Source organism: Halomonas sp. TG39a (assembly GCF_000744395.1).
In the GTDB taxonomy this organism is placed as follows: domain Bacteria; phylum Pseudomonadota; class Gammaproteobacteria; order Pseudomonadales; family Halomonadaceae; genus Vreelandella; species Vreelandella ventosae_B.
Genome location: NZ_JQLV01000002.1, coordinates 399076 through 455922, shown reverse-complemented (window position 1 = coordinate 455922; position 56847 = coordinate 399076). Strand labels below are relative to the sequence as shown.

The window sequence follows — 56847 nt, the reverse complement described above, 5'->3', positions numbered from 1 at the left end:
GGCGCGACGGCATGGCCTACTGCTTGGTTAGCATTGGCGGCCATATCAGTGGTGCTCGCACTCGGCGTCGTATGGGGTGTTCGCGTCATGCCACAAAGCCGAGTTCAGGCACATGCATTGGCACCATTAGCTTCTATGCAGTGGATGCTGGTTGGCTATGGCTTTTTCGGGGCAGGCTATATTACTTACATGACGTTCATGATCGCTTGGATACAGTCCCACGGTGAGAGTGCCGCGTTTCAATCGCTATTCTGGGTCGTGCTGGGCTTGGCTGTGACTGTCTTCCCTTGGCTTTGGGCTGGTGTGCTGCAAAATCAGCGCCACGGCCGTGCATTTGCGATGCTTAATGGATTGACCCTGATTGGCGCTGCATTGCCGCTTATATCAAGTGCTTGGCCTGTTCTGCTAGTGTCGGCTGCGGTTTTCGGTTGTGCCTTTTTTGGTGTTGTGGCTTCTACGACAGCTTTTGTGCGGAGAAATTGTGATGCTTTGTCTTTGGCGTCGGGTATTGGTGCGATGACGGTCGCGTTTAGTATTGGCCAGACATTGGGGCCAACGTTAAGCGGTTGGTTGAATGATCTAACCGGGGGGCTATCGTTCGGGTTATTAACGTCAGCCGCCTTTTTAATCGCCGCAGCGTTAATCGGTTTGTTGCAAAAAGATTTCGGGGCAGGGCTGTCAGCACAATGAATATCAGGTATGGCTGGCTATCTGCTTACACCATGCCAACGGCGCCCATACTGTCATGTTCGTTTAAGTCGCTCTCGGGTTAATTAGTTAAGTTGTTTGGCTTTGCCAATGTTGAGCAGGGTAATTCCTGCTCCAATTAATAGGGTGCCAAGCAGTAAGCCTTCGGGAGCGGTTTCTCCCTGCAACACTATGGCAACTGGAACACCCACCACGGCGCCAACGGAGCCCAATAGGCTTAGAAACACCGGGCCGCCACTTTTCTGTAGCAGGAAGAGCAGTAAGAACTGGCCTGCGAAGACCACAGCTTGAATGGCAATCAGCATGATCGGCAGGGAGCGGTCTGTTGGAATGTTCAGTGAGAAGCCCGGCAGAAAACCCACGCTGAGCAGAAGGGCGGCAGCGGCGATGAGCATCCCAGGTGCCAGTGCATCGCTGGATACGCCTTCTGGCCAGCGCAAGGTTCTGTAAAGATTGCCGATGGCTAGCAGTACGGGCCCGATTAAAGCGAGAAGAATCCAGAGATAATCGGCATCCGGCGCAGAAAGCTTATGGAAGGCCAGGGTGACGGCACCTGCCAAGGCTGATATTACCCCCGCCGCACGCAACACCTGGAAGCGCTCCATTTTTAATGCTAGCGCGCCGACGTAGGTGAGTAGCGGTGGCAGGGTGATGATTAATGCCACGAACCCAGCACCCACATGGGGGACGGCTGAGAAAAACAGTAGGTTGGCACCCGCTACGCCCAGCAGCCCTGAAATAACGTAATACTCAATGGTACGACCGTTCACTGGCGGTAGATTGCGGCGAAAGGCGGAGAGAACCAACAAAATAAGCGCTGCCCCTGAAATCGACCAGAACAGAAAAGCGAGCGCTGACAGCTGAATATCACCGGCAAGTTTCGCCAAATTAGTCGATAGACCCAACAAGGCGCCACCGGCTAGCAGGTATATCAGTGGGGCAAGCCAAGTTCTTTTAGGTGAGTGTGTTGTGCGGGCAGTGCTTGATAACGTCATTGGCGAAGTTCTCATTGGTACCGTTTTTGAAACTATCTTGATATCAAGTTATGTGCGATTAATCTTGACGTCAAGCTAATTAGGCGCAAAATAGGCTCATGGATCATGTAGACAACATTCTTAAGCAGTGGCGGCTGGAGAGGCCTGAACTAGACGTTGCGCCGATGGGTACCATCGGGCGGGTTAAACGGCTGAACCACACTTTAATGCGCGCAATGGAGAAGACCTGGGCGGAATACGGCCTGACGGACGCCAGCTTTGACGTTCTGGCCACCCTACGGCGAGAGGGGGAGCCCTACGCGCTATCGCCGGGGGATTTGATGGCATCCACCATGGTGACATCGGGCACCATGACCCACCGTATCAATCAACTAGAAAAGGCGGGGTTGATTGAGCGGGTTAAAAATCCTGACGATGGCCGCGGTTTTCTAATCTCTCTGTCCCAGCGTGGGTTTGAGTTAATCGACGAAGCGGTGGCCGCCCATGTGGAAACCCAGGCGCAGCTGGTGAGTGGCCTGAGTAAAGAGCAACGAGAGCAACTTGATGATCTGCTTAAGCAGTTTTTGGCGGGGTTTGAGCAGAAGTGAGGTGCGCCGTAGCGGCAAGCTAGTCACTATTTAATCCGCACATTTAACATTAAGTGGTGAGATTCCTGCCTCGAACCCCCACCGTCATTGCCTCCATGAACGCGCGGACTCTGGCCACATGGCGCAGATCCGGGTGAGTGAGCAGCCAGAGTGGGGTAGTGAGTGCTTCAATGGGTTCGCTTAGCCTGAGTAGCGCTGCATCGGCATCGCCAAGGTAGCAGGGCAGTACCGCAATACCCGCCCCGTGGCGTACCGCTGATTGCATGCCCAGCATGCTGTCCACCCGGTAGGCGGCGCTTTTATCCATCATCCACTTTTCAAGCGTTGCGTCGCCCAGATGAACATCCGGGCCGATCCAGCTTTCTGTTGGCAGTGACGCTGTGCCTAGCGGCAGTGGGGCGTTTTGCCAAAGCGCCTTTTGGCCATAAATTGCCTGGTTAATATCGCCTATCTTGCGGCCTACCAGAGTTTCGGGTGGCTTTTTAGTTGGGCGGATCGCGATATCGGCCTCCCGCCGCGACAAGCTTTGCAGCTGATTGGAGATAACCACTTCCAGCGTGATTTCCGGATAGCGCTGGCGAAAGTTTGCCAGTAGCGGCGAGACCAGCCCCGCGAAAAGTGTATCAGTGGTGGTGATTCGTAAGCTGCCGGTGAGGGTTAAATCCTTCCCTATGATGCGGCGCTCAGCACCGTTGATTTCGCTCTGTACGCGCTTGGCCGAAGCCGCCAGATCATCCCCTGCCAGGGTCGGTGTATACCCCGTGCGACTGCGCTCAAAAAGGGTAACCCCCAGCCCTTGCTCCATCTCGCTTAAACGTCTAAATACCGTGGCATGGCTGATACGCAGCGCTCGGCTGGCGCCGGATAGCGAGCCCTCCTCGGCAATCGCTAGCACAATTTGAAGATCATCCCACCGTATCTGCTGTTCATTCATGCAAGCTTGGTTCTCATTTTTAGCCAATGTTTAAGCGCATATGAACAGGTTAGCCTGTCGTCAAACCAATCGATAGGGGAGGCGTCGTATGAATGTGTTGATTGTCTTGGCTCATCCTGAACGCAAGTCGTTTAATGGCGGCCTAGTGGATGTGGCGGTAAAACAGCTGGTGGACGCGGGCCATACAGTTGAGGTGGATGATCTCTATGCTGAGCAGTTTGATCCGGTGGAGCGCGCCGAGCACTATCCGCATCAAGCTGTTGATGTGGAATACTTTTATCCCCTCAATGAGCAGCGGGCTCACTACCAACAAAACGCATTACCGCAGGATGTTGAGCGGGAGTTGACACGGCTGGAGAGGGCTGACTTGGTGATCTTCCAGTTTCCATTATGGTGGCACGCCCAGCCCGCCATTTTGAAAGGCTGGTTTGATCGGGTGTTGGTGTATGGAGGGCGCTATACAAGCCGCATGCGTTACGATCATGGTTACTATCGCGGAAAGCAGGCGATGCTGTCAGTCACCACCGGCTCGCCGGAGATAGCGTTTCAGCCCTTTGGCCGCGCTGGCAATATGGTTCACTGGCTATGGCCTATGCATGCATCGTTGTACTACGTTGGCTTTGACGTGTTGGCGCCTCATTTGAGCTACGGCATTCAGGGCGGCGGTATTCGCTATCAAGAGGAGACTGCTCTCATTGACCATCTGGAGACCTGCAAAGCAGCCTGGGCATCTAGACTAGTGAGCTTGAGTAGTGAACGACCCATTCCATTTACAGGTTGGGACGACTGGGACGATGAGGGTGTTTTACACCAGACAAACCCGCTGCGATGGCGGCTAGGCTGAGCTCGTGTAGACTCTCACTTGTCTCTACCACCGATCAGTAAAAGGCCCGAGCAGCGCCATGAACAACGCGAAACACCTATTTTCCGATGCTGAGCGGCGTGGGCTCTACCGCGCCATACATGAACGGCGCGATGTGCGCTCGCAGTTTCTGCCTGACCGGATTCCCCCTGAAGTGCTGAGCCGCCTTTTGGAGGCCGCGCACCATGCGCCGTCGGTGGGGTTTATGCAGCCTTGGGATTTCATCGTGATTGAGAGTCGCGACGTCAGGGAGACGGTGCTGGCGATGTTTGAGCAAGAGAACCAGAAGGCCGCCGAGCGCTTTGAAGGTGAGCGTAAAGAGCATTATCGCAGCCTTAAGCTGCAAGGGATTATGGAAAGCCCGCTTAATCTCTGTATTACCTGCGACCGCAGCCGAGGCGGCCCCCATGTGCTAGGGCGCAATAGCATTGTGGAAACCGACCTGTTTAGCACTTGTTTAGCCGTGCAAAACCTCTGGCTGGCAGCGCGGGCGGAAGGGATTGGCGTTGGTTGGGTGAGTATTCTTGACCAGGAGCAGCTGAGCACTGCGTTAAATCTGCCTGAGCACGTTTACCCGCTGGCGTATCTCTGCCTTGGCTACGTGAGTGAGTTTTTAGATCAGCCAGAGCTTGAAGCGCAAGGCTGGCGTTCCCGCCTGCCTTTAAGTGACTTGGTGCATGGCGATAAGTGGGGGCAGCCGTTTAGCAGTGGGTTGTGAGCACGCTTCTATAGGAAGGGCCTGCTTGCTGTGCCCAGTCCATCTGCCCATTGCTTACGGCGTTGGCTTTTATTTGCGTACATGCGCTCGTCTGCCAACGCAAACACCTGTTGGGCGGGAACTTCACTGGAGCTGGCGCAGCCTATGCTCACATGAAGCATGAGTTCTTCATGTTCACCGCTGGCGGTGTCGATAGTGCAGCGCTGTTCAGGCAAGTTTTCTTGGATCAAGTTGGCCATACGCCTAGCTGCCGTTAGGTCGGCAGAGGGGAACAGAATGACGAATTCATCGCCACCGTAGCGAGCCAGTATGTCGCTGTCTCTGCAGTGAAATTGCAGGTACTGGGCAACGCAGGCAATTAGTTGGTCGCCTGCCACGTGCCCATAATGGTCGTTTACGTCCTTGAGCCTATCGACATCCAACATCAGCACCGCAAAATCCAGGTTTGGCGTCTGCACCTTGCCCTGAATACTCATCTGCAGCGCTGATTCCAAAAAACCTCGGTTATAAAGCCCGGTGAGTCCGTCACGCTCAGCCGTTTTCTTCAGTTCCAAATGCAGCAATTTATTCTCGGTAGCCGCCGCCAGCTGGTCGGCAAACAGAGACAGTATTTGCTCCAAACCGTCGTCTCGACTGGGAGCTTTCACAATCAGCCAGCCTTCATACATGCTTAGTCGGCCCGCCATCGACGCGACATAGAGATTCTCGCCTTCCTCTGTTTGTGGCAGTGTGGCCAGATCTCCTTCTTGTCCATAAACGTTTGCCAATAAATATCTTAGGCGTTTTTCATCCTCTGAGCTTAGCCCTGCCACCGCCGCGAAGCGTGTCACTTCTGAACGCTGCCGTTCTTGTAGAAAAACCGCAAATCCGTAGTCGGGGAAGTGGGTCTGTAGGTGGTTTAAGGAGTCAACCAGCAGCGTGTGGATATTGGTCGCGCGATTTGCGACGGCTCCTAGATCAAGCAAGGCGTGAAAGACTCGGTTCTGAAATCTAGTTTCGCCTATGCTGCGGCCAATCTGGCGATTCTGACTGTAGGTGACGCGGCCAATGGTTAGAAAATAGACCACTGCACCGGCCCATTGATAGATGTCTAAACGGTTGCTTACATAGGGACGAAAAGTGAACCCCGTTAGGGCGCTTCCAATTAAAGCTGCAAGAATGAAAAGTCCGGCTGCAATAAGCATTTTCCGCACTCCACCGACCACTAAATTATTCATCAAACAGGCAAGCCCAATGGTGATGGTCGCTAAAACGTAAAAATCCAGTACGCTGCACCAAAAACCAAATAGCAGGCTGTCAAAGAGGAGGTTTCTGAACTCGGCACGCTTGGAGTTCTGGGCATGTGCTGCAAGCGCATAGGCGACGCCGGGCCATAGCAGCAGCAACATCCCAGGTAGAATAAGCGTCCAGCCGCTGCCTTCTGCGACGGCGATCCATACGGTTAGCCCGAAGGTATGGCAAAAGGCAAAAATGCGTGGGGCAATTATTGCCAATGCAAGACGGTGTGGGCGTCTCAAAGAAGGTTGCATTCGTGAGTCTTTATTTAACGTTATTTGACCAACAGACTAGCACCTAAGCGGCTAAGAAGCCCTATCCCGGCGTCAGACGAATAGTTCGTTTCATTCTCATAAGTTGCAGACAGTGTCAGGGCGTATCGATTGGATATGATGAAGCTGTCTCGCAGCTGGCCAGTAAATGGTTGGCGTGCTCGCGAAGTGCCGCTTTGAGGCCATCTGGCTTGAGAACGGTAAATCGAAACGGGAGCTGTGCCAGCCAATAGGCAAACCACTCGAAGCTGTCGGTTCGGGTGGTGAGCAGTAATCCACCGTCAACCTCCTCGAACGGTTCTGTACAGAAAAATTGGTTCTCAACGTCAGCGGACACGGCATGATCGATGTGTAGCACCAGTGATACTTCATGAGTTGGGCCCCAGGACATAAGGCTTTCGCTCAAAAAATCGGCTGCATTGAAGCGAGCGGGGCGTATGAAGGTATCATCGAGTAGGTGCACACCGCTGATACGATCCAGCCTAAATGAGCGCATGGCGCCCCTCAGGTGGCAAAAACCAACGGCATACCACCGGCCCTGTTGGAAAACCAGTCCGTAGGGGTCGATCCGACGATCAATCTGATCGTGCTGCGGAGAGTGGTAAATCAGCCCGACGGTTCGCATGGCTTCAGTAGCTTTCGTAAGAGTCTCAAGTGTACGGTCATCACGGCTGGGTTCACGCCGGGGTAAGATCACCTGAGTGGTCTCACTGATACCGCGCACCCGTCTTTGTAAATTCGCAGGCATCACTCGCTCGAGCTTTGCTTGCACGCTGGCAATGGCAGGCGCTGCGTTCGTCAGACCCAGCTGGCTGGCGGCCACTAAGCCTAGAGAAACGGCGAACGTCTCTTCGTCGGTAAACATCATCGGTGGCAGCTTGAAGCCAGCCACCAGTCGATAGCCACCGTAGCGCCCCTGTTCGGTCACTATCGGCACACCTATATCTTCCAGTGCCGTAATGTAACGCCGTATAGTGCGTCGATCCACGTCCAGGCGTTCGGCCAACTCTGCGCCGCCCATCTGGCCATTAGCCTGAAGCAACTCAAGCACCGCAAGTACGCGTGTTGTGGGGCCTGCCATTAGCGCCTCCCTCCTGAAGCCATCGTTAAAGTCCTGCAGAAAAATGCATTGTGGCTTTTATTTAGGACGGATTATCACCTATTAACACACTAATCTGACTTGGCAGTACCTAATGTCATCGAAAAATAGACTGAAAAAGGAGCCTAATATGTCAGAGCTAACGTTTTACACTCACCCTATGTCTCGCGGGCGCGTGGTGCGCTGGATGCTGGAAGAGGTAGGCATAGCCTACTCGGTAAAAGCGATGGAGTATGGCTCAGAGATGAAAGCCGAGGACTACTTGGCCATCAACCCCATGGGGAAGGTGCCTGCCATCAAACATGGCAACACTGTGGTGACGGAAGTAGCGGCTATCTGCGCGTACCTGGCAGATCAGTTTCCAGATAAAAAGCTGTCACCGCCCCCACAATCTCCCGAACGTGGCGTTTACTATCGCTGGCTGTTTTTTATGGCGGGCCCGTTCGAAATGGCCACCAGCGCCATGACTTATGATTGGAAAATCGACAGCAGTAACGCACAGGCTGTCGGCTGTGGCCAAGTGGAAGACAGTATCAATACCCTTGAAAAAGCACTCAGTGAAAATGCTTATATCTGCGGCGATCAGTTTACTGCCGTAGATATCTTGGTTAGCAGTTATCTCTGGTGGGAAACGATGCAGAAGAACATCCCGCCCAACGAGGTGTTCAAGCAGTACATTGAGCGCATGGAAAGCAGGCCAGCAGCCAAGCGGGCCAATGAGTTGGATGATGAACTGGCTAAGCACTTAAAGCCTGTGACCGCCTGATGAATTGACCGTGCTGCTGCCCAGCCCTTAAGCGAACAGGGCTTGCAAGGTGAGATTAGCCCTATCTGGTTGCAGTTTTTTTGACAGCGCATGGCGGTGAGATCTCTGGCTAGCGGCGTGTGCAGGAGGTATCGGCGCTAGCCAGCCTACCCATATATCGCTACTGTATTTGCTTGTGCTAAATAAGACAGGCGCCACTTATGCAATGCGATATCATTCTCCAGCGGCTAAGAGCCGACGATCCTAACGCTGAAATAGTCGCGGGCTGGACATTTGAATCCTGGGGGCATTTGCACCCGGGGCTAACGCTGGAAAAGGCTATTGAATGGTTAAAGGCCGAATGTGGCCAGGGCGGTGTGCCTTCAATCTTTGTGGCGATGCAAGGCGAAACCCCTGTGGGAACCGCCAGCCTCATTGCTGATGATATGAGTATCCGCCGCGAATTTACCCCCTGGCTGGCCTCCGTATTCGTCGTGCCTGAATGGCGGGGGCAGGGTATTGCCTCTGCGTTGGTACGCCGGGTAGAAGCCGAAGCAGCTGCGCATGGCTTTGAGCGTTTCTATCTCTATACCCCTGATCAACAGGCGCTTTATCGACGGCTGGGTTGGCAGGATAAGGAGGATGTTGAGTATCGGAAAGAGCACGTTACGGTGATGGCGCGGCAGCTAGATAAGCCACAAAACTGAGAGGCGTTTATGATCAGTGGCCGTGCATTGCGCTACTTCGATACCGTGGCTCGCTGCCGTTCTTTACGTCAGGCTGCGGCGCAGCTGCATATCGCCCCCACGGCGATTAGCCGACAGATCGATTTATTGGAACATCAGCTTGGCGCACCGCTAATCGAACGCGGCCCCAATGGCATTAGCCTCACCGCCGCGGGGGAACTGTTAGCCGCCCAAGCTCAGCGTACCCTCCGTGATCTTGAGCGGGTGCAGGAGCATATTGCCGACCTTAAAGGTTTACGCACTGGCCGGGTCAGTTTGCAGGTGGCGGAAGGTGTTGTGGCTGGCCTGTTAGCCCCAGCGTTAGCCAAGATGGGGCAGCGCTATCCTCATTTGAGTTTTGATATCGGCATCGCCAGCGCTAGCCAAATGGTGGAGGCACTGCGCCGAGGCGATGCAGATATTGGTCTGTCATTCTTTATGCCCCGCCATGATGACATTGTGCCCTTTGCGAGTGCCGAGTTGCATCACCATGCAGTGATGGCCCCAGGCCATCCTTTGGCCGCGGCTTCTGAGGTGAGTCTTCACACCTTGGCAGAGCACCGGCTGATCCTACCTGATGAATCCTATGGCGCTCGCCAAGCGCTGGAGCGCGCCGCTCATCAGGCCGGGATAGTGCTGGCTCCCACCTTCAAAACTGCTTCACTGGAAACCCAAAAAGCACTCGCCCTTAACGGCGCAGGCGTGCTGGTATTGCCGCCGATGGCGGTAGCTCGGGAGTGTCAGTTAGGCGAACTCGTCAGCATTCCCTTATCTCCTTTAGAGCTCGAAGCAGCGCGGATTGATCTCTGTGTTTATCGCCATCGCCAGCGCAGCTTTGCCACCGAGGCATGCCTTTCGCTGCTGGCGAGTGCACTGCAAACCCGGCAAGACCCGCCATCCTGAAAGGGCTTGAGCCTGAGAGATATTGAACCTGAAAGATCTCGAAAGAGTAGAGTGCACACAAAAAGTGGACACGCTGCGGTCAATATTGAAATAGCAGAGGGCGCTGTGTGGGTTCATGCTGAGCTTATTGATAACGACTGCCTGATAACAGCCGTCTGACAACAACAGCAAAAGGTGATGTGATGCCTGAACTATACCAACTAACCGCCACGCAGTTGCTAGCGGGCTACCGAACCCATACGTTCTCGCCAAGTGAGGTAGCAGGCGCCCTGGTTGAGCATATCAACAGCTGGGAGCCGCACATTAACGCGCTGTATGCCTATCAGCCCGATGCCTTCATTAAAGCTGCAGAAGCGTCTACCCAACGCTGGGCAAAAGGCGAGCCAAGCGGTGGTTTGGATGGTGTTCCGGTCACCCTTAAAGAGTTGATTGCCACTAAAGGGATGCCGGTGCCGGTGGGCACGGGGCTGGGTGAGCAGGCTGCTGCCACTGAGGATGCACCCCCGGCTGCGCGCCTAGCGGAAGACAATGCCCTGCTGTTGGCAAAAACCACCTGCCCTGATTTTGGCATGCTCTCATCCGGGCTTTCTTCTTTTCATGGCCTAACCCGCAATCCGTGGGATTTGACCTGCAATACCGGTGGTTCAAGCGCGGGAGCGGGCGCGGCGGCCGTCGCTGGGCTTGGGCCGCTGCATGTGGGTACCGATATTGGTGGCTCGGTACGCCTGCCAGCGGCGTGGTGTGGGGTCGTCGGTTTTAAGCCTACGCTGGGCCGGGTACCCATAGATCCGTATTATGTGGGCCGCTGTGCCGGGCCCATGACCCGCAGCGTCGGGGATGCCGCGCTTATGATGACGGCGCTTGCCCGCACGGATCGGCGCGACGCGATGCGCCTGCCGCCCGAAGAGATCGACTGGATGAACCTAGCGCTAGACATAAAAGGCCTGCGGATTGGCGTGATGATGGAGGCGGGCTGTGGGCTGGCGTTGGATGATGAGATTCGCCAACATGTCGAGCAGGCTGCCAAGCAGTTAGAAGCCGCCGGGGCAACGCTAGTGCCCTTGGCACCCGTGCTGACCCGTGAAATGCTGGATGGGCTGGATCACTTCTGGCAGGCCCGCCAGTGGAGCGAGTTGTTAAAGCTCTCGCCAGAAGAGCGTGAGCAGGTATTGCCCGCCATTTTAGCCTGGGCCGACGGCGGCGCACGCTTAAGTGGCGTAGACGCGGTGCAAGGTTTCCAGCAAACCATGATGATGCGACGCGCTACCGAAAGCGTATTTGATGAGGTCGATGCGGTGATTTCACCCACCACACCCAATATCGCCTTTCCGGCCGAGTGGCCATCGCCGACTAATGATCCGCGTCAGCCTTTTGAGCACATTGCCTATACCGTGCCGTGGAATATGGGCGAGCAGCCCGCTATTTCCCTTAACGCTGGGTTCAGTAGCGGCAATATGCCTATGGGGGTGCAGTTGGTTGGCCCGCGTTTTGCGGATCATTTTGTACTCCAGCTGGCGCGACAGCTTGAAGAGCGCTTGGCGCTACCCATGCGCTGGCCAACGCTGCCAACGGATAAAGTGGGGGCACAATAATGCCGTTTTTAAAAACCGTTTAGAACAACCATCGTAAAAAACGGTTATTAAAAAACTGTTGTTAAAAACCGTCTTTAGAACCGTCTTTAAAACTTAGGGGAATACTCATGGGACGATTATTGGTGCTGCCTACCTCTCGGGCGGGCTGGGGGCTGTTAATCGCGTTCGTGGCGCTGGTGCTGGCGGGTACGTGGCCGGTGATTGGGTTAGTGAACCGGGCCACCTTGGTGATGGGCCTGCCGTTGATAGTGGTGTGGAGCTACCTGGTGATTTTTGCCTGCGTGGTGGTGATGCTGATCGGCAACCGCATTGTGGAGCGAGACGACCATGAGTAGCCCCTGGCCACTGTTGATTACCTTGACCTATGTTGCCATTGCGATGGTGATTGGCCTACGCGCCAGGGCAGGGCGCTCCATGAATAGCCTAGAAGAGTGGGGCGTGGCAGGACGCAGCATGGGGCCGGTGACGCTCTACCTGTTGATTGCCGCGGGCAGTGTGAGTGCTTACACCTTTATGGGTGCGCCCGGCTGGGCTTACTCCAAAGGCGTCGCAGTATTTTATGTAGCGATCTACCTTGCTTACCTGGCGTTGGTAGCGTGGTACTTTGGCCCCAAGGTGTGGCAGTTTGGTGAACAGTTTGGTCACGTGACTCAGGCAAGCGCCATTTCCGACCGCTACCAGAGCCCCGCGCTGGGCGCACTGGCGGCACTCGTAATGGCGATCGGCTCTATTGCCTACGCGGTGCTGCAAACCATTGGCTCGGCTTATATTCTGTTTGTGATGAGCGGCGGTTTGATTCCGATTTGGCTAGGTGTCGTGCTGGTACTGGCCTGCATTGCCGTTTACCTCTATGCCAGTGGTCAACGCGCGATTGGTCGCACCAATGCCTTTCAAGGCGTGTTGATGCTGATTGTGGCTTGGGCCGTTGGCCTCTGGGCCGTTCATAGCGCCACCGGCGGGTTGAGCTTTGCGGGCGTGTTTGAGCGTATCCAAGCCGAGCATAGCGAGTTTCTCACTCTGCCCGGCGCGGGCGGCGATATGAGCTTTAGCTTCTGGACGACCTCGATCATCGTTTCGATGTTTTCGTTTATGCCACCGGTATGGACCCAGTGGATGAGCGCCTCTTCGGCGCGCACTATTCGTCGCAGCGCTACTTGGTTGCCCACTTATTATATCGTCATTCTGCCGATGGTTGTTGTTGGTTTTATCGGCATTTTCTCCCTTCCGGAGCTGGCCCGGGCCGATACCGTGGTACTCGAATACGCCATGCAACACTTACCGGTGGCGCTGGTTGGACTGCTCGGCGCAGGCACTCTGGCAGCCTCAATGTCTTCTAGCGAGCCGTTTATTCACTCGGTATCGCTGTCGCTGAGCAAAGATGTGCTTCAGCCGGTGTTAAAACTCTCTGATGGTGTGACCGGCAAACTAGCCCGGCTGCTGATTCTGCCTATTATGTTCTTAGTGGTAGCGCCGTTGGCGATTGCCGAGCCCGGCAGTTTGGTAATGATTCTGTTGGTGGGGCTGGGGTTTGCTTCCCAGGTACTGCCTGCCTTTATCGGTATGTTCTTTTGGCCCCGCGCTTCTCGCTTAGGCGTGATGGCCGGTATCGTGGCGGGCTTTCTGATTACCGTGGCGTTTACTACCCTTTGGCCGCACCCGCTGGGGATACATGCGGGGTTCTGGGGGCTGATGCTCAACCTACCGGTGTTTGTGGCGGTCTCATTGATGACACCGGCTACCCACGAGGAGGTGATCGAGCGATTTTTTCGTATTGCCGCCCCTCGTGGATTTACTCGCTTGAGTCAATAAGTGTAGGGCAGCCACTGACTTAATCTATTCATGGTTATCGACTACCTTTATAACAAAGTGTTTTTTTGCATCAATTTTTTTGCATTAACTTTTGTGCATTAACTAAGGTAATTCGATGAGTCATGCATTGACTGGACATAACCGCCCTCAGCGGGTAATTGAGGCAACCCATCAGGCGAATAAGACCTTGCCAGCGGCCACCCGCCAAGCCAAGTACGCCAAAATGGCTGCGTCGCCCTACCGCTTTTACCGCGGTAGCAACCATCTGTACTGGAATGATGTATGGCACGATTGGCGCTTTGCCCTGTTTGGCGGCTGGCCGGAAACTCAAACTTGGCTGCAAGGCGATGCTCATGTCTACAACTTCGGCGCCTATGGTCATCATGATGATCAAGTCCGCTATGGCATGGATGATTTCGACGATGCGTTGATTGGCGACTACCAATACGATCTGTGGCGACTGGCCATAAGTGCCGTGCTTGATGGTCGTGAAAACGCGGAGTTAGATCCAAAAGCGATCGATAAAGCGCTTAAAAAGTTAATAGAGGGCTATTGCCAAACGCTGGCTGACCACGTCGACGGCAAGCCGGTGGAAGCGGTTACGCTTGATAGCGCCAAAGGTCCACTAAAGCCCTTTATGAGTAAAGTGGCCGATAAACAGAGTCGTGCTCGCATGCTCGAAAAGTGGACGACACTTGATGAGCAGCAAGGCCGCCATTTCGCTGAGCGGCCTGGCAAGCTCGCTAACCTGCCGGCGGATGTGGCCAGCCAACTCCGCCGCTTAATTGAGCAGGAGTATCAGCAAACGCTGCAACACGCTATTAAAGAGAGCGATCCCCACCATTTCCGCGTCAAAGATACGGCACGACGCTTGGATGCAGGTACCGGTTCGTTAGGTGTGGAGCGCTATTACGTCTTGATTGAAGGTGGTGTTGAACACGAGCACGATGACATCATCCTGGATGTCAAAGAGCAGGTTCCCCCTGAAGCGTTTCGACTAATGGATAAAAACCAGCAGCAGGCGTGGCGTAAGTTGTTTCCCAACGAAGCCATCCGTCATGCAGCTGCCTTCCACGCCATTGCCGAGCACCCAGACGCCTATCTTGGTTGGCTAACCATGAACGGAAAGGTGTTTTCGGTGCGTGAGCGCTCGCCGTTCAAGAAAGACTTTCCGACCCATAAGCTCTCGGGAGCTAAGTCATATAGAAAACTGGCAAAGCAGTGGGGAGAAATTCTCGCCCGTGAACACCTGCGCGGTGCTAAGGCGCTTAACCAAGGTGACTCAACACGCTTTGCAAAGGCCGTTTGCCAACGATTAAAAGGTCGTGAAGACCTGTTTGTTGAGGTAGTGTCAACACTGGCGGTGGCCTACGCTGACTGCACAGAGCAGGATTACGCTGTGTTTATCGATCACTTTCTGGCGACGGGTTCTGCATAATCAAACCAATACCATGAGTGATTATTGAGGCTGCTGTTTACCGAGCATAAACCCCTGCTCTTCAAGTGTCTCTTCCCATACCACACAGCGGTTACGGCCGCTGTGCTTGGCTTGATAAAGCGCTTCATCAGCAAGGCGCAGTAATTTCTTAGGGTCTTGAGAGTGATCAGGATACGTTGCAACACCGCAAGAGAGCGTGATTTTACGTAGTGGGGTGCCTTGATGGACAAATGCCTGATGAGCAATGGATGTTAACAGCGCTTTGGCGCGTGATTCAGCAGCAACTCGAGAGGTCGCGGGCAGCAGGGCAATAAATTCTTCACCCCCAAAGCGACAGATCACGTCCATATCCCGTAGGTGGTGGCGCAGTAACAGAGCGATTTCGACCAGTACAGCGTCTCCTGCATCGTGACCAAAATCGTCGTTAATCTGTTTGAAATGATCCACATCCAGCATTAGCACGGAAAGTTGACTGGCATGCTGCTTAACTCGCTGACACTGGTGTTCAAATGCCATGTCGAAATGGCGTCGGTTATGCAGGCCTGTTAACGGGTCTTTGCGTGAGAGTCCTTCCAGTTCTTGAACTAGCCGGTCAAGGTCGGCGGTTCGCGCAGCCACTTGCTGCTCAAGGGTCTCATTGGCCATCGCAAGCTGTTGCTGTGTATGCCGGTAGTGCCACAGAAAAATAGCCGCGTTAGCCAAAGAAAAAGCCAGTGTGCCATAGCTCAAAGGCACACTACGCCAGCCTACAAAACCGTGGGCGACCGCCATGTCGGCCAACAGCAGCGGGGCAAAAAAGGTAAAACTCACTACTAAAAGCCGTTGTTCAAGGCTGAGCCTTTTAAAACGCATGAGCGCAAGCGCCAACATCACGGGAAGCGTAAAGGCTAGCATGACATCAAAGACCGGGAAGGTTAGTGAAAGGCTCAAGACCCCCAATTGAACCAAACCAATTGCAAGAATCAAGTACGCTAAGTGAATAACCCACAAGTGAGTTATCCAACGCCTAGCGGTGCCTTCCAGCCAGTGGCTGAGTAGCAAGCCTAATGCCACTGGCAAGGTGTAATAGCTGCCTGCGCGCAGCGTGTCCCAGGCGAGTGGCCCATCGGCAATGAATTGACGAGCAGGCGTCTCAGCCAGCAGCATTAACCCCGAAGCGTAGGCAAACAAGGCAATTGACCCAAAGCCGCGTCGTTCGGGGCCTATTAGCGCGAAAATAGTGGCCAGGATAGCGAGTACCAATACCAACGCACTGACACCGAGATCCTGGGTGGAGTCGTGGATAACTTGTTTTAGAACCTCAATGCGCTCCATTATCTGAACTTGGCCCCATAAGCCAATACTGGTGTAGTAAGAGTAGAAGCGGAAGGTGAGCGTCTGACCGGCGGCATTCTCGGGTAGATCGATCATGTGCCAGGGCCAACCCGCAAAATCGCCTTTGCCTTGATCGTCAAATTCACCATATTGATAAATGAGCTCGTCGCCTAGATAAACTTGCCCAATCAAATTAATACTGGTGATAAAAAGGACAGGATCGCTCCAATCACCGGCGGGCACTGTAGTGCGTAGCCAGAGGTGTTCGTGCCCGTTGCGACCGGGTGGATTAGAAGGGGTATCGATCGCTTGCCACTCGGTTGAGTCGCTTTGCAGCCATTGGGGGTGGTTATCAGCATCGAAAGGAGAGTCACCCCAGCGATACTCCCAGCTTTGCAGTGGTTGAGAAGAGGTGTCGGCTTGAAGGCCAACAGAAAACACCAACAGCATGACAAAGGCCATCGTTAGCAGAATGCCATGGCGTAAGACTAACCCACAGGGCAGCATGGTGAGAGTCCTCATCTACGGGTAGCGTTCAATCTACTCATCAATGCAGTCACTTGGCTGATTACCTCGCGTGGATGCTGTGGAAGATCTATAGGCTTGAACCACTAACAGTTTACCTAAAAACTTAGCTTAGGCGATGACATCTACTTCAACGTTGAGCCGCCCGGTTATTTGCCATTAGGGAAAAATAAAACCGAGCCACTCAGTGGCCCGGCCTATCACTTTTTCAGCGTACGCATTGCTAACGCGATTAGTGACCGCTGGCAGCACCGCCTACGATCCCGCTGCGAAAGTCGCTGTCGCTGCGGTTTTTAAGGTGGTTAGCCACGGTATCCTCAGGTGAGCCCGCCATTTCACGGAACATACCCATCGATCCCAGCAGAGCAGAGGACTCGTAAGGTACGAAAACGCGCTCGCCATTTTTTGCCATATTGGGTAACACCTTGATATAACTCTGGCCAAGCAGGTAGCCCACAACTGTGCGTTTATTCTCTTCGCTGTCGCCAATGGCACTAAGCACCAGCTTAATCGACTCTTGCTCGCCCTGAGCGCGCAGAATCGCCGACTCTTTATCACCTTGGGCATTTAGAATTGAAGATTCACGCTGCCCCTGGGCCATGGCAATCGCTGCTGATTTTTCACCTTCTGCTTCTGTAACGGTCGCACGGCGCTTACGCTCGGCAGCCATTTGTAGGCGCATAGCGGTTTCCACCTCTTCCGGCATAGCAATATCCTGCACCTCGACCCGCGAGATTTTGACCCCCCATTTGGAGGCTGGCTCTTCCATCGCCGCCTGGATCTCGTTATTCACTTCAGCCCGGGACTCAAACAGCTTATCCAGCTCCATCTTACCGACCACCGAACGCAGTGTGGTTTTGGCCAGTACTTCTACGGCTTGGCTCATATTTTCTACTTCATAAACGGCCCGCTTAGGGTCGATGATTTGGTAGTAGAGCGCACCGTTGATACGCACGGTGACGTTATCCGTGGTAACGACCGGCTGGCCTGGGAAATCCATTACCGTTTCGCGGCGGTCAATACGGGTTTCGTCTGTGGTGATGGCGGTATAGTCTTCCCCCATTTTGCGATAACGCAGCATGGTGATCGCGCGGGGCTGCTCGATAAACGGAATAATGATGTTAATACCGCTTTCTAGCACGCGGTGGAACGAGCCAAGACGCTCAACCACCATTACTTCAGATTGGCGGATAATGATCAGGCCTTTAGAGATGATCACTACCGCGATCACAACAATAATAAGGCTTATTATTAAGCCTGGGCTAATCGGTAAATCCATTTTTAGGGCTCCTTGCGTTGGGAATTGTCGTCTTGAGAGTCGACATCTGCGGGCTGATGTAGCGTGACCAGTGCAGTGGTGCCCTCAAAACGTCTGAATACGACCGAGGTGCCGCTGGGTAAAGCGGTTTCACCGTTATCAAGTACACGTAAACGGTAGAAATCGCCGTTCACTTTAATGCCCGTGGCATCATCAAAATCGCGGCGAAGGGTAATGTAGTGATTGCCTTTCTCCACGCCTGTGCCCGTTGTGCCATAAGCCACTCCACGCGGAGAGAAGCGCGGACGAATCACCATGATGGATATCGGCAACAATATTCCGGTAAAAATCGCCATGCTGAGCAGTTGCCAGGGAAGCGTTAAACCAAGTGCAGTAACGGCCGCCGTTAGCGCCGCGGCAATACCCAGTGCGAGCAGCACCATCGCACCAGAACTTAGCTCTGCCAAACTCAGCAATAAAGCGAGTACTAGCCAGCTATAAGCCGGGTTCCAGTCCATATGCTCTCCAATGCATGTATGGGTGATGCTTTACAGGGTAACCCACTTGGCACGTCTTGACCTGTGCGCTGCCTGTAGGTTTTAAACTTTAGTTACCACTATTGCTGATAAGGGTACTGTTATGCCGATTTATGCCAACAGCCCGTTGTCCACTTTCTGACCACTCGCTGCATTGAAAATGGCTGCAAGCCCATGTTTAGTAGCTGGAGTGCTGATCGCGCCGTCTGTCTATGCCCAAGAGCACGGTCACCATGGCAGCCACGGCGAGTACAGTACCACTACTGACACCCACGTCGACAACCCTGCCGTAGCCGCCTACCAAGCCGCCAGTGATCGAATGCATGAAGACATGGCAATGGCGTTCACAGGCAACCCCGATGTCGATTTCGCGCAAGGCATGATCCCCCACCACGAGGGCGCCATCGCCATGGCTGAAATTGTGCTGGAGCACGGCGAAGACGACGAGATTCGCCAGCTAGCAGAAGAGATCATTGCTGCTCAAGAGAGTGAAATTGCGTTCTTAAAAGAGTGGCTTGAGGAAAACGGGCAGCAGTAACAGGCACTTTAAACATCGCGGCAGATCGTTAATTCAGCCATGTTACTATCAGATGTCTTTGGCGGCCTGGGCTGCTTCATCCAGCGCCCAGGCCGAAGGCAATAACAGCGTAGCGAGTGTCAGTCCTACCAGTGTGGTCAGTAGATTTGGTCGTTTTTAATACCGTTAGGGCCCAAAGAACTTCATTGGAAAATAGGAGAGAGGTGGTTCGCGATTGAGCCACTCTTCCATCATGCGTTCACCTTCTTCGCGCTGTTCCGGGGTTATCTCATCACTGTCGCCGAAATAGCTTAGTGCGTTCTCGATATGTATGTTCGGCGCTTCTTCATTAACGGCAAGAAGAATGGCCCAGCCTTTAGCGGGATTTCTCTCCGTCTGGCACATGCCGTTTTTCTCTTCATCAGGCTCTATATAGCAATAAGCAAGCCATTGTCTAGCATTGATATGCCCAGCCTCAGAAGCCCTCACCATCCACTGCCAAGCCTCGTCATCATGCCCCTGGTCATGTAGAAAACGCGCCAAGCTACTCATGGCACGTGGATAACCCGCTTCCGCTGCTCTACGATATAACTGCTCTGCTGCGTTCAGGCGCTCAGTATCGTCTGGATAGCCTGCACGGCCATCGCGGACTCGCCCTGCCAGCTTGAATTGTGCTTCCACGTTTCCTGCTTCAGCCGCTTTTTCCAGCCAATACTGAGGCTCAGCATCGTACCCTCGGGTGGCATAAAGCGGGTAGAGCGCAAACATTGCATTTGTGTTGCCTGCTTCTGCTAGAGGCAGGGCATCTGCGATTGCTGCTTCGACCCAGTCATCACCATCGTCTGGGCATAATTGTTGCTTTTCACATGCATCATGTAAGAGCAGCATGGAGTAGAGTTCGCCCTGCTGCGCGGCACGGTAGTACCACTCCTGCGAGTGGCTCGCTTTACCAAGATAAAACATTGCGTCTATGTCGCCCGCTTCTGCCGCTATTTCTAAATAAGGAATGCTCTCTTCGCGCTGAAGGGCATTGTAGAGCCTCATACCTTCATCTTTAGCAGCTTGCGCTTCTTCGTCCAATGCCCAGGCGGAAGATAACGTTAGCGTAGTTAACGTTAATCCTACCAGCTTAGCTAGCGTAGTTAGTCGCATAGTTAACACCATCATGCCTTCGCCCTTCTTCACGTTGTTCAGACTCGATTAATAGAGCGCTTGCTATTTAATTTAATCTTGTGGGTGAATCCAGTATGAAATAATCCGGTCTTCTTCATAATCATAACTTAATTTCATTTCATAGATTCTGTGGAATCTGTCTAATGACCAAAACCATACCTTGTTTGAATACTCACATGTCAACTTTTGTCTAGATTGGTAAGATTCTTTACACTCCTTTATATGCATTTTTTTCCAGTTAATGCGAAGGTTTTTGGCCATCCAGTTAAGCTGTATTATTTCATCTTCGATCCACTCTCTTGGGTCAGTGGTAGTTCGGCTAGTTTTCGAATAAGATGGCCATGCACCATCAAAATCCATTTGGTAAGAGTGATCGTTTTCATCGAATTTGTTTTGTTCCAAATAAGCCTGACGATATATCTCCCTATTGTGAGATGAAAGCAAGTACAATGTCGCTTGCTCATGATCCTGATCCTTAATGGCTTCTATGAAACTGACCATGGTGGGGGGCGGGGGAGGGCCTTTGGGTTGCATGTATAAAAATATTGATACCAAAAACACCGCTAATATGGGAAAAAAATGGTCTTGACTTTCATGTTTTTAAAAAGCTCGCTGGTTGAGCGTCAACCGGAAGTTGTTAGCGCAAGATGCTTTACGGTGTTATGATGAATAAAGTTCTATTCTAAATCGACGTAATTCAGTCTCTACAAGCCTTTTTCTTGCTTCCTCATTATCACAGCTTACTGTACTGCATATATTCTCATTTAAATTATACTGAGAAATTTTGTCATGAGCTTCTAATGAGATGCTTTTGGCGGCTTCGATATCGTCTTCTTGATAATATGCTTTAGCAATTTCAAGCTGGACGATTGCTTTGCTGAGAGAGTTAAGGAGGTCAGGAAGGATTGCCTTTGCTTCTTCAATATTCCCTTGTCTAGCCAGAGAAACCCCATGACTTTCCAAACGATGATTTCGAATTTCTGGTGTAGAAATAGCACTAATTATAATAAGTTTTATTTGGTTTTCAGAGAGCTCTTCAGATGCTCTATCCTCTAGGGAAAGCGCCTCTGAAAGTATATCTTCGGCAGATTGGCCAGACGAAAAAGTAGGATTTTCGAGAATCTCTTTCCCTTTCTTCGTAGCCGCATACCGCGTACGAATTCTTTCAAGCTTGTACCTCGCTTGGCTATAAACAGCAAGTTTATCGCTGATAGAAGCGTCATTTTCCAGCGCGTCTATTTCCGATATATCCTCCATTAAAGACCTATAAAGACGGTTTGCTTCACGCTCCTCCTTTGAGCATCCTGACAAAAGTAAAACAAGAAATAACATGGTGATAAACTTTATCGAAGATTTCATTTATTTCACATCCTTGATGCTGTCTATGGTTATAGGGTTTTAAGTAACAATGGACATCTCAACATGTCCTTGCTCAGGTTCAGTTTGTGTATACTTGCATGCTTTCAAGACTTCTATTGCTGCTGTGGATTCTGAGGGGAGTTATAAACCCGCCTCTGCAATTCATCGAAGCGACACTTCAGAAGAACACAAATACCCACTTCATCACCGTTTTCTGCTGCGATCTCAAGCGGAGGTTGCATTTTTTCCCACTGGTGGATACCCCACAGTTGCATGCCTTCCTCTTTGGCGACTTGTGCCTCTTAATCCAGCGCCCAAGCCGCAGGCAATAACAGCGTCGCGAGTGTTAGTCTTGACAATGTGGTCAGTAGGTTTGATCTTTTTGGTAACATTACGGGCCAAACTTCTCGGGGAACTGTGATAGCGAAGGCTCTTTTGTTAACCACTCATCTTTAATAGCTTCGGCTTCGGCTAATTGATTGTCGCCAAGTTGCGATTTAAAGTTATCTAGAAGTCCTTTCACCATTTCAATATTAGCTTTTTGCCTTAAAGCAGACAAAATCCCTACACCTTTGACAATGTCTTTATTATTCTGACATAGCGCATCCCTTTCAGGCTCTAGATAGCACCAGCCAACTCCTAAACGTGCATCAACATGTCCTTTATTGGATGCTAGCTGCATCCATCTCCATGCCTGCTCAGGTTATCCTAACTCCATAAAATTAAGAGAAAGGTTGTGAATGGCGGGCACGTAACCAAGCTCAGCTCCTTGGTTAAACCAATACTCCGCAGCTTCCAGGCGCTCAGTATCGCTGGTGTAACCCTCTTCGTCGTTGCGGGCTATCTCTCCGAGCAAGTTCATGGATTCCACATGGCCCGCCTCGGCGGCGCGCCGTAGCCATTTCATCGCTTCGTCTTCATCGGGGTCTTCAACGTAGTAATAAATATCGTACAGCGCGGCCATGGCGTCGGGGTCGCCTGCTTCGGCTTTGGGCAGAGTAAGCTCCAACGCCGCCTGGGGCCAGTCGTCACCGTTTTCCGGGCACACATCCCCCAGTTCGCAAGCACTACCGTCAAACAGGCGCAGCATGGCGTAAGGGTCTCCGTGTTGGGCGGCTTGGTGATACCAATCCAGGGCGGCTTGGTTCATGCCTCCCATCACCAAGCGGCGGTTCGCCTCGCCCAGGTAATACATCGCCTCGACATCACCCGCTTCAGCCGCTTGTTCTAAATAAGGAATCGCTGAATCGGCTTTCCGAATACCGTAGAGTCGCATGCCTTCCTCTTTGGCGGCTTGTGCCTCATCGTCCAGCGCCCAGACTGAAGGTAGCATGAGCGCTGTAAGCGTTAGACTTACTAGCATAGCCAGAATGGTTGATCGTTTTAGTAACAAAATCAGTAACCAAACTTTTTGGGAAAATAGGATAGCGGCGGCTCACGGTTTAGCCACTCTTCCATCATACGCTCGCCTTCTTCGCGTTGTTCCGGAGTGATGCTGTCCCGATAGACTCGTAACGCTCGCTCTGAAGACGTGCCGGGCACTTCTTCGTTCCTAGCCAGCATAATGGCCCAACCTTTAGCAGGATCCTTTTGTGTTTGACACATTTCACGCCCTTTGGCTTCAGGCTCGATATAACAGGATGCTTGCCATTGCCTGCCATTAATATGTCCTGCTTCTGAAGCCTTGCTCATCCACTCCCAAGCTTCTTCGTGATGACCTAGATGACTCAAAACTACCGCAAGATCATTCATAGAGGGGGCATAACCTCCCTCTGCTGCTTTTCGAAACCACACCTCAGCGGCTTCCAAACGCTCGGTATCGTTGGCGTAACCTTCATCGTCGTTGCGGGCTCTCTCACCCAGCAAATGCATGGACTCCACATGGCCCGCCTCAGCGGCACGCCGTAGCCACTTCATTGCCTCATCTTCATCGGGCTCTTTAACGTAGTAATAAATATCGTAAAGCGCGGCCATGGCTTCGGGGTCGCCTGCTTCGGCCTTGGGCAGGGTGAGTTCCAACGCTGCCTGGGGCCAGTCGTCACCGTTTTCCGGGCAGACGTCCCCCAGCTCGCAGGCGCCACCATCAAACAAGCGCAGCATTGCGTGGGGGTCACCGTGTTGTGCGGCTTGGTAATACCAGTCCAACGCGGCTTGTGAAAGCCCGCGGCTGAGGAGTCTATTCGCTTCGCCCAAATAATACATTGCTTCCATATCACCAGCCTCAGCCGCAATTTCAAGCGGAGGCTGCATCTTTTCCCATTGGTGAATACCCCACAGCCGCATACCTTCATCTTTTGCGGCTTGTGCCTCTTCGTCCAGCGCCAAGGCAAAAGGCGACAACAGCGCCGCGAGTGTCAGTCCTGCCAGTGTGACCAGTAATTTTGATCGCATAATCTCATTCCTTATTTAGCGGCTTTCTGCAGTAGCACGCACGTCTGCAGCAAGCCCTGCGACATAGCTGCGGTAGTTTGTCCTCGCAATTGTTGCATTGGGATTATCTGTGCCTGAAATGAGAGTGTTGTTTGATACAATGACAGTACTGCGCCTACCGGCTAACGCAAACGAATATTCTTTTGATACTTTTCTTCCTGGATTTTCTCTACTTCGGCTTCGCTCATATCCCGCCAATAGCGAGGATTGCGGCCTTTGCGCTTGTCGGCGGCTGCGGTGGTGGGGTCTTTAAAGCGATGTATTTCCAAGGCAGGTACATCCGGTAGCGGCTGGGAAACATCCATATAACGCTGGATAAACTGCCATGCTGCCACCAGCTCGCCCGGCATATTGGTAGGCGGAAACTGGGCATCCAGCTTCTGGCGAAGCCCTGTTTCAGGGTGGTAAAGCATCAGCGAATAGGTAGGGCTACCTTGGGTATCCGGCGAGCTTTCAAGGTAGGCGTCGAATTCATAGATGGGTGCTACTAAGCGCTCTTTCCAAGCTCGTTTTGGGTTATAGATCGTGAAAAATCCATTCTGACGGTTTAGTTGCCAGAGTGGGCCTTTCCTTGCCCCCAAGACAGTAGGATGTTTTTTTGTTAATAGCTCGCCCCCTTTCCATAGTAACAAGAGAATCAGCGCTATTGGTAAAGTGAGCTCAGCCATACCTATTATGGCTAGGAAAGAATCTTTTATTCTTCCATTAAAAATAGCCATAATGGAAATTAAAACAAAAGAAACGGCTAGGACAAAAATACTTAAAAACATCCCACCTTTACCAATTGCCATCATTGTAAAAATAATATTAGCAATGGTTTTGAAATTCGGGGGCATAATAGACTGTTGGTCGTAACGAACTTTCATATTATTAAAAACATCATCATTTATCCCTCCCGTTTCCGCTCTTCGTGCCTCCCATGTCAAAGAAATAGAAATATTATTATAACCATATTCTTCTTTAGTGCCGTTGTCTTGAGTACGTCTTTGCCATCCTAAGCAAGATCCATTTTTACGCTGACGACCAGGATTAGCCTCCTCCCACGCTACTCGTTTAGCCGGTTTGTAGGCCGTATCAGCGTAGTAATCTTTCGGGTTAGGTTGTTCAGACATTCAATGTTTCCTTTACCCAGTAATCACTATTAGACGATGTGCTTTCAAAGACTACTGCCATATTACTGGGCGTTTCCTTTAACGGCTCCGGCGCGGGATAGAACCGATCGTTGGATAGAAAAGGGACTTGCGGTATTTCTCGAAACTGCACTTGTACATCCCAACGGTAACCGATGCCTGTCTTAGGCCCCCATGCACGTTTACCCACTGGCGTATAAACAAAGTAGCGAATGGAATTTGCAGAAAGCTGAGTCAATAGTGGTGTAATCTGTGTTTCAGATTCTTTGACCCAACCGCTATAGGCCGGTGTATTGTGAGTTTTTCCTTCTAAGCGCTTAATGATTGCGACATCTTGTAGCTCAACCCCCATGCCGGGTAGGCCGCTTTTAATTTCAATCACCGTATTGATAGGTGTCTGCTGAAGATGCTCTTGCCGCATTTGGCCCATTAAAAATGACGCAGGCGTGGGGTGATTATGGGTATCGCCCAGTTGGTTCATTAATGCATCGCGCTCATGTGGCTTTCGGCAATTCATACAATCACTCACTGGAACTAATTTAACAGATTAAGCCACGCTACCGTCGAGGCAGGAGCGTAATAGCGGCTGCTTTGAGAGTGTTGTTTGATAGAATGACTGGACTGCGCCTACCAGCTAACGCAAACGAATATTCTTTTGGTACTTCTCTTCCTGTATTTTCTCTACCTCAGCTTCGCTCATATCTCTCCAGTAGCGCGGGTTACGGCCTTTGCGCTGGTCAGCGGCTACCGTGGTAGGGTCTTTGTGGCGGTGTATTTCCAGAGCAGGCACATCCGGTAGCGGCTGGGAAACATCCATATAACGCTGGATAAACTGCCATGCTGCCACCAGCTCGCCGGGCATATTGGTAGGCGGGAACTGCGCATCCAGTTTCTGGCGAAGCCCTGTTTCAGGGTGGTAAAGCATCAGCGAATAAGTAGGGCTGCCCTGGGTATCCGGCGAGCTTTCAAGGTAGGCGTCAAATTCATAGATGGGTGCTACTAAACGCTCTTCCCAAGCTCGTTTTGGGTTATAAATCGTGAAAAAACCATTCGGGCGGCTGAGCTCCCAAAGAGGAGACTGGTGCATTGCAAAAAAAAACATCTGATCTTGTCTTGCTTAAATAAACACCTGCTTTCCAAATAATAAGCATAATTATAGATGATGGAAAAACCCAAATTGCTATGTAGTAGAACCCTATTAAAGGTTTGCTAATCTCAGAGTTTAAGGCCGCTACTGCAAGCATAGTTAAAAATGAAAGCACTAATACAAAAGCACAAATATAAACGCCACCCTTAGAAATTGCTGTGGAGAAATAAATAAATTTTGCTATTTTTTTGAAATTAGGCGGCATTATTGAACTATGATCATACTGGACTTTCATTGTCCTAAAAATATCTTGACCTGCCGCGCCGAGTTCTGAACGTTTAGTCTCCCAGTTTTTAGAAATGGCAATGTTATTATAGCCGTACTCATGCTTAGTGCCGTTATCCTGAGTACGACGATACCATGTTAAACGTGAGCCGCTGATACGTTGGCGATCTGGATTGGCTTCCTCCCATGCTACCCTTTTAGCCGGTTTGTAGGCCGTACCAGCGTAGTAGTCTTTTGGGTCAATTTGATCAGACATTCAATTTTTCCTTTACCCAGTAGTCACTATTAGACGATGTGCTGTCAAAGACTTCTGTTATGTTACTGGGCGCTTCCTTTAACGGCTCCGGCACGGGATAAAACCTATCATTGGATAGAAAAGGGACTTGCGGTATTTCTCGAAACTGCACTTGCGCTGCCCAACGGCATCCGATGCCCGTCTGAGGCCCCAATGCACGTTTACCCGCAGGTGTATAAAAAAAGTAGCGAATGGTATGCACAGAAAGCTGAGTCAGCAGTGGCATAATCTGTGTTTCAGATTCTTTTGCCCAACCGCTAAATGCCGGTGTATTGTAGGTTTTTCCTTCTAGGCGCTTAATGATTGCGACATCTTGTAGCTCAACCCCCATGCCGGAACTTCAATGACCGTATTAATAGGTATCTGCTGAATATGCTCTTGCCACATTTGGCCCATTAGAAATGAGGTAGGCGCGGGGCGGTTATGGGTATCGCCCAGATGGGACGTTAATGCTTCGCGCTCATGTGGCTTTCGGCAATTCATACAATCACTCACTGGAACTAATTTAACAGATTAAGCCACGCTACCGCCGAGGCAGGCGCGTAGTAGCGACTGCCTTGAGAGTGTTGTTTGATACAATGACTGGACTGCGCCTACCAGCTAACGCAAACGAATATTCTTTTGGTACTTCTCTTCCTGTATTTTCGCTACCTCTTCCTCGCTCATATCTCGCCAATAACGCGGATTGCGGCCTTTGCGTTTGTCAGCGGCTGCCGTGGTAGGGTCTTTATGGCGGTGTATTTCCAAGGCAGGTACATCCGGTAGCGGCTGGGAAACATCCATATAGCGCTGGATAAACTGCCATGCTGCCACCAGCTCGCCGGGCATATTGGTAGGTGGGAACTGGGCATCCAGTTTCTGGCGAAGTCCTGTTTCAGGGTGGTAAAGCATCAGCGAATAAGTAGGGCTGCCTTGGGTATCCGGCGAGCTTTCAAGGTAGGCGTCAAATTCATAGATGGGTGCTACTAAGCGCTCTTCCCAAGCTCGTTTTGGGTTATAAATCGTGAAAAAACCATCCTGCCGATTGAGCTGCCATACTGAGGCTTTTCGCATTCCATAAAAAAATTCAGGAGACAATTTCTCAAGCAACCTCCCACCTTTCCATAGGAAAACTAAACTTAAAAAAACAGGTGAAACAAAAATGAATACAGCTCTTATATCTTTTATAAGCTCTTCTAATTCACCCATCAAGATTGATTTAACTGAGAGGCCTAAACTCATAATAAAAAAACCCACAAGCTAAGAAAAGCCCCTCCCTTGCCTATACCCATGGTGGTAAACAATATTCCCGAAATTTTCTTATAACTAGGCGGAAGGATAGCCTGATGGTCATAATGGACTCCAATTTCCTTAAACGCCTCGCTGCCCTCTAAGTTACCCTCAGCTTTTCTAGACTCCCACCTTTCAGAAATTTCAATATTATTATATCCATACTCGTCTTTAGTACCATTATCCGGAGTACGGCGATACCACGTTAAACGCGAACCTCTAATACGTTGTCGATCTGGATTAGCCTCCTCCCAAGCTACCCGTTTAGCTGGTTTGTAGGCAGTATCAGTGTAGTAATCTTTTGGGTTAGTCTGATCAGACATTCAATGTTTCCTTTGCCCAGTAATCACTATTAGACGATGTGCTATCAAAGACTTCTGCTATATCGCTAGGCGCGGCTTTGAGCGGTTCTGGCGCGGGATAGAACCGATCATTGGATAGAAAAGGGACTTGCGGTATTTCTCGAAACTGCACTTGCACATCCCAACGGTAACCGATGCCTGTCTGAGGCCCCCATGCACGTTTACCCGCAGGCGTATAAACAAAGTAGCGAATAGAACTTGCAGATAGCTGGGTCAGTAGTGGCGTAATCTGCGTTTCAGATTCTTTCGTCCAACCGCTATAGGCCGGTGTATTGTGAGTTTTTCCTTCTAGGCGCTTAATGATTGCGACATCTTGTAGCTCAACCCCCATGCCGGGTAGGCCGCTTTTAACTTCAATCACCGTATTGATAGGTGTCTGCTGAAGATGCTCTTGCCACATTTGGCCCATGAGAAATGGCGTAGGCGTGGGGCGGTTATGGGTATCGTCCAGCTGGGTTATTAGTGCATCGCGCTCCTGTGGCTTTCGGCAATTCATACAATCACTCACTGGAACTAATTTAGTACTTTAAGCCACGCTACCGCCGAGGCAGACGCGTAGTAGCGGCTGCCTTGAGGGGGGGGGTTGATACAATGAATGACTGGACTGCGCCTGCCGGCTTTAACGCAACCGAATATTCTTTTGATACTTCTCTTCCTGGATTTTCTCTACTTCGGCTTCGCTCATATCTCTCCAGTAACGCGGGTTACGGCCTTTGCGCTGATCGGCTGCTGCCGTGGTAGGGTCTTTGTGGCGGTGTATTTCCAGAGCAGGCACATCCGGTAGCGGCTGGGAAACATCCATATAACGCTGGATAAACTGCCATGCTGCCACCAGCTCGCCGGGCATATTGGTAGGCGGGAACTGCGCATCCAGTTTCTGGCGAAGCCCTGTTTCAGGGTGGTAAAGCATCAGCGAATAAGTAGGGCTGCCTTGGGTATCCGGCGAGCTTTCAAGGTAGGCGTCGAATTCATAGAAAGGCGCTGCTAAGCGCTTTTCCCATGCTTTTTTAGGATGGTAGATAGTAAACAGACCACTTTGTCGATCAAGTCTCCAAAGAGGGTAACTTTTAGCACCAAAAGCTATATTCGGGTATCTACTACTTAGCCACTCTAAAGTTTTCCATATCAAAAAGGAAAAAGAGGAAATAGGGAAGACATAAAAGAATAAATATTTTAATGCATCAAAATATTCAGCAAACCCTGTGCTTACAAAGGGTATTAATAGCAAGCCAACAACGCAATATAAAAAAAATACCCACCATGGAACAAATGTAGAAAACTTCGCTATAGCCATGGAAACAACAAAAACAATAGCACTTTTTTTATAATTAGGAGGAATTATTAGCATGTGATCATAATAAGCCTTCATCGAGCTATAAGTAGCTTTTAGATCGCCTTTTGATTTGTCTCGATTATCTTCCCATGACTTTGAGATGTAAATATTATTATAACCATATTCGTCCTTAGTGCCGTTATCCTGAGTACGACGATACCATGTTAAACATGATCCGCTGATACGTTGACGATTCGAATTAGCCTCTTCCCAAGCTGCTCTTTTAGCCGGTTTGTAGGCAGTATTAGCGTAGTAGTTTTTTGGGTTAGGTTGATCAGACATTCAATGTTTCCTTTACCCAGTAATCACTATTAGACGATGTGCTATCAAAGACTTCTGCTATATCGCTAGGCGCGGCTTTGAGCGGTTCTGGCGCGGGATAGAACCGATCATTGGATAGAAAAGGGACTTGCGGTATTTCTCGAAACTGCACTTGCACATCCCAACGGTAGCCAATGCCTGTCTGAGGCCCCAATGCACGTTTACCCACTGGTGTGTAAACAAAGTAGCGAATGGAATGCGCAGAAAGCTGAGTCAGCAGTGGCGTAATCTGCGTTTCAGATTCTTTCGCCCAACCGCTATAGGCCGGTGTATTGTGAGTTTTTCCTTCTAGGCGCTTAATGATTGCGACATCTTGTAGCTCAACCCCCATGCCGGGCAAACCGCTTTTTACTTCAATGACCGTATTAATAGGTGTCTGCTGAATATGTTCTTGCCACATTTGGCCCATTAGAAATGACGTAGGCGTAGGGCGGTTATGGGTATCGCCCAGTTGGGTCATTAGTTCATCGCGCTCCTGTGGCGGCACCCGGCGGGCGGTAATAGTAATGTTGGCCAATATGCCTTGAAGGCGGTAGTAAGCCTCTTCGGGCTCTTCCAGCCAGGGCGCTACGCCACGCTGATCACCGAAGGGTCCATGCTTGACCCACTGTTCTAGCGGACCATCAGTCAACATAATGCCAGTAACCGCGCCACCTACCAACAGTGCTAATCCCACCCAGCCAACGGGCCCACTGAATACCAGTAGCATCGTAGCGCCTACCGCAGCCATGCCATACGCCACCGTAGCATCCATATCGCCTTCTTTAAATCGTTCAACAGCCTCCCAGGTCATTGTAACTGCTGCTAGTAGCCCAGCACCTCTAGCAAAAAGCCAGTTAACGGTAACTAAACGTGGAAACATTCGGCTAAAGATATTAGCTTGACCATTATTTATCACCACCTTTTGACTAAAGTTGCTTGTGTGAACAATAGGCCTTAAGACTTCATAACGGCGAGAGAGGTAATCACTTAAATTTAGCGTCGCAAGAGTCAAATCTAACCCTGCAGCAAAAATCCCCAACACTTTCTTGGCTTTTAAGCCAGTTGATAATGCGGCCCCGCTTTGACCCAAGTTCATAGCCTGAAAAGCAACCATTAAGTAAGGCAGCCGGGTGGTTCCAATCGCTCGTTCCGTAAAGCCAATTCGCTCGCGCCCCTGTCTAACCATCTCCGCTGCATCAGAGTCAATAGGGGCAAAAATAAACCGCACTTCGCGGGCTTCGCCTATATCTTTTATTGAGCGTAACCGGCTTTGATTGGTGCCCCCTAGCAGTTCACCATTGGAAGTGCGGTAAATATCTCCATAGAACTGCCGATGCCCATTGCGCGCAATGTAGTTGCGATCCGCACTATCGAGCCCAAACGTCATGCCTGACTGTACATCTTCCACGCCCAACAATACGAAATGGCTCATATCCACATTGCCCGTCGACTGAAAGGTCAAGTCTCCCAACAATGTATGTAGTGCTCCCCGCGATGCGTTGAAAGCGGGCATATAGATTCTGGCAGCCATGGCCGTTCGGTCGCCTTGGTCTGCCACCTGGCTAAGCACGTTCTTGCCGCTTAACGCTATGCGCCCGAAGACGTTGTCCATTGCTCCTGACCAGCGGTTGAGCTCACCAATCGTATTTAAGCGGGCGGCGGCGGCAAGCAATGAGACTTCTACGGTTTGTAGGTTCTCAGTGTCTGGCGGATTCCCGCGTTTACTTTCGTCTGCCAGCGCTTTGGCACGAAAGCGGCCTGTGCCGTCATTGCTTTCCTCTTCGGGTAGCACAAAAGTCTGGTCAACCGGGTGGGTTTCGCTGTCAGGGAAGCACATCGCATGCAGCGGTGCTGTACTGCCCTCTTCAAGCAAGCTGACTAAAGTGCGCTGAGCAGTTGCCGCGTTGGCGGTGTGGAATAGCGTTGGAATTGCTTCACCCACTAAGATATCGATACGCTTTGGGTCTAAGCTCAACGCGGTAAAACATTGCTCGGCTAAGCAGAAACCACTTAAGTAGTCGCTCTCTTCCAAACTGAAGTAGTCTACCAACGCTCGTTGATAAGCTGAATTGCCGATGAGTTCGGCCAGCCGTGTTTGGTGAAACTCCCAAAGCCGATGGGCCACATCTCGCGCTAAAGTGGCCACGCTGGTATGGAATTCGCCGCCTAAATATTTGAGCGCTTGATTGGACGCCAAGCTGCGCAATGGGTTGCTTTCGCCTCCAATGTTTTCGGGCATGATGCGCTTTTGCACCATAATAGCGCTGCGATAGTGGGGCTGTGCAGCGCAACGCTCAAGCAATATCGATAAGTAGTTTTGGGATAATTGCATCTGGCTCAGCGCGTGGCGAAGCTCGAACAGAGGGTCGTCGATAATTAGCCCAGGGATATGACGTTGGCGCGCATCTTCTAAAACATCACCACCATCAGGTAGCTCTTCCCAATTGGGTGGCTCGTTTCCTTCTTCTGATGGAGTCGATGTAGAGCTGCGGCGATACGCTTGGCACACTACATCCGCAGCGGCAGCCCGAAGGCCCACTTCACGCTTTAAAGGCGAGGCATCTCGATTGGCTTCGTTCCATGCACCATTAACCGCTTCTGCGCCTCCTTTGTCGAAGCTTTGTTGTTCGCTTAAAGCATGCTGATAGAGAGACGAAACAGCGCTGCCTGAAAGATCCTCTACCCAAAGTGGTGGGTGAGCAACTTGCAACTCTAGGCAAGGGGTGCGTTGGCGCTGGGGCACCAATTGCTCAGCGGCAAGAAGCTGACCGCTCACAACGCGTTCAGATGGGCTTTGCAGGGTGACCGATTGAAAACGCTGGTTGATCTCCGCCGGGTCTGTTTCCAGGCAGTTAAGCCGGGCCGCTGACCATTGAACGTCTGAAAAGGCTACCTTGACTTCGCCGCTTAGCCAGTTCGAGGCACGACGGGCAGGCAACCATATTTCCGTGAGGGATTGGCCCGTTGCTAAACGTTGGTCATCAACAAAGCCCTCGCTTTCATCGCGGTGCTTTGCCAGGTCTACATCCTTGAATTGCCATTCGTCGGACTCGGACACACCCACCTCAATTTCTCGCCATATAGATCCTTGATAGTGGATATACAGGTAGCCGGGGCGGCTCGGCAGGGCATGAGAGGCATCATCAACAAGGGATTGCCAAAAGGCGAGCGGCACAATGGGCTGAACAACATACTGCTGGAAAACCGTATCACGTTCATGCTCCTGCCAGGGGGTTTGGCCCACACCAGCAAACAGCGGTACACGTATTGGATCACCTTCTTCGCTGGCAATCTCTAACCATACATTACGACCTGGTTCTGCCTCCCACTCCCAGCTGTGGATACGGCTTATTGGTTCTGGCAGATCCTCTTCTTCTACAGCATCTGTTAACCCAGGCTGCTCTTGCTCGTCGTGTTCATCATAAAAAAAGAACCGATGACCTTCAGGGTGTTCTTTGCCAAGTACCTGGATAAACAGTTTGGGTTCTTCGCATGCCTTATGTTGGCTCAGTTCCTGACTCATACGGTGCTCTCTGCCGTGTCGCTAACCGGATTATGATTTTCAGCTGGGAATAACGCTTGTTGTGCTATATCACTGTTCAAGAAACGTTGTCGTATTTCCATATCGTCCAACGACTCACCTGGGCTTCTATACTGTTTAAATGCTCTCGTTAATCGAATATACCGTTCAAGCGCTTGCTCTTGATGCTTGGTCAGTTTTAGCACCTGGCAGGTGGCAGGCATTCTCTCATCCGTTTGATCACCTGCTTCCAGTGCTTGCCACAGAGGGGATGCCGTGTATTTAACTCCCATCTCGTCGCCTTGCCATATCCACTGGTCTATTGGCCCAAACCATTGCCTACTAACCCCTTCAGGATGACTAAATAGCGCAGCAGCAATATCGGGGTGGTAAAACCGCAACATCCCTTTTCGGTTGCCGTAAAATGTTACTTCCAGACAGCTTCGCAAGTGGGCTAATACTTCGTGTCTCGGGGCGCGACTAGCGATAACGACCCCAGGCGCAATTCCCCTTCTTGGATCGGCAGAAAATGTTTCTAGAATGCCTCTAGTAGCTTGGTTCAAAGGCATCATGATAGGGCTACGCTTCAAAAAATCTTTATAACGGGTCTGAAGAAACAACCAATCAAAATCAACATTGGGCAATTGCCGATATAGCGACGATAACGTGTTGCCGCTTTCTTCCAGCACCAGCCAATGCTGCAGCCCATTATTCTGATTTAGCAGTTGCGATAACGTGCTTGCTTGAATGACTTTCATCACGCGACATTATTCCTGCAGGGACAGTCAGCTAACGGGCAGCTTCCATCACGCTGCAATTGGCAAAGTTCAACCAAAGGAATGTCATCAGCCATGGCTTGCTCAAGCCGTTTACCAAAAACAGGCCCCATGGTGACGTCCTCACTTATCTCAGCCACCGCATGCCCAGGCAGTAGGGGAGCTTCCACCGCTTGACCGCTGCCATTGCCGGGGCTACCGCCTGCGTTGATACGTACCTTGGGGCCGACCATGGTGACCCCGCCACCGTCCAGTTTGAGAAAGCTGCCGCCAGCGTTCAGGGTGAGTTCGTTACCGGCTTCCAGCACGACTTTGTGGCCTGCTTTGATGTGCAGTTCGCGGCCGCTTTCGCTGAGCCAGGCTTGGCCCGCGCTGATATGCAGCGTGCCCTGTACCGTTAGGTGCTGCTGGCCTTCGGTGTGCTCGAAGCGGTTGCCGTGCACTGTGTGATGGTCGTCGTTATCGATCTCGCTGATGCGGTCGTTATTGACCTTCAAGAAGCTGTCGTTGCGGATCTCTTCAATGCGGTCGTTGAGGGTTAACAGCTCCAGGTCTTTCTGGGCATGGAGCCAAATCTGCTCTTCGCCCGCTTCATCCTCAAAGCGCAGCTCGTTAAAGCCTTCGGCCTTGTGGCTTTGGGTGCGCAGCACCGTGCGGGTTTTGTGTTCCGGCAGCGGGTAGGGCGCGGTGTTCACGGCGTGGTAGGTACGCCCGGTAACCAGCGGTTGATCGGGGTCGCCTTCCAAAAACGAGACGATGACCTCGTGGCCGATGCGCGGAATGGCGATGCTGCCGTAGCCACCGCCTGCCCAGCCTTGGGCGACCCGTACCCAGCAACTGGCGGTGTCATTAGGTTCCGCGTAGCGATCCCAGGGGAACTGTACTTTGACACGGCCATGTTCGTCGCAGTGAATCTCTTCGCCTTCGGGGCCCACCACAAAGGCCACTTGGGGGCCGTCTACCCTAGGCTTAGGGTTGGGCGTCGCCCGCCAGGGGGTATCACCGGGGATGAGGGTGACTTGGTTGTAATAACGGGTCATACCATTTGCATCACCCTGGGACTCTTTACCGACAAGCATGCCATCTTCTTCCAACGCCTGGGGCTGTTCTCCATGGTGAAGAACGCTGATGGCTTGCCAGTCCCGGTTGAGGCTGTCGGTATCGTGATCGGTCAGGGTGAAACGCAGGCCGGGGGCGAGTTCGGGGAGGTCGCTTTCGGCACTGGCGATGATCGCTTCGCGGCGCAGCTGCTCCAAGCGAATACGGGTAAACGGTTTTCCCGAGGCGTCCTGTTTATAACGGCCAGGATAGTCGTAGTGTTCGTAATCGACTTGCTGCCCATGGTCTTCTACATCGCGACCCAGGTGTTCATGTAGTTGTGCGTAAGCAGGCTTTTTAAAGCTGTAGTCTTTTAGCGTGGCGGTAGCCGCGGCAACTCTTGCCGTGTGGCTGAGTTTGCGAACATGGCGGTTGGGGGCCGTGCCACCAGCGCGGCTGTGGTAGCTGCGCGCGCCCAGATTAGTTAGCACCTGCGGGTCATCGGCAAACACCAACCGGTGAGCGCTCTCCTCGAATTCGTGGAAATAGAAAAGCCCCTCTTCGGCGGCCAGGCGTTCAATGAATGCCAGATCGGTCTCGCGGTACTGCACGCAGTACTCGCGCTCCGGCAGTTCGCGGTTCACGGCAAAGGCTACATCGGTAATGCCGCGCTCGTCGCACAGGGTATTGATGATGGTCAGCGGGTCGACTTTCTGGAAGATACGCGAGTTGTGGCGCAAAGAGAGCCGCCAGAGCGCTGGGCGCATTACTAAGGTATAGAAGGTGCGGCGGTGGCCACGGTCGCCCCGGCCAAACTCACTCACCACGCCACTTAATCGACGCAGCGGTTCGCCATCCTGCCAGATGGTCAGGGTGGCTTCACGATCCAGCAGCTCGGCAGCATCCAGGTTGCCATCGCGGCTGGCTAGGTTTAGCGCCAGTTCAAAGGGCTGGGAGAGCGCTTCGCGGTGTGTGAAGTCGATGACTGCGATGTCGTCAACGCCGGGTAGCGTTAGGGTGAATTGCAAACCGGTACTGAGCGCCATGCCCCCTCCTGGAATAATCGTCAAACGTCACCATGACAAATGAGAAACGCTTAGGATAGCGACCTAGTGATATACGACAACCCCTAGAAGCTATCTGTCGGCAATGTCTTACAAGTCGTGTAGGCAATCTCTTACAAAACAGCGATAAACTGATTAAAAAATGAACGATTATGTGGCTGGTTGTGGCAGCGAGAGTGCTATCCTGCCTGCCTTCATAGATGCGAGCAAAAGGAGAAGGGCGTGTCGGGCGTGGTCTACTGGCTGGATATGGCGGGTGTCATCGTGTTCGCGCTGTCGGGCGTGATTTTGGCGTGCCGGTCGCGCATGGATCCGATTGGTATGCTGGTGTTGGCGGCGGTCACCGGCATTGGCGGGGGCACGCTGCGGGATTTAGTGCTGGGCGTTAGGCCGGTGTTTTGGGTGACGGATCCGACCTACCTTTGGGTGATTTTAGCCACGGTGAGCGTGTCGTTGATGGGGTTTCACTATATCCACCGCCTTTCGCGGGGGTTTTTGCCCATCGCCGATGCGTTTGGGTTGGCGCTGTTTACGGTGATTGGTACGCATAAAGCACTGCTGCTGGGGAGCTCAGGCACGGTGGCGGTATTGATGGGCATGATGACCGGTGTAGCCGGCGGCATGATCCGTGATGTATTGGCCCAGCGAGTGCCCATGGTGCTGCGCGAAGAGGTGTACGCCACGGCGGCGATGGCCGGAGGAATTGTCTACGTGGCGCTGCATGCGCTGGAAGCACCACTGACGATAGCGATTGCCGCCTCGCTAGGCGTTACCCTTGGGCTGCGTTTGGCGGCGATCCATTGGCACTTGGCGTTGCCGGTGTTTGCCTGGGTCACGGTGCCGCCGAAAACCCATGACGAGGCTGCTCCGCTCTCTACGCCGCAAAAGGCTAAAGAGCGAGTGAGGATAATTCGCCGTGAGCGCAAAAAACGCTAGGCTCTGTCTGAAAACTGGCTGCGTTCGACCATACGGCGTTAAAAATCGGCTCGTGCGCGAGTCCGATCAAAGTACTCATTTACAACACGTAAACTCGCGCGCGAGTCCGATCCGTCTTTTCGCCGATTTTTGCCTTGTCTGGCCTTCGCTCGCCGACTTTTCAGACAAAGCCTAAGGGCTAATCATTAACGTCTAATTGTTAGGGCCTCGGGAGCGGTTTGCTTCACGCCAACGGTCAAACCAGCGGCGCGGCTGAATCACCCGCAAGGTGGGCTCGCTGTCGTTAAGCTCCACCCCTAACCCAAGCACGCCAAGCCGGGCATAGAGCGCGCCGTTGGCACTGCGCTCGGCCAGCGTGACATCCGAAAGGAGCAGCAGTGGGCCGCCGGTGAGTGTTAAGTCACTCAGGCTAATTTGCTCGCCGCTGATCGCTAGTTGTGCCGTTCCCTCGATATCGTGAACATTCAACAGTCTTCCTAGCCAGTCGCTGTCCCTTGCCCGGGCGAGAAACAGCCGGGCCAGTAAGCCGGTATCGCGCATCTCAAGGCGGAGCTGGCTGGCGAGGCGAATAGGATCTTCCCAGGCCAGGGTTGCCTCATCCATTGAAAGCTGCACCCACCAACCAGCATCTGAAGAACCATTTTCACTCTGGCGATTAACGTTTTCCAGGCGTAAGAACGAGTCGTCGGCGGTAAAGCGTCGTGTTTCCAGGTCACCTTCGGTTAGCTGTAGATAGAGTTGTAAGTCGCCGCTAAGCCGCTGGTCCAGCAACGCTAGCTCAGCGCCAAAAGCGCGCAGCGTGACTTCGCCCTGGGCGTTTAACCCCTCCAGCAGCCACTCGCTTTCCAGGCTGGCCTGGCCATTCAGTAAGGTAATCCCCGCGCCTTCTGGCAGGTAGCGGTTGTAGCGGGTGAAGTCGGGCACCTCGGTAATCGGCAGCGCAATGCGGGTGATGAAATGCTCGGGCTGGGGGGATTCCAGTACATCGCTAAAGCGCTCGGTTTGCGTGGTGAGGGCGAAGTGGCGCCCTTCCAAGTGAGGACTGTCATCATCTTGGCGCCTTAGCGCAAAGCGGGGAATGCCAAGCGAGAGTTGGGCCTGCTCGGGGCTATCCAATTGGGCGGTAAGCTCACCACGCCCGGTGGCGGTATAGTCTAAAAACGAGACCTCTAGCTGGTCGGCGTTGACCCGCAGCCGAGTGGGTGCCAGTAAGCGGTTATCGCGAAAGGCGCCTTGAGCGGAGAGTTGGCCTTCCCCAGCGATAGTTAAACCGTGCGCATCAGGTAAAAAAGCATTTAAAAAGCTAAGCCGTTGCACGCTGCCTTCAAGCGCAAACTGCCCGCTGGGTACGTTGTCGCGGCGTTGAAGTCGGCCATCGGTCAAGACCAATACGCTCTGTAAGCGCTCACCAGGTTGCTCGATATCGGCCACTTGCCAGCTTAATCGAGCGCCACTGATATTCAGCGCTGAGCCATCTATTGCCGCCTGCTCAATGGGCAGTAAAAGCTGCATATCGCTGGTTAAGGTGCCGCTTTCGTCGCCGTGCTGCCAGCGAGTGGTCAGCGCTTCTCCGGCTAAGCTTACCTCGCCGCTGAGCTGTTCTGAAGCGATGTTGAGCTGGCCGTGACTGGCGGCTTGGCCGCTAAGCAATTGCAACGGCGCAGGGGCTGGCAGCATGGAACCTAAGTAAGTTTGTAGCACGCTGATATCAGGCAGGTGCGCGGCTTGCCAACTGAGTGTCGCGGATGCATCTTCACGGGCTCGTTGTGCATCGATGGGACTCGTGGCGACGACACTGATGTCGGCATCGTCAAGCAGCAGGCGCTCTTGGTGATGCAGCGTGGCCTGGCTAAAATTCAGCGTTGCCTCAATCCTTTCTTGGGGGGGTAGCTGGGCGTTCAGTGAGCCGCTGCCTTGGGCAGTAAAACCAAGCGTGTCGGCTGCTAGTTCAGGGGCTTGAATACTCAGCTGGGCATCAAAAGGTCGCGACCCGCGAATGCTTGCATTGGCCTCGATTTGACCATGGCCAGAAAGGCGAACGCCCTGTCCGTCCAAACTCGTATCCAGGTAGCGGTTAAGCATATCCAAACGGGTAATATCGCCCTGAAGCGCCAGGGTTGCTGCTGTAGGAAGGTCGAGGTGATCCAAGCGCTGATTGGGAATTTGGCTGGCCAGGCGTAGCTCCGCGTGCTCTGCATATGTGTGTGAATCGAGGTGTGAATCGGCTAGCTCTTCTTCTGCTAATACGACATCGGTCAACTGCGTCGAAAAATGCAGCTGATCGTTTTTAACCGCTAGGCGAACTTGGCCCTCCCCGGTAGCCGTATGGCGTGGTGACGGGTTATCCGCCACTATCCAGCGCGGCGAATCACTCGGTGCGCGTAAACGCTGCTCATCAACGGCTAAGCGCAGCTCAGGTGCGTCCAGCATAAGTTCGCTACCGGGTTGTAACTTGCCTGCGGTTAGCTCCAGCTCCCCCGTCAGCGCCCCGCGCCCCTCCAAGGTTAGCCAGGGTAGGGCGTCTAGGTAGGGCATAAAGACATCCCAGGCATCCGCCTGGGCATCCAACTGAAGTTGTGCGGAGAGCGCTGCCAGTAGATTGGGGTTCAACTCACCGCTCCCAACATCGACAGGGTTTATCGTTTTGAGCGTGGCATCTGCGTTAAGATTGATAGCGCTCACTAAGGTGGTTTGATCGCTTAGGCGAACTAAACGACCATTAGTGATAGCGAGGGAAACCTGAGGGATCGCTAGTGTGTCGCGACTTAAGGTGGTCTCTGCGACCTGTAGCTCGCCGTCAGCTTCGAGGGCGATGTCACCAACGGTCAGGCGGCGTATACCCTCAGCATCCAGTGCATCGATATGCAGCTCGCCGCGCAGCAGGGCCAGTAGCGACAGCGAAAGGGTGGCGCGTTCGGCCTCAATCGAGATGGGCAGTGCTTGATCTTCACGGGCTAGATAAAGCCCCTCGACTTCCCAGCGGCCTGGGTTTCGGCTGGCGCCTTTTTCCCAGCGGATATCGACACCTTCGAATTGCGAAATGCGTGCCGGAAGCCATTGGCTATTGAGCAGCCAATAGCTGCCTACCACCCAGATAAGGATGAGAAACAGCAGGCCAATCAACACCCTCAGCAGCAGGCGGGGTAGGCGATTTTTAGCAGTGTTCGCGTCTGACATAGTGGTTTCCCTAGCAGAGAACTCCTGTTGGGGCGTGTTTTGTGGCATTATGCGCGGCGTTGGGCAGTGACGGGTTTTCGATTTCAACGCTAGGCAGGCAACAAACGCCATGTTCAAGGATTTTTACGCGCAACGCGGAGAGTATGTAGTGATCTCTGCAGAGCAGGCCAGTCGCTTCGCCAAAGGCGTGGCGGGTGATTACAACCCTATTCATAACCCGGATGCACGGCGCTTTTGTGTGCCCGGTGACCTACTGTTTGTGCTGATACTCACAAAGTTTGGGTTGTCGCGGCAAATGGAATTTCGTTTCACCAACATGGTGGGCGCTGACACGCCGCTTAAGTTTAGCGAAGCAGAAAACGGTGCACTTCACGTTTGCGATGAGGGCGGCAAATGCTACTTGCAGGTGGTGCGTAGTGGTGACATTACTCACGATCCCGCGGTAGTGGAAGCCTTTGCGCGTTGCTATGTCGCGTTTTCTGGCAAGAACTTTCCGCACTATCTCAAACCGCTGATGGAGCAACATGGGGTCATGTTTAACCCCAAACGCCCCTTGGTGATCTACGATAGCATGGGGTTTTCGCTTGAGCGTTTAGATGGCTTTTCGCCGGGCTTAATGCTGAACCACTCTTCGTTAGAGGTTCACGGGAAACGCGCCGATGCGCTGCTGGAGTTCTCGATTGAATCCGCTGGGGAAGCGGTGGGTGTCGGTTCCAAGAAGCTTGTGGTGAGTGGCCTGTGTGACTACGACGCCGATGAAATGGCCGCGATAGTAGAAGAGTTTTACCGCTTAAAGGCCGCCTACGAGTCGGCCTAGCGTTCCATCGAGGCTATCGGCGGCATCATAGCCTGCGGCATCACATCGACTTCGACTTCCAATTGATGCTCGCCACCGCCATTCATAACGCCTTTGAGCGGGGCGACATCGGCGTAATCACGCCCCCAGGCCAGCACCGGATGCTGCTCGCCAGCCACGGTGCCGTTGGTGGGGTCGAGGGCCAGCCAACCCCATTCAGGAATCCAGGTTGCCAGCCATGCATGGGAAGCATCTGCGCCGATCAGGCGTGGCTGCCCAGGCGGCGGCTGGGTTTCTAAGTAGCCGCTGACATAGCGGGCGGCGAGACCCACCGAGCGCAATGCGCCAATCGCCAGATGAGCGAAGTCTTGGCACACGCCGCGGCGGTTGGCGAGCACTTCGCTTAGCGGTGTCGCCAGCGTGGTGAAGCTGGGGTCGTACTCAAAGGTTTGATGAATCAGTTCATTAAGCGCTAATGCCGCTTCAACGATCGGTCTGCCTGGGGTGAAGCAGCTGTGGGCAAAGCTGGCTAGCTCAGCGTTTCGGCGGATAAACGGTGAGTCGAGGCGGTAGAGCTGAACGTCAAAGCTGTTTGCCTGGCTAAGGTGCTGAGCAACGCTTTCCCACGCTGAGGAAGTAGGCGGCAGTGCTGCCAAGGGCTGTGTGCTTAGTGGTGTTACCACCGTTACATCCAACGTTTGATGGACATCCTCCATAGCGAAATAGAGCACCCGATTGCCAAATACATCGCGGCGCTCCATCTGCACCTGGGGCACAGGGCTGATCTGTAGTTCCGAGGCGCCACATTGCTGGTGCGGCGTTTTACGGGGCAGCACGCGTGCCTCGCTATGGCATAGCGTCACTGGGGCGCTGTAGTGGTAGCGAGTGGTATGGCGCAGCGTGTAGTTCATGCATCAGGCTCCATGCTGACTAACTGGCGTGGCCGCTCCACATGGCTGAAATGACTCTGGCTGATGGCTTCAGAAAGCGCGCTTAAGGGTTCAATCAACGCATCCAGCAGTTGCTCTAAAGCCTCTTGTGCCTCTGGCGTCTCGGCCAAGTGACTTAAACGATCAATATCCGCCAGGTGCAGCGCCGCATTGGCTTGAATCAATAGCCGTCGCTCAGCGTTGCGATAGGGCGATGTGCTGCCAGGCAGGCGATCCATCTGGCGCTCAATGCGCTTGAGCATATAGCCCACCGAGCGGGGATTGGTTTCATCGAATAGCAGTAGATCGAGAATCGCCGCCGGGTGAAGCTCGCTGCGGTAGCGGCGGCGATAGGCGGTAAAGTTATCGGTGGTGGCGAGCACCACTTCCCATAGCGCTAAGCCCGGTGTGTGCGGCGCATTGAGGGTGAGCTTGAGCAGTGAGAGCAAGCCCAGCACACGATCCAAAAAGCGACCAATATCCATAAACCGCCAGCCGTAGTGGTGGGGCATGGTTTCGTTGCACAGCCCAAAGAAGGCGGCTAGCTGGGCCGACAACCCTTCGCAGGCGCGCCTTGCAGCGCTGGCCCCTAAGCTGGGGTTGAAGGTGGCCATGCGCTGGCGCAACTGGTGGACTACCCGCCAGGAATCGTCGCCTAAATGGTCGCGCACGCTGCGCGCATTGCGCATTAGTTGGGCAAACAGCGGCTGCAGTGCCTGGGGGTCCACATCGTCAAATTGGGCCAGCAGTGCGGCGCGCTTTAGCTCAAAGCCAATCAGCGGCGCCTGTAGCCGCTGCTCGTCCTCTTCGTTTAGCGTGGTGATATCGAGCGCTAGCAGCAGTTCATCAAGCAGTTGGTCGGCGATCTCATCTTGGTCGTACTCCATCAGCCTCAGCAGCGCTTCACGTAGCAGTCGGGCGCGGGTATCTAAGCGCTCACCGTAGCGGCCTAACCAAAACAGGCTTTCGGCTACTCGACTGGGTAGGTCGGTGCCGTCACGGGTGGCCACCACCGGTCCGCGGGCCTGGCGCAACTGGCTAACATGGGGCTGGGGAGCGGCGGCGGTGACCCACACATCCTTAACGATAGTGCTGCTTAGTGATGGCAGGCCAGGTTCTCCCACCCAGGCTAAACCGCCGGGCATTACTTGGTACTCACTGGCTTCACTGCTTTTGGCAGTAGCGTTGCTGTGGATCGTGGCGCTGACTGGCGTGCGGGTCACAAAGCAGCGTAGGTTGAGGGTGGTGGGCTCGAGCCGCTGTAGATAGCTATCAAAAACCGGTGCGGTGGCGGACACCGTCGTGGCATCGGCGTTGGGCAACAGCAGGGTTTCACCCAGCAGGTGTTCGCACAGCATCGGTAAGTAATCGGCTAATACAGGGGCTTCCAAAATGCCCACCCCCAAGGCGTTCGATAGCGCTACGCCGCCTGCGCGCATGGCCTGGAGTAGCCCGGGTACGCCCAGCTGCGAATCGCCACGCAGTTCCAGCGGGTCGCAGTAAGCGTCGTCGCAGTGGCGCAGTATCACATCCACTGGCTGTAAACCGCCCAGCGTACGCAGCCACACTTGGGTATCGCGTACGACTAAATCCTGTCCCTCCACCAGCGCGATATTGAGATAGTTGGCCAGGTAGGCGTGCTCAAAGTAGCGTGGGCTGGCCGGCCCCGGCGTTAGTAGGATAAGTGTGGGGTTATCGCGATGCTGATAGGCCATGGCGATCAGCGTACGGTGGTGCAGGTCGAGAAACCCCGCTAACCGTTTTAATGGTGCATTGCGGTACATATCCGGCAGGGCGCGGGCCATCAGTATGCGATTTTCAAGCGCAAAACCGGTGCCTGATGGCGCCTGTAGGCGGTCTGCCATCACCCGCCACTGGCCTTTTGCATCCAGAATGACATCCACACCGTGAAAGTTGATCGCTGCACGGTCATTGGGTAGCGACTGGTGGCAGGGCAGTAACAAATGCGCTGAAGCAAGCAGTTCCTGGGTGGGTAGCCGCCCCGCCTCAAAAAGTGTTTTGGGCCCATAAATATCATCATAAAGGGCGCTTAGCAGGCGACTGCGCTGGGTTAGCCCCACGGCTAATGCCTGCCACTGTGCTTCATCGATCACCCAGGGCAGCGGATCAAGCCGCCACGAACGCCCCTGGGTGTCATCATGCATATTAAAAATCACGCCGTTTTCAGCCAGCAGCCGCTGTATTTCTTCATGCTGCTGTAAGCGCCCAGTAGGGCCCATGCCTTCAAGTGAGCTCAGTAAGCTCTGCCAGCCGGGGCGTAGCTGCCCCTGGCCATCGAGCATGGCGTCAAACGTGCCGGGCTGTCCCTTGCCTAGCTGATGTAAGTAATCCTCAACGAGCCCGTTAGCCACGGGCGCGAGAAGTGAGGGAGAGACAGGGGCCGTCATTATCCTTGTAATCCTGAGAAAGGTGGGCGGATTATCCTGCACTAGCCGCTAAGAGGAAAGCATTAGCTTGGTGTCCAGCGTAAGTCGAGGGTTTGCGGCAGTTCCAGGCTGGGTGTTTCCAGCTTGGGCACCTGATGACCATGGCGATGACCGCTGTCACTAAAACGCCCCAGTCGGCGCGCTTCCGCTTCAAACGCATTAACCGGGAAGGTGTCGAAATTGCGTCCGGTCGGGTGTACCACGTAGTAGGTGCAGCCTGCCACGGAGCGCTGGTTCCAGGTGTCGATGACATCAAAGACCAGCGGCGCGTGTATGGGAATTTGCGGATGCAGCGCAGACGGTGGCTGCCAAGCGCGGTAGCGCACCCCAGCCACCGCTTCGCCGTTTCTGCCGGTGGCTGAAAGCGGCACCCGACGACCGTTGCAGGTCACCACGTAGCGGTCGCCGCTCATGCCACTGACTTTAACTTCCAGGCGCTCGACGGATGAGTCGACGTAGCGGGCGGTGCCCCCGGCAGAGGCTTCTTCGCCCAATACATGCCAGGGTTCGATAGCTTGACGCAGTTCGATATCCAGCATTGGCGTGTGCAAGCGCCCGTGGAGCGGAAAGCGGAACTCCAGGAAGGGGGCAAACCACTCCAAATCAAAATCAAAGCCGTGATGGCGTAAGTCGCTTAACACATCGTCAAGGTCATGCCACAGGTAGTGGGGCAGCATCCAGCGATCCTGCAAGGCGCTGCCCCAGCGCACCGGTTTGGCCCGATAGGGTGTTTTCCAGCAGCGCGCAACAAGGGCGCGGATCAGCAGCATTTGCATCAGCCCCATGCGGGCATGGGGTGGCATCTCAAAGCCGCGTAGTTCCAGTAACCCTAGCCGCCCGCTATCGCTATCCGGCGAGTAGAGCTTGTCGATACAGAACTCGGCGCGGTGGGTGTTGCCGGTTAAGTCAGTCAGTAGGTGGCGCAGCAAGCGATCCACCAGCCAGGGCTGCACTACTTCGCCTTCGGGCATTTGCTGTAGGGCGATTTCCAACTCGTAAAGTGCCTCGTGGCGCGCTTCATCTACCCGCGGGGCTTGGCTAGTGGGGCCAATAAACAGGCCTGAAAACAGGTAAGAGAGGCTAGGGTGGTGCTGCCAGTAGGTGACTAGGCTGGCAAGCAAGTCTGGGCGGCGTAAAAAAGGTGAATCCTCAGGGGTAATCCCGCCAAGGGTGACATGGTTACCGCCGCCGGTGCCGGTGTGGCGGCCATCAAGCATAAATTTTTCGGTGCCCAAACGGGTTTCACGTGCCTCGGCATACAGCCGTTCGGTTTGCGCGACCAGGGTTTGCCAACTGGCGGCGGGCATAATATTCACTTCGATCACGCCCGGGTCGGGGGTGATCATAAAGTTTTCCAGTCGCGGATCCCGAGGCGGTGAATAACCCTCTACCATCACCGGGCAGGCGAGCTCCTTGGCGCACTCCTCAACGGTGCTGAGTAGGTCGAGGTAGTGCTCCAAGCTGGTTAGCGGCGGCAGAAAAATATGCAAGCGGCCATCCCGTGGCTGCACACATAGGCTGGTGTGAATAACACCACTTTCCGTGTCGATTTCCGCCCGTGGCTGCTGCTGAACCGATTCGCCCTCTGGGTGTGATGGGCTCGGGTGGCTGGTTCGACCCAAGCGTTCGGCATCGCTGAGGTGGTGTTGTTCGGCGTTGCGGCGAGCAACTTCGCCGTGAATGTCGCCCAGCTCTGGGCGGGGCGCGAACAGCGATTCCGGTTGAGGCTGCTCTTCTGGGGCAGCCCAAGGCAGCGCCGAAAGCGGTAAACGCAAGCCCATGGGGGAGTCGCCGGGCACCAGGAACAGGTGTTCACGCTTGAGCGGCCAGCGTCCGCTCTCCCAGCGGTGGGCCTGGCTAAGCGAGTGGCGCAGCGGCAGGGCATAGCCAACCACTTCGTCTAAGCCTTGTTCTAATAAGCGGGCTAAACGGTGACGTTCGGCGTCATCTTTGAGATTGGCTTCGCGTGGGTCAACGTTCACCGGTAGCGACTGCTCTTTCCATAGATAGTAGTAGGCATCCTCGAACGCCGGAATCCAGTAGCGTTCGGCCACACCCAGGCGTTCGCTTAGCGCTTTGGTAAAGCGCTGGGCCATTGCATCATCTACATGGAGCTCTGGTGCGCCGTCTAGGCAGGCCAGCCATTGGGGATCACGCCATAGTGGTACGCCATCTTTACGCCAGTAACAGGCGAGCGCCCAGCGGGGCAGTGGTTCCCCGGGGTACCACTTGCCTTGCTGTTGCTGAATAGCGCTGCCGGGGGCGTAAGCGGCCTGGAGCCGGGTTAGCAGTGCCTCAGCGCGTTCGCGTTTGTGCTCGCCCAGGGCTTCGGTATTCCACTGTGGGCTCTCCATATCGTCGACCGAGACAAAGGTGGGTTCGCCGCCCATGGTCAGGCGTACGTCCTGGTGGAGCAGTTCGGCATCTACCTCGTCACCCAGCGCGCAGATACGCTGCCACTGCTCATCGCTATAGGGCTTGGTGACCCGTGGGTCTTCGTGGATACGCTCCACTTCCATGGTGACATCGAAAGTGACTTCACACTTATCCGAAAACCCGGTAATCGCGGCCGCACTGCCGGTCGTCGGGGTGGCGGCGAGGGGAATATGGCCTTCGCCAGCGAACAGTCCCGAGGTGGGGTCGAGCCCCACCCAGCCTGCGCCGGGGAGGAATACTTCGGTCCAGGCGTGTAGGTCGGTGAAATCTACTTCGCTCCCGCTGGGGCCATCCAGCGCTTTAACATCGGACTTGAGCTGAATGAGGTAGCCGGAGACAAAGCGTGCGGCGAGGCCCAGGTGGCGGAAAATTTGCACCAACAGCCAGGCGCTGTCGCGGCAGGAGCCGCTGGCGAACGTTAAGGTCTCTTCGCAGCTCTGTACGCCGGGCTCCATGCGTACCAAATAACCAATATCATCCTGCAGGCGTTGATTCAGCGCGACCAGGAAATCGACGGTGGTAGTGGGCTCGCGGGGAACAGCCTTGAGCCACTCCATCAACCGCGGCCCGGATTCCGTTATTTCCAGATAGGGGCTTAGTTCCTGGCGCAGCGCTTCGGGGTAGGCAAAGGGAATCGTTTGCGCAATGTCGTCCAAGAAGAAATCGAACGGGTTAATCACCGTCATCGGGGCGATGAGTTCGACCGCAATGGTTAACTCTTTACGCGGTTCGGGGAACACCACGCGGGCATTGAAGTTGCCAAACGGATCCTGTTGCCAGTTTAAAAAGTGGTCGTCGCCGGAGAGTTTGAGCGAGTAGGCCTCAATATGGGTGCGGCAGTGGGGCGCCGGACGCAGCCGAATAACATGGGGCGAAAGACGCACCGGGCGGTCAAAGTGGTAGGTCGTGCGATGATACAAGGCAACGCGAATGGTCATGGGCCACCCTCAAAAGAACCGTTATCAACCGGTGGGTCGGTTGGGTTAAGGAATAACCGAACGTTTCGCAAGTATCGTTCCACTTTTACTTTTTTGCAGCCGCTATCTTAACTAAGGCGTTTAACTAAAGTGGAAATCACTTAATGCACCAAAATAGCACTGCTTTTATGCACTGCTTTTATGCACTGATATAGAGCATGTGGTCGCTTTAATTGGCTCGTGCTCCCTGTCAAGTAGCGTTTAAGTAAGCGAACGTTGAAATATCGCAAAAGATGGTACGTATTTTGCTCTCAATTGTTTGATTGTTTTGCGCGCGGCAGGCCTACACTGAGCATTGAGGAAGTTGCCGCTTCCACCCCAGCGCCAGGAGAGCGCCCATGAGCCAAGTGAATTGGAATAACTATGCGTGTCGTGATTACTACGATGAGCTGATGGCCGCACCCGGTCAGCCACGCGATTCAGCGGGTGAATTGTGCAACATGTTGGCAAGGTTTAGCGCAGAAGAGTTAGCCGAGCGGAAAACCGCGGCGGAGATCGCCATTCGTACCATGGGGATTACCTTTACCGTCTACTCCGAAGGCGCGATGATCGATCGCGCCTGGCCCTTTGATATTGTGCCGCGGATTATTCCCGCCAGCGAGTGGCGTAAAACCGAGGCAGGCCTCAAACAGCGCGTGCAGGCGCTGAATCTATTTATTGATGATCTTTACCACGATCAAAAAGTCATTAAGGACAAAGTGTTACCCGCCGAAGTGCTGGCGCAGTCGGTTAATTTTCGCCCCCAGTGTGTCGGCATTAATCCCCCTCACGGCGTGTGGGCCCACGTGTGCGGTTCAGATCTAGTGCGCGATGGGGATGGCACGCTGTATGTGTTGGAAGATAACTTGCGCATTCCTTCCGGCGTCTCCTATATGTTGGAAAACCGCAACGTCACCAAGCGGGTACTGCCGGAGTTGTTTGCTTCGGGCAAAATTTTGCCCGTTGATGACTATGTGGCCAACCTCTACGACATGCTCGCCGCGATGTCACCACGGCCTGGGGATGAGCCGCAGGTGGTTGTACTGACCCCTGGAATCTATAACTCTGCTTACTTTGAGCACGCCTACCTTGCCCAGCAAATGGGCGTCGAGCTGGTGCAAGGCAGCGACCTGCTAGTCGATGACAATGATGTGGTGTACATGCGCACCGTGGAAGGACTGCGCCGGGTCGACGTTATCTACCGTCGCGTGGATGACGAGTTTCTAGACCCGGAAGCGTTTAACCCTGACTCCATGCTGGGGGTGGCGGGTCTGATGCGCGCTTGGCGGGCGGGAAAAGTGGCGCTGGCCAATGCTCCGGGTGCTGGCGTGGCGGATGACAAGGTCGTTTATGCATTCGTGCCTGCGCTGATTCGCTACTATCTCGACCAGGAACCGCTGCTGCCCAACGTGCCCAGCTACCTGTGCATGTTCGAAGATGACCGCCGCTATGTACTTGACCATCTTGATGAATTGGTGGTGAAGCCGGCCAATGAGTCGGGGGGCTATGGCATGCTGATTGGCCCGCGCTCAACCAAAGAGACCCGCGAAGAGTTTGCCCGCTTGATTAAGGCGAACCCACGCAACTATATGGCGCAGCCCACCCTGGCGCTGTCGACGACGCCTACGTTGGCGAATGGTTTACCACAGCCACGCCATGTGGATTTACGCCCCTTCATACTCTCTGGGCCTGAAATCCATGTCACCACCGGCGGGCTTACCCGGGTGGCATTGATAGAGGGGTCGTTGGTGGTGAACTCCTCTCAAGGCGGCGGCAGTAAAGATACCTGGATTGTAGAAACCGACGATAAGGCGGCAGTGGCCGCGGTGAAAGGAGCCTAACGCCATGCTGTCACGCGTTGCAGAGAACCTCTACTGGATGGCGCGCTATATTGAACGTGCGGAAGATACCGCACGTTTACTGAGCGTCAATAGTCACCTTATGCTCGATTTGCCGGGGCGCCTGCCGCTGGGTTGGGCGCCGCTTATCGAAATGACCGGCAGCCTGGAAGTCTTCACCGCACGTTATGAAGAGTTTGATGAGCGCAACGTAGTGCACTTTTTATGCGCCGATCCTGATAATGATATTTCGATTATCTCCGCGCTTGCCAGTGCCCGTGAGAACCTGAGAACCACCCGGGATGTGGTGCCCCGGGAAATTTGGGAAGAGGTTAATCAGCTCTATCTTAGCGTCGCCGATCATGCTGAAAATGGCGTGAGTCCACGCCGTCGCGATAGCTTTCTTAAAAGTGTTATTCGTGGTTGCCAGGCGTTAACGGGCCTCATTGAAGGCACCTTAAGCCATGGCCCTGCGCGTACTTTTATTGAGTTGGGCCGTCAGTTGGAGCGGGCCGATATGACCACCCGCATTGTCGATGTGCGCTCCGCCAGCCTGCTGCCACAAAACCCTGAAGAGTTGCTGCCATTCGAAAACCTGCAGTGGATGAGCGTGCTCAAGTCACTGACTGCTTACCAGATGTATCGCCAACAGGTGCGCTTGCGGGTGCGCGGGCCAGATGTGCTGCGCTTTTTGCTACAAGATCCCAATCTGCCACGCTCGATTGCCTGCAGCCTTGAAACCCTGGGTCATGAGCTGACGCTACTGCCACGCCAGGATCGTCCGGCGGCCACCGTCTCGCTGGTGCGCGCCGATGTAGTAGACGCCGATATTCAAGCGCTCGCTCATTCACCCAGTAAGCTGCACTTGTTTATCGATGAACTGCAGATCGGCTTTGCCGCTATCCACGATACCCTCAGCGCCACCTACTTTGTGAATGACGACAGCGTCCCCCGCGTGACGCAAACCCAGACTCAGACTCAAAGCCAGAGCCACGCGGGGGACAACGATAACGACTAAAGCGTAGAGGAATCGCTTTCTAACGGGCTGGCGGCCTGAATGATGTCATGCAGGTACGCCAGTTTTTCGCGCACCGCCGGGGCAAGCACACCTGGCGCTAAATCGAGCAGTCCCATATCACGGTTGAGCTCGTTCACCGCCATGCCTACCTGATGAAAGGCAATCAGCATGCTCTCAAGGCTGCCGTCGTACTCAACGTGGGTAATGCCCATGTGCAGTGCGGTATCCAGTACAGCGACCATGTCCAAGTAATAGGCGAACGTTTCGGCAAAATCCTCCCAAGGGTGCATGGTGGCGTAGGCGGAGATGAAGCGGTTGGGCCAGTCGCCGGGGGCTCCCTGCTGGTAGTAACGCTCTAACGCTTCGGTATAGCTTGGCCGGTGGTGGTTGCCAAATACTGCACGACACGTTTCTTCATCGCGATCCTTAACCAATACGTCCCAGTAGTAGTGGCCAATTTCATGGCGGAAGTGGCCAATCAAGGTGCGGTGGGACTCGTTCATATCGACCCGTAAACGCTCGCGCTCAACGTCGTCGGCCTCTTTGACGTTAATGGTGATATGACCTGCCGCATGGCCGGTATACACTTTCTCCTGGTTGGCGGTAGAGCGCCATAGTCCTTGGTCAGGCAGGGCATCAGCCATAAAAGAGAAACTCAACGGCACTGCAATAGCATCCTCTTGGGTGCCGTGGGGTAGTTTCAGTAAATCAAGGGTATGAAACAGACGCCGTTTGGCCGCCTCAAGTGCTGCCCAACGCTCGCGGTTACCATCAATAGTGAGATCGGGGATCATGGCGTTATAACGGCAGCAGTCGCATAGCGTATCCGCTTGGCCGTGTTCCATTACCACCATACGATTGCACACGTTCTCAACAGCGTAGTTGTGACACTTCATCAGCGCCGTATCACAACCTGGGTAGATGCAGCGATAGCCGCCGTTATCCAGAGGGGCAACGGCAACGATATTGCTGCAGGCAGGACACCAGCCGACCTCTGACTGGCAGCTAAGGCAGTGGGTGTTTTCATAGAAAAGCGGATTGCCACAGCGGCAGTTGAAAGCCTGCATAAATAATTCCCTGTGTTTAAACACGAGCGTTCGCCATGTGCGATCCGCGAGGCTGCGGCACACTGATAGGCCGAAGCATAGCCAGCCCTGTGACACATTGGAAAGGCTAATTGATATCCTGCCGCAGATTTTGTTGACTCATGCGATACTTGGTTGACGTTAACGTCAACTTGCTGCTATACCCTGTACTCTTGCCTTACCGCGAAGCACTTTTTAATACCGCATTTTTATAACAACCACAGCCATAACAATCACAATTAATAATAGGAGCAACGCTATGTCTGTTCGCGAAATTCCCATGTATATCGATGGCCAGCCCGTGCAGTCGCAAAGCCAGGAGTGGCGCGATGTGGTTAACCCCGCCACGCAAGAGGTGGTAGCGCGGGTACCGTTCTGTACCACTGACGAAGTGGAGCGCGCTATCAGCAGCGCTAAAGAGGCGTTTAAGGAGTGGCGAAAAGTACCGCTGGGTAAACGCATGCGCATTATGCTCAAGCTTCAGGCACTGATTCGCGACAATACCGCAGAGTTGGCGGCGCTGATCACCGAAGAGCACGGCAAAACGCTTCCCGATGCGGAAGGGGAAGTTGGCCGGGGCTTGGAAGTGGTGGAGCATGCCTGTTCGATTACCTCGCTGCAGTTGGGTGAGCTGGCGGAAAATGCCGCTAACGAGGTGGACGTTTACACTATGCACCAGCCGCTTGGGGTGGGCGCCGGTATTACTGCCTTTAACTTCCCGATTATGCTGCCGTGCTTTATGTTTCCACTGGCGATTGCCACTGGTAATACCTTCGTTCTTAAACCCTCCGAACAGGATCCCAGTTCCACCATGCGCTTAGTGGAGTTAGCCCACGAAGCCGGTGTCCCGGCAGGCGTGCTCAACGTGGTGCACGGTGGCCCTGATGTAGCCAACCAAATCGCTGATCACCAGGATATCAAAGCGCTCTCGTTCATCGGCTCTACCCATGTGGGTTCGCTGCTGTATAACCGTGCAGCGGCAGCGGGCAAGCGCATGCAAGCAATGATGGGGGCCAAGAACCACTGCGTGGTCATGCCCGATGCTAATCGTAGCCAAGCGATCAACAACCTGCTGGGCTCAGCCTTTGGCGCGGCGGGCCAACGCTGCATGGCAAACTCTGTGGTGGTGCTGGTGGGCGAGGCGCGTGAGTGGCTGAGCGATATCGTTGATGCGGCGCGTGAAATGAAAGTCGGCCCGGGCACCCAACGCGATGCGGATTTAGGCCCGCTGGTATCACCAGCTGCTCGTGACCGCGTGCTGCGTTTAATCGATGCGGGGGAGCAAGAGGGTGCCAAACTGATGGTCGATGGGCGCAATGTTCAGGTGGAGGGTTATCCCAACGGCAATTTTGTCGGGCCGACTCTGTTTGCTGACGTAAAGGCGGATATGACCATTTACCGGGAAGAGATTTTTGGTCCCGTGCTGTGCGTGGTGAGTGTTGAAACGCTGGATGAGGCGATTGCCTTTATCAATGCCAACCCTAACGGCAACGGTACCTCTATCTTTACAAACTCGGGTTGGGTAGCGCGCCGCTTTGAAACCGATATAGACGTTGGCCAAATTGGTATCAACGTGCCAATTCCGGTGCCGGTTGCCTATTTCAGTTTCACCGGCTCGCGGGCTTCGAAACTAGGTGATTTAGGCCCTAACGGTAAGCAGGCGATCGCGTTCTGGACACAAACCAAAACGGTGACGGCACGTTGGTTTGAGCCGGAAAACGTATCCAGCGGTATCAACAGCACCATTTCGCTTGGCTAATTGAAGCGATTTTAACTGCCGCACATCGGCCCGGCTTTACGCGGGGCCGATGAACCCGATGGCGCAGGGCTTAAAAGTTATCAAACAGAGGCAAGCTCTCTTCAAGCAACTGCTCGATCGGGTCAAGCTGACTTTCGTGTAAAACTAACAGTGACTGCCCGTGCATAAATTCATTAGCGGGAGGCACCAGAAGCGCAAACTCTCCCTCTTCAAGGTGAAACTCATGTATTTCGCGCATACCCAGTGGTGTCATGCATTGAGAGCAGCGATAGTTGTCATCTTCACTGTAAATAAGGCGATGATACATTTTAAACAACGTATAGAGGGCTAAGCCGCCTTCAAACGCAGGCCAGCGCGCTGGGGTCTCGCGAATTTCGCTGGAGAGGTCTTGGCCCTCGGCTTCGGCGCCTGCAATCGCATCGGCTAGCGGGGCAGCAAGAATGGCATCTTTGTCGGCAGGTAGCGGCGTGTTGTGCTTAGAGGCGTGTTCAAAATCTTTCACCGCGCGCTTAAAGTCAGCCACCCCACCGAGAGGGTAGTCGACATGCTGGAGGTCTTCGGGTTCAAAGCCGCCGTTTTCCCAGCCATGGATAACGCGTAGGGTCATTTGACCACGTGTCATTGGGCGGGCAAGTAACATATGCAACATGATACGAATATGCAGCTGACGCTCATCGGTATCATTTTCAAATGCTCGGTAAGGGTCAGCAAACAGCTCGTTTAGACGACCGGGTGTATGTTCCTTGGCTTCGTTATGGCTCATAGCGGTTTCCCTTTGAACGAGCTATTTATATTTTTAGGAGGAGGTCGCAATTCTGCTTAGGTTAGTAAGCCAGTATGGCGAGAGAAGCAACTAAATAAAAGTCTCTTCATTTAGCTTTTTGTTATCCATCGGCTAAACCGTTTTTACCAGATATTTAAATTTAACAATAAAGAGGTGAGTATGTCTGCATCGTTGAGTCGTTTTAATGTACCTGAAACATTGGATGGCCTGCCGGAAGATATTCGCAGTACCATTTTGGCCGTGCAGGAAAAAGCCGGGTTTGTGCCCAATGTCTTTCTGATGCTGGCCCATCGCCCCGCTGAGTTCCGAGCTTTCTTTGCCTATCACGATGCGTTGATGGAGCGCGAATCGGACACCCTAACCAACGTTGAGAAAGAGATGATTGTGGTCGCTACCAGTGCGCGTAACCGCTGCTTATATTGTGTGGTCGCTCACGGAGCATTGGTGCGTATTTACAGTAAAAACCCGCTGCTCGCAGATCAAGTGGCGATCAACCATCGCGTGGCGCCGATTAGTGAGCGCCACCGGGTGATGCTCGATTTCGCCATGCACTGTGCTGTTGATGTCGGTGAAATGACCGATGAGTGGTTCACGCGCTTACTGGAAGTGGGCTTTAGCCAAGAGGACTGCTGGGATATAGGCGCCATAGCGGCATTTTTTGGTTTGTCGAATCGGTTGGTTACATTGGCGGGCACGCCGCCTAATGAGGAGTTTTACTTAATGGGGCGTGTGCCTCGCTCAAGTGCGACCATTACACCTTAAACTTTACTAAGCTGTGATTCTGATTGAGAATAGTTCCTGAATCAGTGTTAACACCGTTCTTAAGCGTACCTACATTCACTGTCGCCAGGGGAGCCCCTACTCAAAAGGGCTGAGATGCGCACTGCGCAGACCCTGGAACCTGATCCGGTTAGTACCGGCGGAGGAAGCGCGACATGCTTTACCTGACGTCAGCCGTGCTTGGCGCGGCGCTGTGCTGCTTTGCTTTTTTAGGCCTACGTGCTCGCTGGGTGGATGGTTCACTTGACGACTACGTCACCGCCCGCAACTCGCAAACGGCTTCTACCCTGGGGCTCTCCTTTCTTGCTTCCGGTATGGGCGCATGGATACTCTTTGCGCCCCCCGAAATAGGCGCCTTTGTCGGCCCGCTAGCCCTTGCTGGCTATGCGCTAGGCTCTGCATTGCCATTTATTGTCTTGGGACTGTATGGGCCGAAGATTCGCCGTGCGTTGCCGGAGGGGCGCAGTATCGCCGAGTTTGCTGAAGCGTGCTATGGCCCTGGTGTACGGCGCTGGGTAACCCTGGTCTCCATCGCCTATATGGCGTGTTTTTTAGCCGCTGAACTCACCGCCATTGGGGCCATCACCGCGCTGCTTTCCGATGTGCCGCCCGCGCTGGTGATTATTGGTGTGGCGCTTACCACGCTGATTTATACCGCGGCGGGCGGGCTGCGTGCCAGCCTTGCCACTGACCGTTGGCAGGCGTGGCTGTTGCTGGTGCTGCTGTGTGTGGTGGGTGGCATGGCCCTATGGCGGTTGCCCTCTATACCCAGTGAGGCTGCACTCCCGTCTATTCCTATCACCAGTGCGCTCAGCGTAGCGTTAACGCTAGTGATCGCGGTCACCGCCGCTAACCTTTTCCACCAAGGCTATTGGCAGCGAGTATGGGCCGCTCAAGATAATCAAAGCTTGGGGCGCGGCGCCTGGTTAGGCGGCGCGATGACAGTCGTGGTAGTGATGGTGATTGGCGGTCTAGGCGTGTTGGCAGCGATGAGCGGTGTGCCGCTCGGCGAGCCCCCAATGCCATTTTTTGCTCTGTTAAGTGAAGCCCCCGTTTGGCTGACGTTACCTGCCTTGGTGTTGGCGGTGACCTTAGTGGCCTCCAGCGTTGATACACTTCAAAATGGTATTGCTTCGCTCGTGGTGGCACGCAGCGAGCAGCAGGGCGTTTCGCTGGTGGCTGCCCGCTGGGTGACGGTCGTCGTGATGATCCCGGTGGTAGTGATTGCCTTGCAGGGCCTGTCGGTACTGCGGCTATTCTTGATTGCTGACTTGCTGTGTGCCGCTATTGTGGTGCCTGTGCTGCTCGGCTTATGGCAACGCATGACGCCGATGGCGGCCATTATGGGTGGTGTCGCCGGTTTGCTGGGGGCCATTTTGCCTGGTTGGTTAAGCCAAGGAAGCCTGGTGGCCGGGGTAGTGGGCGCCAGTTTTCCGGGTAGTATCCCTACCTTGGGGCCGTTCGTTGGTGCGTTAATCGCCTCAACGCTCACAAGTGTACTACTCGCATGTTTAACCAAGAAACAGTGAGTGTTGGGCAGTAAAAGGCTGATCGCGTTATGCTGGTAGCTACACACCTACCCTGAATGGGTGACATAACAATGAGCTACCCTACAGCATCGAATGAAGAGGCGAGATTAGCCGCTCTTTACGAGCTTGACCTACTTGATA

At 53.6% G+C, this 56847-nt stretch carries 52 protein-coding genes and 1 riboswitch (2 of these 53 cut by a window edge); of the genes, 20 read left to right on the top strand and 32 right to left on the bottom strand.

Annotated elements, in window-relative coordinates:
- On the top strand, positions 1 to 690 hold the 3' portion of the coding sequence (locus tag U738_RS20250; protein ID WP_035584746.1) for a YbfB/YjiJ family MFS transporter. It extends 522 nt beyond the left edge of the window; only the last 690 of its 1212 coding nucleotides appear in the window; the start codon falls outside the window, past its left edge; its stop codon occupies positions 688 to 690.
- Between the two features lie 83 nt (positions 691 to 773).
- On the opposite strand, the gene U738_RS20245 is transcribed toward U738_RS20250, so the two are convergent.
- Positions 774 to 1703 (bottom strand): DMT family transporter, encoded by a 930-nt coding sequence (locus U738_RS20245; RefSeq protein WP_035584743.1) that lies wholly within the window; start codon positions 1701 to 1703, stop codon positions 774 to 776.
- Positions 1704 to 1801: 98 nt separating this feature from the next.
- Between U738_RS20245 and U738_RS20240 the strand changes: the two genes are divergently transcribed.
- Complete coding sequence (locus tag U738_RS20240; protein ID WP_035584739.1) at positions 1802 to 2290, top strand: MarR family winged helix-turn-helix transcriptional regulator; 489 nt, start codon at positions 1802 to 1804, stop codon at positions 2288 to 2290.
- Positions 2291 to 2339: 49 nt separating this feature from the next.
- Here the strand turns inward: U738_RS20240 and U738_RS20235 are convergent, their stop codons facing one another.
- Positions 2340 to 3224, bottom strand: coding sequence for a LysR family transcriptional regulator (locus U738_RS20235; RefSeq protein WP_035584736.1), 885 nt, complete (start codon positions 3222 to 3224; stop codon positions 2340 to 2342).
- 88 nt (positions 3225 to 3312) lie between these two features.
- On the opposite strand from U738_RS20235, the gene U738_RS20230 reads away from it, so the two are divergent.
- Together U738_RS20230 and bluB are read left to right on the top strand one after the other, a co-directional pair.
- A complete protein-coding gene (locus tag U738_RS20230) occupies positions 3313 to 4068 on the top strand; it encodes an NAD(P)H-dependent oxidoreductase (RefSeq protein WP_035584732.1) in 756 nt (251 codons plus the stop codon).
- Between the two features lie 58 nt (positions 4069 to 4126).
- Complete coding sequence (gene bluB / locus U738_RS20225; RefSeq protein WP_035584729.1) at positions 4127 to 4804, top strand: 5,6-dimethylbenzimidazole synthase; 678 nt, start codon at positions 4127 to 4129, stop codon at positions 4802 to 4804.
- 8 nt (positions 4805 to 4812) lie between these two features.
- On the opposite strand, the gene U738_RS20220 is transcribed toward bluB, so the two are convergent.
- Positions 4813 to 6333, bottom strand: a complete 1521-nt coding sequence (locus tag U738_RS20220) for a sensor domain-containing diguanylate cyclase (protein ID WP_035584726.1) — start codon at positions 6331 to 6333, stop codon at positions 4813 to 4815.
- 115 nt (positions 6334 to 6448) lie between these two features.
- Complete coding sequence (locus tag U738_RS20215) at positions 6449 to 7432, bottom strand: helix-turn-helix transcriptional regulator (RefSeq protein ID WP_035584723.1); 984 nt, start codon at positions 7430 to 7432, stop codon at positions 6449 to 6451.
- Positions 7433 to 7580: 148 nt separating this feature from the next.
- On the opposite strand from U738_RS20215, the gene U738_RS20210 reads away from it, so the two are divergent.
- From U738_RS20210 to U738_RS20180, 7 genes are all read left to right on the top strand, one after another.
- A complete protein-coding gene (locus U738_RS20210; RefSeq protein ID WP_035584720.1) occupies positions 7581 to 8216 on the top strand; it encodes a glutathione S-transferase family protein in 636 nt (211 codons plus the stop codon).
- A gap of 200 nt (positions 8217 to 8416) precedes the next feature.
- Positions 8417 to 8902 carry a GNAT family N-acetyltransferase gene (locus U738_RS20205; protein WP_035584716.1) on the top strand — a complete coding sequence of 162 codons (486 nt, stop codon included), beginning with the start codon at positions 8417 to 8419 and terminating at the stop codon, positions 8900 to 8902.
- Between the two features lie 9 nt (positions 8903 to 8911).
- Complete coding sequence (locus U738_RS20200; RefSeq protein ID WP_035584713.1) at positions 8912 to 9823, top strand: LysR family transcriptional regulator; 912 nt, start codon at positions 8912 to 8914, stop codon at positions 9821 to 9823.
- Between the two features lie 182 nt (positions 9824 to 10005).
- Complete coding sequence (locus U738_RS20195) at positions 10006 to 11415, top strand: amidase (RefSeq protein WP_035584710.1); 1410 nt, start codon at positions 10006 to 10008, stop codon at positions 11413 to 11415.
- A 107-nt stretch (positions 11416 to 11522) separates the two neighbouring features.
- A complete protein-coding gene (locus U738_RS20190; RefSeq protein WP_035584707.1) occupies positions 11523 to 11750 on the top strand; it encodes a hypothetical protein in 228 nt (75 codons plus the stop codon).
- Positions 11743 to 13224, top strand: a complete 1482-nt coding sequence (locus tag U738_RS20185; RefSeq protein WP_035584704.1) for a sodium:solute symporter family protein — start codon at positions 11743 to 11745, stop codon at positions 13222 to 13224. Before U738_RS20190 ends, U738_RS20185 begins: the two co-directional genes overlap by 8 nt.
- Before the next feature lie 115 nt (positions 13225 to 13339).
- Entirely contained in the window at positions 13340 to 14662 is a 1323-nt protein-coding gene (locus U738_RS20180; RefSeq protein WP_035584702.1) for a DUF2252 domain-containing protein, read from the top strand.
- 21 nt (positions 14663 to 14683) lie between these two features.
- On the opposite strand, the gene U738_RS20175 is transcribed toward U738_RS20180, so the two are convergent.
- The 3 genes from U738_RS20175 to U738_RS20165 all read right to left on the bottom strand — a co-directional run bounded on the left by U738_RS20175 (position 14684) and on the right by U738_RS20165 (position 18277).
- Entirely contained in the window at positions 14684 to 16483 is a 1800-nt protein-coding gene (locus U738_RS20175) for a GGDEF domain-containing protein (RefSeq protein WP_035584699.1), read from the bottom strand.
- Positions 16484 to 16733: 250 nt separating this feature from the next.
- Entirely contained in the window at positions 16734 to 17780 is a 1047-nt protein-coding gene (locus U738_RS20170) for an SPFH domain-containing protein (RefSeq protein WP_035584696.1), read from the bottom strand.
- A 2-nt stretch (positions 17781 to 17782) separates the two neighbouring features.
- On the bottom strand, positions 17783 to 18277 hold the full coding sequence (locus tag U738_RS20165) for an NfeD family protein (RefSeq protein ID WP_035584693.1): 495 nt from the start codon (positions 18275 to 18277) through the stop codon (positions 17783 to 17785).
- Positions 18278 to 18485: 208 nt separating this feature from the next.
- On the opposite strand from U738_RS20165, the gene copM reads away from it, so the two are divergent.
- Positions 18486 to 18833: a CopM family metallochaperone gene (copM, locus tag U738_RS23665; RefSeq protein WP_231896820.1), complete on the top strand. Its 348-nt coding sequence runs from the start codon at positions 18486 to 18488 to the stop codon at positions 18831 to 18833.
- Positions 18834 to 18998: 165 nt separating this feature from the next.
- Here the strand turns inward: copM and U738_RS20155 are convergent, their stop codons facing one another.
- From U738_RS20155 to U738_RS20080, 19 genes are all read right to left on the bottom strand, one after another.
- The gene (locus tag U738_RS20155) at positions 18999 to 19964 is read right to left on the bottom strand and encodes a tetratricopeptide repeat protein (protein WP_035585697.1); all 966 of its coding nucleotides are present in this window, start codon (positions 19962 to 19964) and stop codon (positions 18999 to 19001) included.
- A gap of 681 nt (positions 19965 to 20645) precedes the next feature.
- Positions 20646 to 21344 carry a hypothetical protein gene (locus U738_RS20145; protein WP_035584684.1) on the bottom strand — a complete coding sequence of 233 codons (699 nt, stop codon included), beginning with the start codon at positions 21342 to 21344 and terminating at the stop codon, positions 20646 to 20648.
- A 113-nt stretch (positions 21345 to 21457) separates the two neighbouring features.
- Positions 21458 to 21619, bottom strand: coding sequence for a hypothetical protein (locus tag U738_RS23525; RefSeq protein ID WP_157693160.1), 162 nt, complete (start codon positions 21617 to 21619; stop codon positions 21458 to 21460).
- A 116-nt stretch (positions 21620 to 21735) separates the two neighbouring features.
- Positions 21736 to 22026: a hypothetical protein gene (locus tag U738_RS22765; protein ID WP_051912829.1), complete on the bottom strand. Its 291-nt coding sequence runs from the start codon at positions 22024 to 22026 to the stop codon at positions 21736 to 21738.
- Between the two features lie 21 nt (positions 22027 to 22047).
- A complete protein-coding gene (locus U738_RS20140) occupies positions 22048 to 22677 on the bottom strand; it encodes a tetratricopeptide repeat protein (protein ID WP_161786299.1) in 630 nt (209 codons plus the stop codon).
- A gap of 62 nt (positions 22678 to 22739) precedes the next feature.
- Positions 22740 to 23735, bottom strand: a complete 996-nt coding sequence (locus U738_RS20135) for a tetratricopeptide repeat protein (RefSeq protein ID WP_035584681.1) — start codon at positions 23733 to 23735, stop codon at positions 22740 to 22742.
- Between the two features lie 161 nt (positions 23736 to 23896).
- On the bottom strand, positions 23897 to 24886 hold the full coding sequence (locus tag U738_RS22760; RefSeq protein WP_050713257.1) for a hypothetical protein: 990 nt from the start codon (positions 24884 to 24886) through the stop codon (positions 23897 to 23899).
- Entirely contained in the window at positions 24879 to 25421 is a 543-nt protein-coding gene (locus U738_RS23660; RefSeq protein ID WP_050713258.1) for a hypothetical protein, read from the bottom strand. The genes U738_RS22760 and U738_RS23660 overlap by 8 nt, the downstream gene beginning before the upstream one ends.
- A 117-nt stretch (positions 25422 to 25538) precedes the next feature.
- Positions 25539 to 25991: a hypothetical protein gene (locus U738_RS20120; protein WP_152561166.1), complete on the bottom strand. Its 453-nt coding sequence runs from the start codon at positions 25989 to 25991 to the stop codon at positions 25539 to 25541.
- The gene (locus tag U738_RS23285; protein WP_152561165.1) at positions 25933 to 26532 is read right to left on the bottom strand and encodes a hypothetical protein; all 600 of its coding nucleotides are present in this window, start codon (positions 26530 to 26532) and stop codon (positions 25933 to 25935) included. Before U738_RS23285 ends, U738_RS20120 begins: the two co-directional genes overlap by 59 nt.
- Positions 26525 to 26902, bottom strand: a complete 378-nt coding sequence (locus U738_RS20115; RefSeq protein ID WP_035584675.1) for a hypothetical protein — start codon at positions 26900 to 26902, stop codon at positions 26525 to 26527. Before U738_RS20115 ends, U738_RS23285 begins: the two co-directional genes overlap by 8 nt.
- A complete protein-coding gene (locus U738_RS23280) occupies positions 26860 to 27054 on the bottom strand; it encodes a hypothetical protein (protein ID WP_152561164.1) in 195 nt (64 codons plus the stop codon). The genes U738_RS20115 and U738_RS23280 overlap by 43 nt, the downstream gene beginning before the upstream one ends.
- Positions 27055 to 27171: 117 nt before the next feature.
- Positions 27172 to 27792, bottom strand: a complete 621-nt coding sequence (locus tag U738_RS22755) for a hypothetical protein (RefSeq protein WP_051912827.1) — start codon at positions 27790 to 27792, stop codon at positions 27172 to 27174.
- Positions 27789 to 28163: a hypothetical protein gene (locus U738_RS20105; protein ID WP_035584671.1), complete on the bottom strand. Its 375-nt coding sequence runs from the start codon at positions 28161 to 28163 to the stop codon at positions 27789 to 27791. The genes U738_RS22755 and U738_RS20105 overlap by 4 nt, the downstream gene beginning before the upstream one ends.
- Positions 28156 to 28698, bottom strand: coding sequence for a hypothetical protein (locus U738_RS23655; protein ID WP_035584667.1), 543 nt, complete (start codon positions 28696 to 28698; stop codon positions 28156 to 28158). The genes U738_RS20105 and U738_RS23655 overlap by 8 nt, the downstream gene beginning before the upstream one ends.
- A 123-nt stretch (positions 28699 to 28821) precedes the next feature.
- Positions 28822 to 29817 carry a hypothetical protein gene (locus tag U738_RS22750; RefSeq protein ID WP_050713262.1) on the bottom strand — a complete coding sequence of 332 codons (996 nt, stop codon included), beginning with the start codon at positions 29815 to 29817 and terminating at the stop codon, positions 28822 to 28824.
- A complete protein-coding gene (locus tag U738_RS23650) occupies positions 29810 to 33361 on the bottom strand; it encodes a toxin VasX (protein ID WP_035584662.1) in 3552 nt (1183 codons plus the stop codon). Before U738_RS23650 ends, U738_RS22750 begins: the two co-directional genes overlap by 8 nt.
- Positions 33358 to 34116, bottom strand: coding sequence for a DUF4123 domain-containing protein (locus U738_RS22745; protein WP_050713263.1), 759 nt, complete (start codon positions 34114 to 34116; stop codon positions 33358 to 33360). Before U738_RS22745 ends, U738_RS23650 begins: the two co-directional genes overlap by 4 nt.
- Positions 34116 to 36218 (bottom strand): type VI secretion system Vgr family protein, encoded by a 2103-nt coding sequence (locus U738_RS20080; RefSeq protein WP_035584659.1) that lies wholly within the window; start codon positions 36216 to 36218, stop codon positions 34116 to 34118. Before U738_RS20080 ends, U738_RS22745 begins: the two co-directional genes overlap by 1 nt.
- A 240-nt stretch (positions 36219 to 36458) precedes the next feature.
- On the opposite strand from U738_RS20080, the gene U738_RS20075 reads away from it, so the two are divergent.
- On the top strand, positions 36459 to 37172 hold the full coding sequence (locus tag U738_RS20075; RefSeq protein ID WP_081899170.1) for a trimeric intracellular cation channel family protein: 714 nt from the start codon (positions 36459 to 36461) through the stop codon (positions 37170 to 37172).
- A gap of 192 nt (positions 37173 to 37364) precedes the next feature.
- Here the strand turns inward: U738_RS20075 and U738_RS20070 are convergent, their stop codons facing one another.
- Positions 37365 to 40349, bottom strand: a complete 2985-nt coding sequence (locus tag U738_RS20070; RefSeq protein WP_035584656.1) for a hypothetical protein — start codon at positions 40347 to 40349, stop codon at positions 37365 to 37367.
- Between the two features lie 109 nt (positions 40350 to 40458).
- On the opposite strand from U738_RS20070, the gene U738_RS20065 reads away from it, so the two are divergent.
- The gene (locus U738_RS20065) at positions 40459 to 41166 is read left to right on the top strand and encodes a DUF3581 family protein (RefSeq protein WP_035584651.1); all 708 of its coding nucleotides are present in this window, start codon (positions 40459 to 40461) and stop codon (positions 41164 to 41166) included.
- On the opposite strand, the gene U738_RS20060 is transcribed toward U738_RS20065, so the two are convergent.
- From U738_RS20060 to U738_RS20050, 3 genes are all read right to left on the bottom strand, one after another.
- Positions 41163 to 42056, bottom strand: coding sequence for a transglutaminase family protein (locus U738_RS20060; protein ID WP_035584649.1), 894 nt, complete (start codon positions 42054 to 42056; stop codon positions 41163 to 41165). The genes U738_RS20065 and U738_RS20060 overlap by 4 nt on opposite strands.
- Positions 42053 to 44482, bottom strand: coding sequence for a circularly permuted type 2 ATP-grasp protein (locus tag U738_RS20055; protein WP_035584646.1), 2430 nt, complete (start codon positions 44480 to 44482; stop codon positions 42053 to 42055). The genes U738_RS20060 and U738_RS20055 overlap by 4 nt, the downstream gene beginning before the upstream one ends.
- A gap of 62 nt (positions 44483 to 44544) precedes the next feature.
- Positions 44545 to 47895 (bottom strand): transglutaminase family protein, encoded by a 3351-nt coding sequence (locus U738_RS20050; protein ID WP_035584645.1) that lies wholly within the window; start codon positions 47893 to 47895, stop codon positions 44545 to 44547.
- Positions 47896 to 48272: 377 nt separating this feature from the next.
- On the opposite strand from U738_RS20050, the gene U738_RS20045 reads away from it, so the two are divergent.
- Positions 48273 to 49754 (top strand): circularly permuted type 2 ATP-grasp protein, encoded by a 1482-nt coding sequence (locus U738_RS20045; protein ID WP_035584641.1) that lies wholly within the window; start codon positions 48273 to 48275, stop codon positions 49752 to 49754.
- A 4-nt stretch (positions 49755 to 49758) separates the two neighbouring features.
- On the top strand, positions 49759 to 50769 hold the full coding sequence (locus U738_RS20040; RefSeq protein WP_035584638.1) for an alpha-E domain-containing protein: 1011 nt from the start codon (positions 49759 to 49761) through the stop codon (positions 50767 to 50769).
- Here the strand turns inward: U738_RS20040 and U738_RS20035 are convergent.
- The gene (locus U738_RS20035) at positions 50766 to 51836 is read right to left on the bottom strand and encodes a zinc-binding metallopeptidase family protein (protein ID WP_035584634.1); all 1071 of its coding nucleotides are present in this window, start codon (positions 51834 to 51836) and stop codon (positions 50766 to 50768) included. The genes U738_RS20040 and U738_RS20035 overlap by 4 nt on opposite strands.
- 277 nt (positions 51837 to 52113) lie before the next feature.
- Here U738_RS20035 and U738_RS20030 point away from each other — a divergent pair, with 277 nt between their 5' ends.
- Entirely contained in the window at positions 52114 to 53613 is a 1500-nt protein-coding gene (locus tag U738_RS20030) for a CoA-acylating methylmalonate-semialdehyde dehydrogenase (protein WP_035584631.1), read from the top strand.
- Between the two features lie 70 nt (positions 53614 to 53683).
- On the opposite strand, the gene U738_RS20025 is transcribed toward U738_RS20030, so the two are convergent.
- The gene (locus tag U738_RS20025; protein WP_035584628.1) at positions 53684 to 54376 is read right to left on the bottom strand and encodes a hypothetical protein; all 693 of its coding nucleotides are present in this window, start codon (positions 54374 to 54376) and stop codon (positions 53684 to 53686) included.
- Positions 54377 to 54556: 180 nt separating this feature from the next.
- Here U738_RS20025 and U738_RS20020 point away from each other — a divergent pair, with 180 nt between their 5' ends.
- The 3 genes from U738_RS20020 to U738_RS20010 all read left to right on the top strand — a co-directional run.
- Positions 54557 to 55159: a peroxidase-related enzyme gene (locus tag U738_RS20020; RefSeq protein WP_035584625.1), complete on the top strand. Its 603-nt coding sequence runs from the start codon at positions 54557 to 54559 to the stop codon at positions 55157 to 55159.
- A 76-nt stretch (positions 55160 to 55235) separates the two neighbouring features.
- Positions 55236 to 55343, top strand: a riboswitch (TPP riboswitch).
- The gene (locus U738_RS20015) at positions 55333 to 56706 is read left to right on the top strand and encodes a sodium:solute symporter family transporter (protein WP_035584622.1); all 1374 of its coding nucleotides are present in this window, start codon (positions 55333 to 55335) and stop codon (positions 56704 to 56706) included. Its footprint overlaps the riboswitch before it by 11 nt.
- Before the next feature lie 71 nt (positions 56707 to 56777).
- Positions 56778 to 56847: the start of a sensor domain-containing diguanylate cyclase gene (locus tag U738_RS20010; RefSeq protein ID WP_035584619.1), read on the top strand. It continues 1355 nt past the right edge of the window; the window shows 70 of its 1425 coding nt (coding positions 1-70); it begins with the start codon at positions 56778 to 56780; the stop codon falls past the right edge of the window.

What these genes read in the sequence shown, in the direction of transcription:
- U738_RS20190 (WP_035584707.1), top strand. Translation starts at nt 11,523, where the DNA reads ATGGGACGATTATTGGTGCTGCCTACCTCTCGGGCGGGCTGGGGGCTG.
- U738_RS20135 (WP_035584681.1), bottom strand. Translation starts at nt 23,735, where the DNA reads ATGCGATCAAAATTACTGGTCACACTGGCAGGACTGACACTCGCGGCG.
- U738_RS22750 (WP_050713262.1), bottom strand. Translation starts at nt 29,817, where the DNA reads ATGTCTGATCAACCTAACCCAAAAAACTACTACGCTAATACTGCCTAC.
- U738_RS20205 (WP_035584716.1), top strand. Translation starts at nt 8,417, where the DNA reads ATGCAATGCGATATCATTCTCCAGCGGCTAAGAGCCGACGATCCTAAC.
- U738_RS20200 (WP_035584713.1), top strand. Translation starts at nt 8,912, where the DNA reads ATGATCAGTGGCCGTGCATTGCGCTACTTCGATACCGTGGCTCGCTGC.
- U738_RS20165 (WP_035584693.1), bottom strand. Translation starts at nt 18,277, where the DNA reads ATGGACTGGAACCCGGCTTATAGCTGGCTAGTACTCGCTTTATTGCTG.
- U738_RS20040 (WP_035584638.1), top strand. Translation starts at nt 49,759, where the DNA reads ATGCTGTCACGCGTTGCAGAGAACCTCTACTGGATGGCGCGCTATATT.
- U738_RS20220 (WP_035584726.1), bottom strand. Translation starts at nt 6,333, where the DNA reads ATGCAACCTTCTTTGAGACGCCCACACCGTCTTGCATTGGCAATAATT.
- U738_RS20120 (WP_152561166.1), bottom strand. Translation starts at nt 25,991, where the DNA reads ATGCACCAGTCTCCTCTTTGGGAGCTCAGCCGCCCGAATGGTTTTTTC.
- U738_RS20025 (WP_035584628.1), bottom strand. Translation starts at nt 54,376, where the DNA reads ATGAGCCATAACGAAGCCAAGGAACATACACCCGGTCGTCTAAACGAG.
- U738_RS20070 (WP_035584656.1), bottom strand. Translation starts at nt 40,349, where the DNA reads ATGTCAGACGCGAACACTGCTAAAAATCGCCTACCCCGCCTGCTGCTG.
- U738_RS22765 (WP_051912829.1), bottom strand. Translation starts at nt 22,026, where the DNA reads ATGCAGCTAGCATCCAATAAAGGACATGTTGATGCACGTTTAGGAGTT.
- U738_RS20170 (WP_035584696.1), bottom strand. Translation starts at nt 17,780, where the DNA reads ATGGATTTACCGATTAGCCCAGGCTTAATAATAAGCCTTATTATTGTT.
- U738_RS20140 (WP_161786299.1), bottom strand. Translation starts at nt 22,677, where the DNA reads ATGCTACCTTCAGTCTGGGCGCTGGACGATGAGGCACAAGCCGCCAAA.
- U738_RS20045 (WP_035584641.1), top strand. Translation starts at nt 48,273, where the DNA reads ATGAGCCAAGTGAATTGGAATAACTATGCGTGTCGTGATTACTACGAT.
- U738_RS23650 (WP_035584662.1), bottom strand. Translation starts at nt 33,361, where the DNA reads ATGAGTCAGGAACTGAGCCAACATAAGGCATGCGAAGAACCCAAACTG.
- bluB (WP_035584729.1), top strand. Translation starts at nt 4,127, where the DNA reads ATGAACAACGCGAAACACCTATTTTCCGATGCTGAGCGGCGTGGGCTC.
- U738_RS23655 (WP_035584667.1), bottom strand. Translation starts at nt 28,698, where the DNA reads ATGAATTGCCGAAAGCCACAGGAGCGCGATGCACTAATAACCCAGCTG.
- U738_RS23285 (WP_152561165.1), bottom strand. Translation starts at nt 26,532, where the DNA reads ATGTCTGATCAAATTGACCCAAAAGACTACTACGCTGGTACGGCCTAC.
- U738_RS20155 (WP_035585697.1), bottom strand. Translation starts at nt 19,964, where the DNA reads ATGCGACTAACTACGCTAGCTAAGCTGGTAGGATTAACGTTAACTACG.
- U738_RS22760 (WP_050713257.1), bottom strand. Translation starts at nt 24,886, where the DNA reads ATGTCTGAACAACCTAACCCGAAAGATTACTACGCTGATACGGCCTAC.
- U738_RS20180 (WP_035584702.1), top strand. Translation starts at nt 13,340, where the DNA reads ATGAGTCATGCATTGACTGGACATAACCGCCCTCAGCGGGTAATTGAG.
- U738_RS20175 (WP_035584699.1), bottom strand. Translation starts at nt 16,483, where the DNA reads ATGCTGCCCTGTGGGTTAGTCTTACGCCATGGCATTCTGCTAACGATG.
- U738_RS20210 (WP_035584720.1), top strand. Translation starts at nt 7,581, where the DNA reads ATGTCAGAGCTAACGTTTTACACTCACCCTATGTCTCGCGGGCGCGTG.
- U738_RS20015 (WP_035584622.1), top strand. Translation starts at nt 55,333, where the DNA reads ATGCTTTACCTGACGTCAGCCGTGCTTGGCGCGGCGCTGTGCTGCTTT.
- U738_RS20235 (WP_035584736.1), bottom strand. Translation starts at nt 3,224, where the DNA reads ATGAATGAACAGCAGATACGGTGGGATGATCTTCAAATTGTGCTAGCG.
- U738_RS20055 (WP_035584646.1), bottom strand. Translation starts at nt 44,482, where the DNA reads ATGACGGCCCCTGTCTCTCCCTCACTTCTCGCGCCCGTGGCTAACGGG.
- U738_RS22755 (WP_051912827.1), bottom strand. Translation starts at nt 27,792, where the DNA reads ATGAGTTTAGGCCTCTCAGTTAAATCAATCTTGATGGGTGAATTAGAA.
- U738_RS20240 (WP_035584739.1), top strand. Translation starts at nt 1,802, where the DNA reads ATGGATCATGTAGACAACATTCTTAAGCAGTGGCGGCTGGAGAGGCCT.
- U738_RS20030 (WP_035584631.1), top strand. Translation starts at nt 52,114, where the DNA reads ATGTCTGTTCGCGAAATTCCCATGTATATCGATGGCCAGCCCGTGCAG.
- U738_RS20035 (WP_035584634.1), bottom strand. Translation starts at nt 51,836, where the DNA reads ATGCAGGCTTTCAACTGCCGCTGTGGCAATCCGCTTTTCTATGAAAAC.
- U738_RS20050 (WP_035584645.1), bottom strand. Translation starts at nt 47,895, where the DNA reads ATGACCATTCGCGTTGCCTTGTATCATCGCACGACCTACCACTTTGAC.
- U738_RS20230 (WP_035584732.1), top strand. Translation starts at nt 3,313, where the DNA reads ATGAATGTGTTGATTGTCTTGGCTCATCCTGAACGCAAGTCGTTTAAT.
- U738_RS20145 (WP_035584684.1), bottom strand. Translation starts at nt 21,344, where the DNA reads ATGAAATCTTCGATAAAGTTTATCACCATGTTATTTCTTGTTTTACTT.
- U738_RS20245 (WP_035584743.1), bottom strand. Translation starts at nt 1,703, where the DNA reads ATGACGTTATCAAGCACTGCCCGCACAACACACTCACCTAAAAGAACT.
- U738_RS20115 (WP_035584675.1), bottom strand. Translation starts at nt 26,902, where the DNA reads ATGGGGGTTGAGCTACAAGATGTCGCAATCATTAAGCGCCTAGAAGGA.
- U738_RS20185 (WP_035584704.1), top strand. Translation starts at nt 11,743, where the DNA reads ATGAGTAGCCCCTGGCCACTGTTGATTACCTTGACCTATGTTGCCATT.
- U738_RS20105 (WP_035584671.1), bottom strand. Translation starts at nt 28,163, where the DNA reads ATGTCTGATCAGACTAACCCAAAAGATTACTACACTGATACTGCCTAC.
- U738_RS23660 (WP_050713258.1), bottom strand. Translation starts at nt 25,421, where the DNA reads ATGAATTGCCGAAAGCCACATGAGCGCGATGCATTAATGAACCAACTG.
- U738_RS20060 (WP_035584649.1), bottom strand. Translation starts at nt 42,056, where the DNA reads ATGAACTACACGCTGCGCCATACCACTCGCTACCACTACAGCGCCCCA.
- U738_RS20065 (WP_035584651.1), top strand. Translation starts at nt 40,459, where the DNA reads ATGTTCAAGGATTTTTACGCGCAACGCGGAGAGTATGTAGTGATCTCT.
- U738_RS23280 (WP_152561164.1), bottom strand. Translation starts at nt 27,054, where the DNA reads ATGAATTGCCGAAAGCCACATGAGCGCGAAGCATTAACGTCCCATCTG.
- U738_RS20215 (WP_035584723.1), bottom strand. Translation starts at nt 7,432, where the DNA reads ATGGCAGGCCCCACAACACGCGTACTTGCGGTGCTTGAGTTGCTTCAG.
- U738_RS23525 (WP_157693160.1), bottom strand. Translation starts at nt 21,619, where the DNA reads ATGCAACTGTGGGGTATCCACCAGTGGGAAAAAATGCAACCTCCGCTT.
- U738_RS22745 (WP_050713263.1), bottom strand. Translation starts at nt 34,116, where the DNA reads ATGAAAGTCATTCAAGCAAGCACGTTATCGCAACTGCTAAATCAGAAT.
- U738_RS20195 (WP_035584710.1), top strand. Translation starts at nt 10,006, where the DNA reads ATGCCTGAACTATACCAACTAACCGCCACGCAGTTGCTAGCGGGCTAC.
- U738_RS20080 (WP_035584659.1), bottom strand. Translation starts at nt 36,218, where the DNA reads ATGGCGCTCAGTACCGGTTTGCAATTCACCCTAACGCTACCCGGCGTT.
- U738_RS20020 (WP_035584625.1), top strand. Translation starts at nt 54,557, where the DNA reads ATGTCTGCATCGTTGAGTCGTTTTAATGTACCTGAAACATTGGATGGC.